Here is a 57,671-nt window from a genome sequence, read left to right as displayed (position 1 = left end):
GATCTCCCGTACGGCTTCGGGTACGACGGCGGTCTTGCTCATCTGGTCTCCTCTTGCGGTGCGGTCTGCGCTTCCATCCTCCCGGTATCGGAGGCGCAGTGGAAGGGTCCGGGGTCCCTACGGCGAGTCGCCACTGCCCGATTCGTCCGGCCAGGACAGGGTCCGCCGACTTTCGAACCGTTGCAGCCGGCCGGTCTTCGGATCCTCGAACTCGAGAACCTTCGACAGCAGGCGCAGCGGGTTCGAATAATCTTCTGCGGCAACGTCGTAGAAGTCGGGATAGAAGTTGTCGCCGTGGATCGGGAGCCCGAGCGAGGTCATGTGCAGCCGAAGTTGATGGGTCTTGCCGGTATGGGGAGTCAACCGGTACCGCGCGAAGCCGTCTCGCGTTTCGATCAGTTCGATCCGCGACTCGCTGTTGGGTTCGCCCTCGATCTCCGCGGCCTTGAGCACGCCGCGTTCTTTCACGATGCGACTACGCACGACCACGGGGGTGCTCACCTGAGCGTCGTGACGCGCGATGGCCTCGTACTCCTTGGCGACGCGGCGCTCGGCGAACATGGTCTGGTAGTCGCGCCGGGCCGCCTGATGCACGGTGAACAGCAGCAGTCCCGCCGTGACGCGGTCGAGGCGATGAGCTGGACTCAGCTCCGGTAGTTCGAGGTCCCGACGCAAGCGGACCAACGCCGATTCGGCGATGTATCGCCCGCGCGGGGTGCTCGCCAGGAAATGCGGTTTGTCCACGACCAAGATGTTCTCGTCCCGGTAGAGGATGTCGATCTCGAACGGCACCCGCGTTTCGACGGGAGGGTCGCGGTACAGGTAGACGAACCGCCGGGGAGCAAAAGCGCTCGTCTCGGTGATTCCGACACCCTTCTCGTCGACGACCTCCCCGGCTGCGACTTTCTCCCGTAGGCGGACGGCGTCCTGGGGAAACCGTTCGAGCAGATAGTCGAGCGTCGTCGCCCACATGCCGTCGTCTGGCTGACGGATGCGACTCGGGTTCAGGCCGTCGCGGACGGGAAGCGGTGATCGTGACACATCTTCAAAGCTAGCCGTCCGGTCGGCATTCAGACCTATTGACGACATATGGGACGGAAGTTACTATCCGGTAAGTTCGTGACACCGGTCACTGTCGTGGGGGCAGGGCTGGGTCATCACAACAGAAAATTGGAGTTTTCGTGAGGACACGACTTCTACGTCGAAGGTCGACAACGATTGCGGTGGGGCTGTGCGTCGTGGGATTGGCGGTGCCGAGCGCCGTCGCTTCTGCGGATCCGACGGGAGGGTCGGACGGGCAGGCCTGGCTCGCGGCAACGGAGGCGACGCCGCAGTATCCGGGGGTCTCGATCGAGTGGGACGTGCCCATCACGATGAGTGACGGCACAGTTCTGCAAGCGAATGTGTACCGACCGGCGGATGCATCCGGGGTGGCCGTGGAATCGAAGACGCCATCGGTCCTCAACATCACGCCGTACACGAAACTGCTGGACACACTGGTGGATTCAGCTCTGTCGATCCCGCAGGTCGGTGAGACGCTGATGGACGTTGCGAACTCGCTCGACCTCGCGGCGCCGTTCGACGGCGTGTCGGAGTTGACGGGCGTCATCGCCGGCGGAGGCGCCAGGGTTCTCGGCGTCAACCGTGATCTGGTCCAGAACGGATACACGCAGGTAGTGGTCGACGCACGTGGAACCGGCTTCTCCCAAGGTAATTGGGACGTGCTCGGTAAGCGCGAGCAACAGGATTCGGTCGAGGTCATCGACTGGATGAGCAAGCAGGGATGGTCCGACGGGAAAGTAGGGATGGCGGGCATCTCGTACTCCGCGATCAACTCGGTGCAGGCGGCGAGCAACAATCCACCTGCACTGAAGGCGATCTTCCCGGTCGAACCTGGCAACGATCTGCTGCGCGACATCGTCGGAACCGGTGGCGGCCTCGGAGTCGGGTTCATGCCGTTGTGGTTGACCGCGGTCAACGGGCTCAAACTCATCCCGAACGTTCAGGACATCCTGCAAGGAAACTTCGATCCCCTGTGGTTGGCGAGCCGCCTCGAGGATCCGGGAACGCTGATTCCTGAACTGGTGCAAGCGATGACGGCTCAGAGAATCGAGGACGTGTCGCCGTCGACTCTGCAAGTCGCGCAAGACGGGCAGTTCTATCAGGACCGAGCCGCTGACGTCGACAACATCGCCGTTCCGACGATGGTTTACGGCGGTTGGCACGACATCTTCGCCAACAGTGAGCCGCGGATCTACAACGGAATCGATCTGCCGCCCGGGCAGAAGCAGTTGATCATGGGGAACGGCTATCACGTCACTCCCGGTGGAGGATTCGGCAAGGACGGTGCGCCGCCGCGCCTCGACGTACTCGAACGTGCGTGGTTCGACAAGTGGCTCAAGGGCATCGACAACGGAATCGATCGTTACGGTCCGGTGACGATGTTCCAGCAAGGCGGCGGATGGATCACGGACGATCAGTTCCCGCGAGCCGGTGCGAGCTACGAACGTATGTATCTGAACTCTGCGCCCAGCGGTACTGCCGCCCACGCAGCGTACGACGGTTCGCTGACGAATGACCCGCCCAGTGCCGCAGCGCGATTGACAGTCGCACCAGGACTGCGAGGCTTCTGCTCCGGTGACGGAACTCAGGGAACTGCCGGGATCTCCGTGGTGCTCGGTGCGACGTGTTCCAAGGATTCCCGATTCCAGGAAGCGGAGGGCCTGACGTTCACCGGTGAGGCAGTGACGGAGCCGACCTCACTCTCGGGCCCGATCAACGTCCACCTCGAGACCGTCCTGGACGCGACGGACGGATTCTGGGCAGCGACGGTCAACGACGTAGCACCGGACGGAACATCGACACCGATCACGAACGGCGCTCTGACTGCGTCGCTGCGGGCAGTCGACGATTCGAAGAGCACTCGCTCGGCCAACGGTGACTACAGTGAACCGCACCACTATCTGACGATCGACACGCGTCAGCCGGTGGTTCCCGGTGAGGTCACCACCGTCGACATCAACATGCTCCCGACGGACGCAGTGCTGCAACCGGGGCACCGGCTCCGCGTCGACGTCTACGCTGCCAGCGTGCCGCGATACCTGGCGCTCGGCCCGATGCTCGCCGACAGCCAACTCAAACCGCAGCACATCGAGTTGGCTGCAGACCGGCCGAGCTTCGTCAACGTTCCGTTCGTCGGGGGCCGCTGACTCGGATTGGATCGGCGGCGTGAGAACCTGCGGGCTCGCGGACGTTCTGAGAAGATCGTCCGATGACAGAATCCCGACTCTCCGCCGCCGTCCACGATCGTCTGGACGGACTTCTGGATCCGGTGGACGAGCGGCTCGCGGTGCAGTACCCGGGAAACCGTGACGAGATCCAACCCGTGCACACGATTTACGTCAGTGCCGCGGATGCAACCGTCGACACGCCTCGACTCTGGGGTGAGCAGGCGATCGCGCTTCTCGATTCCCATGCTCATGTGTTCGCCGACCTCGACACGGAGAATGCGCTCGCTGATGTGCGAGTTCAACTCGGCCGCAAGCCGGTCCAAGACTTTCGGATCGATTTCGAGGACGGGTACGGACGCCGCAGCGACGAAGAAGAAGACGATGCAGCGACGTCGGCCGGACAGACGCTTGCCGCGCTCAGCGCTGATCCTGCCGGGCCGAACTGGAGTGGCATCAGGTTCAAGGGGTTGCCGGCCGGTGAGCGTCGGCGCTCGATCAGGACGCTCGAGCTTGTGCTCGACGCGGCCGGCGGAGTGCCGGACGGATTTGTCTTCACCGTTCCCAAACTGCGCGCGGTGGAGCAGGTCACGGCGACGGTGTTGCTCTGCGAAGAGCTGGAGAAGGCGCACGGACTCGAGCTCGGTTCGCTTCGGTTCGAGTTGCAGATCGAGAGCCCGCAGGCGGTCATCGCGGCCGACGGAACGGTGGCAGTTGCTCAGGCCATCCATCGTGGTGCCGGTCGTCTGACCGGTTTGCATTACGGTACTTACGATTACAGTGCAGCTTGCGGAATTGCATCGCGTCATCAGTCGCTCGAACATCCGGTGGCAGACCACGCAAAGGCTGTCATGTTGGCTGCTGCCGCGCAGACCGGCGTCTGGGTGTGCGACGGGTCGACTCAGGTCGCGCCCGTCGGGAGCGCCACGGCGATCCGCGACGCGATCACTCGGCACCATCGCCTCGTCACGCGGTCCCTGGAACGCGGTTACTACCAGGGGTGGGACATGCACCCCGGGCATCTGGTCACCCGCTGGCTCGCCACGTTCGGCTTCTATCGCAACGCGCTCGGCGCCGCTGCCCCGCGCATCCAGTCGTACCTGGGGCGCCAAGGTGGCGACGTGATGGACGAACCTGCAACTGCCCAGGCGCTCGCAGCGGTGGTACTGCGCGGGCTCGACGCGGGGGCTTATCCGGAATCCGAAGTTCTCCGACTCGCCCCGAGCGCCGACACCAACGCACTCCGTCACCTCGTAGGACGCACCACACCGATCACAGGAGAACACTGACCGATGAGCACCACCGAATTCACCTTGCTGCCCGATCTGGCACTGCGCACCCTCGGCGGAGCCGTCATCTGGGCGAACGACGAGGCGTTTGCCGAGCGTGAGGCCCTGATCCGCCCAGGCAAGGCCGGGTACCAGCCGGCGACGTTCGGTCACAAGGGGCAGGTGTACGACGGTTGGGAGACGCGTCGCCGCCGGGTGGCAGGCCATGACGAGGCGATCGTCCGACTCGGTGTTCCCGGAGTGGTGCGAGGCGTCGTGGTCGACACCGCGTGGTTCAAGGGCAATTACCCGCCCGAGATCTCGGTGGAAGCAATCTCGGTCGAGGGGTATCCGGATCCCGCCGACCTGGCCGTATCCGGTGAGTGGACAACCATCGTCGAGCGCTCGACCGTGCACGGTGACTCGGAGAATCCGTTCTCGGTGGCGTCGGAGGAGCGGTGGACGCACGTCAAGCTGACCATTTACCCGGACGGCGGCGTGGCGAGATTCCGTGTTCACGGCGAAGCGCGGCCGGACCCGCGTTTCCTCGATGCCGGGCCGTTGGACCTCGCAGCACTCGAAAACGGTGGCCGCGTGACCGATTGCTCCAACATGTTCTACAGCTCACCGCAGAACATCCTGTTTCCCGGACGCGCTGCTTCGATGGGTGACGGGTGGGAGACCGCCAGGCGCCGCGACAACGGAAACGACTGGGTGCAAGTACAACTCGCGGGTGAAGGCGTGCTGAGTTTCGTCGAGATCGACACCTCGTACTTCCTCGGAAACAGTCCAGGTGAGGGCGCTCTGACCGGGCGGACGTCGGAGGGGGAGTGGATCGAACTGTTGCCGCGCACGACGCTGCGTCCGGATACGCGCCATCGCTTTCCGATCGATTCCGAAGTCCAGGTCACCGATGTTCGTCTGGACATCTTCCCGGACGGTGGCCTGGCGCGGCTGAGAGTCTTCGGCGTACTCACCGACGCTGCTCGCGCTGTGATCTCCGGGCGCTGACGGTAAAGTTGTTGGCATGAGCGACTATCCGAGCGACGACTATCCCCGGGACATGGTGGGGTACGGCCCTCATCCGCCGCATCCGCACTGGCCCGGCGACGCGCGGATAGCGGTTCAGTTCGTGCTCAACTACGAAGAGGGAGCCGAGAACAACGTCCTGGACGGGGACGCGGCTTCGGAAACATTTCTGTCGGAAATGACTCCGGCAGAGGCATTTCCGAATCGACACATGAGCATGGAATCGCTGTACGAGTACGGCTCCCGGGCCGGGTTGTGGCGTGTACTGCGAACCTTCGAGCGGCGAAACCTGCCTCTCACAGTCTTTGCGGTGGCGCGGGCGATGCAGCGGAACCCCGAAGCAGTCAGTGCTTTTCAGGAGTTGGGCCACGAGATCGCGTGCCACGGATTACGTTGGAAGTCTTACCAATCCGTGGACATCGAGCGCGAACGCGCAGACATGGCCGAGGCAGTGCAGATTCTGCGAGATCTGACGGGTTCGGCGCCCCTCGGTTGGTACACCGGGCGCGATTCACCGAACACCCGCGAATTGGTGGTCGAGCACGGCGGCTTCGTCTACGACTCCGATTCGTACGCCGACGATCTGCCGTACTGGGTCGACGTTCCGCGTGGCGCAGAATCGGTGAAGCACCTGGTCGTTCCGTACACCCTTGACACCAACGACATGCGTTTCGCCTCTCCCGCAGGATTTCCCAGCGGTGATCAGTTCTTTGCGCACCTACGCGATGCCTTCGACGTGCTGTATGCGGAGGGGACGGCCGGATCGCCCAAGATGCTCTCGATCGGGTTGCACTGCCGCATAGTCGGCCGCCCTGCCCGTGCGGCCGCTCTCGAGCGATTTCTGGACCACGTGCAGTCACACGAGAAGGTCTGGATCGCGCGGCGCATCGACATCGCCGAGCACTGGAAGACCGCGCACCCCGTTTAGATCACGGTCGGTCGACAAAAGACTTCATTCGAGCAGTCCGGGTACTGGTTCGACTGCCGCGTATTCCGCCATCGAATTCTAGGCCATTGACAACTGGCACGGTTGTGGATGACTCTTTGGAGATGGAGAAACACACAGCAGTCGAAGCGTCTTCGAGGTGAGCCGACCGGTGCCGACCAAGAAACCGACCAAGAACCGCGGATCGAAGTTGTCCCACAATGCCCGCGCAGTGGTGACCGGCGCCGGCAGCGGAATCGGCCGTGCCTTTTCGTTGGAGTTGGCGCGCAGAGGCGGTGAGGTGATCTGCGCGGATATCTCGCTGGAACGGGCCAAGGACACAGTGGCACTCATCGATGAGATCGGTGGTACCGCGCACGCCGTCAAATGCGATGTGTCAATTCGTGAGCAGGTTCAGGACCTGGCGTTGTTCGCGGAACTCGAACTTGCGGGTCCGCTTTCGTTGGTGATCAACAATGCCGGGGTGGGTATCGGTGGAAAACCGGTGGGCGAGATCGGTTTCGACGATTGGGAGTGGGCACTCGGGATCAATCTGTGGGGTGTCGTGCACGGCTGTGAGATATTTGCTCCACAACTGCGTGCGAGCGGCGCCGGGGGATTCATCAACGTGGCCTCGGCTGCTGGGTTTGCGGCTGCGCCGCTGATGGCGCCCTACAACGTCGGTAAAGCCGCCGTGATGTCGCTCTCGGAGACCTTGTCCGCTGAACTTGCCGGTACGGGAGTGCGGGTGACGGTGCTGTGTCCGACCTTCGTCAAGACAAATGTTGCTCTCGACGGCCGAATCACCGCGGAAGCAACACAATTGGCGCAAGCGTTGATGCGGCGAACCGGCTTTTCGCCGGAGCGCATCGCCGTCACCACTCTCGACGCCTACGACAAGGGTCGACTCTACGTGGTGCCGCAGTTCGATGCGAAGGTGATCTGGCGACTCAAACGGTATCTACCCGTTGCATACACGTGGGGCTGTGGAGTTCTCAATCGCTTTGCACCGAAACAGAAGTCGGGATCATCTGGAACTTCGGCGGCGCCGGAGACGAACTCGCCGAGCACGAAAGGAGCGTGACATGTCCTTCGATTTCGACGGCATGCTGCACAAGATCAAGGACCGCCAATGGGCTCTGGTGGACATCGACTGGGATGCTCCGGGCGCCGAGACGATCAGTCCAGAGCTTCATGCGAAGCTGAAACCGTTCATGTCGGACCTGATGTGGATCGAGAACGTCGGTGCCCGTGGCTTCGCTGCGATGGCTCTCAAGGCGCCGACTGAAACTCTCCGAGACATCTATCGGCATTTCCACGCCGAGGAACAGAAGCACGCCAACGCCGAACTCGCGCTGATGCGTCGGTGGGGAATGCTGGACGGCGACGAGATGCCCGAGCCCAACATCAACGTCAAGCTCGTCATCGACTGGCTGGACAAGCATTCCGACGGTTTGTCGCTCTCGATTCTCGGGACCGTCATACCGATGCTCGAGGTGGCGCTCGACGGAGCCCTGGTCAAGTTCATCATGGACGAGATCGAGGATCCGGTCTGTCAGGCTGTGTTCAAGAAGATCAATGCAGACGAGTCCAGGCATCTGGCGGTCGATTTTGCGGTGATCGAGATGCTCGGGCACTCGACGACGCGCAAGCTCGTTGTCGAAACCGTCGGCGCCTGGTTGAATCCGGCGTTGATCATCGGGACACTTCGCTACATCCCGCTGCTGAACAAGATGCGCGACAACATCGTCGACATGGGAGTGAACGAGGAACGGCTCTACACCGCGATGAAGCGATTCAGGAACGTAGGCGAACGGAGTCCGGCCGCGCTCCGCGTCCCGATGTATCGGGTGGTGAAGTGGCACGGCAACATGGTCATCAATCGCAACCATCCCTACCATCTGCTTGCCGATCGGATGGTCAAGGTCACTGGCCGACTTTCCGGCAGCAGGCTCAATTCCGAGCCGACCTGGGCCAAGGAACTTACGTACGAGCCACTCGCATGAGTACTGCCGAGCCACTGTCAGTGGCGATCATCGGTGGAGGTTTCGCAGGAATCGGAGCGGCGATTCGGTTGAAGCAGAACGGTATCGAGGACTTCGTCGTTCTCGAACGCGGCACGGAGGTCGGCGGGACGTGGCGCGACAACACGTATCCGGGAGCTGCGTGCGACATTCCGTCCCGTCTGTACTCGTACAGTTTCGCCCCGAACCCGGACTGGTCGCACACCTACTCGGCCAGCGCGGAGATCCTCGGCTACATCCGAACGATGGTGAAAGAGTTCGGCCTCGAGCCGAAGATTCGGTTTCGGTGCAACGTCACGGGCGTCGAGTGGGACGAGCAGACAGGTGTCTGGGCGATCGCGCTCGAGGGCCGTGAAGCGGTCATTGCCCGGACCGTCGTCATGGCGTCCGGTCCGCTGGCGAACGTCAGCTTTCCTGCTGTTCCGGGTTTGGAGAGCTACGAAGGACACAAGATTCACAGTGCTCGCTGGGACCATGACTACGACTTCACCGACAAGCGGGTCGCAGTGATCGGAACCGGGGCCAGTGGCGTCCAGATCGTCCCTGAACTCGTGAAAACTGCACGATCAGTGAAGGTTTTCCAACGAACACCGGGATGGGCATTGCCGCGAGCAAACCTACGCACCCGATCTCGCACGAAGGATCTGTACCGTCGTCATCCGGTCGTCCAGACTCTGGCGCGTCGGGCTTGGTACTGGGGACACGAATCGGTAGCTCTCGGGGTGGTGTGGGAATCCCCGTTGACGAGGGTGGTGGAAACAGTCGGGCGTCTTCATCTGCGCATGCAGGTGAAGGACCCGTGGTTGCGGCGACAACTCACTCCCGACTTTCGGGCAGGGTGCAAGCGGTTGCTGATGACCAGCGAGTATTACCCGGCTCTTCAGCAAGACAATTGCACACTCGTGACCTGGCCGATCGCGAGATTGGCGCCACATGGCATTCGCACGGTCGAAGGGATCGAGCATCAATTCGACTGCATCGTCTTCGCCACCGGCTTCGACGTTTGCAAGACCGGAACACCGGTCCCGATCATCGGCCGGGACGGACGTGTGCTCGCTCAGGAGTGGAAATCCGGGGCGCGTGCGTACAAGAGCATTGCGGTATCCGGTTATCCCAACCTGTATTTCACCTTCGGACCCAACTCGGGTCCGGGGCACAGCTCCGCCCTTGTGTACATGGAAGCGCAACTCGACTATCTCGCCCAAGCGATCAAGATCGTTCTCGAGCGCGACCTCAAGGCACTCGATGTTCGTCAAGATGTCGAAGATGCGTACAACGTCGAGTTGCAGCGTCGGCTGTCGAAGACCACGTGGAACTCGGGATGTTCGAGTTGGTATCTCACCGACGAAGGATTCAATGCCACTATGTTTCCCGGTTTCGCGACCCAGTACGTGAACCAATTGAAATCGGTGGATCTTCGGGACTACACGAGCACGGTGCGCGAGAAAGACACCGCGCAGACCTGATCCCGGGTTCTGATCGGCCTGGTGTTGCCACTAAGTTGGAATCGTGACGACCGACGCGGCAGAGGAGACGAGGCGGTGACCGAGTACCGCATCGACGATCTAGCGCGCGCTGCGGGCACCACCTCGCGGAATGTACGGGCATATCAGGAACGTGGATTGCTTCCTCCGCCGGAGAAGCGTGGGCGGGTAGGCATCTACGGCGACGCGCACCTCGAACGCCTCAAGCTGATCGACACGCTTCTTCAACGAGGTTTCACCACTGCGCATATCGACGACTTCATCACCGGGTGGGAAAGCGGGAAAGACCTGACAGAGGTGCTGGGTCTGCAGCACGCGGTCACCGAACCATGGTCCCGCAGCGACACCGTGAGTATCGAGATGGCCGTCGTACGCGAGTTTCTCGGGGGAGATGCAGATGGTCAACTGCATCGTCTCGTAGATCTCGGACTGGTACAGATCGAAGGAGAGAACTGCGTTTTCACCGATCCTGCTTTGCTCAGCGGATTTTCGAGTCTCCTCGACTACGGTTTCACTCTCGATCAACTGGTCGATGTGCACGAAAAGCTTCACAACGCTGTGGACGGGATCGCCAAAGACCTGATTCAGGCGGCAAAGGATCGCATCGTCGATCAGCACGGGGTCGGTTGGCTCCCGGAGGGCGACGAGGTTGCCGGAACAGCCGAGATGCTCCAGACGATGCGTGAACTCGGTGTGGCGTCGGTACATTCGGCACTGGCCCGGGCACTCGACGCGAACCTTCAGCGTGAACTCGGCGACTATCTTGCCGCTGCGATCGGCTCGCGGAGCGACGCCGACGAGTCCGACTAGCAGCATCGATCACGTTCGGGATGTGCGGCCCGTCGCGGTGCGCTCAGCTCTTGCGTGCCTCGATCAGGAATCGACTCGAGTGCGCGACAAAAGATCCGTCGCGACGGATCTGCTGATCGAGTTCGCGGAGCCGGTCCCGATACTGCGCGACGGTGAATCCCGGAACCATCCAGATCACCTTGCGTAAGAAGTAGACAACGGCGCCGATGTCGAAGAATTCCATGCGCAGACGCTCGAAACGCAGGTCGACGACGGTGAGCCCGGCCTCAATCGCGTCGGCAGTTTCGTCCTCGTGGTGCCGTCCGCGACGAGCCTGCGGCTGAGGACCGAGAAAGTACTCGACCAGTTCGAACACGCTGGCGTGACCCACATGTTGAGCGAAGTACGTTCCTCCCGGTTCGAGTACCCGCGCGATTTCGGTCCACCACACCGTCGCTGGGTGTCGGCTGGTCACCAGGTCGAAAGCCGAATCGGCGAACGGTAGCGGCGGCTCGTCCGGATCGGCGACCACCACCACACCTCGAGGACGCAGAAGGGCGGTGGCCTTGGCGATGTTCGGTGGCCAGGATTCGGTTGCTGCCATCACCGGCGGGAGTGACGGTGCAGCGGCGAGGACTTCGCCGCCGCCGGTCTGGATGTCCAATGCGGCGCCGGCGCGGCCGAGACGTTCACCCATCAGCCTCTGGTACCCCCACGACGGACGCTGCTCCGTGGCGCGTCCGTCGAGCCACGAGAAATCCCACCCGTCGACGGAGGCGGATTCCGCTTCGGCGACAAGTTCGTCGAAACCTCGTGACATGCTCTGTGACTCGCCTTCAGGCGTTCCTTCCGACATCACATCATCATCGTCGCGGAGGGTCGACGGTGCCAGTTGTTTACGGCTACTTCGGGGTGGCGCCGAGCATCGGTGCGAGTTGAGTGGCAATCGGGTTCAGGTTGAGCTTGTCCGGGTCCACCTTGGGCTTGCCGTCCCACGGTTGCGAGGTGTTCGGGTCGGCGAACGCGATGCGGTTGGCGCTACGAACCCCCGTTTCGCTGCCCTGAGGTGCCTGGCAGTTGGCGGCAGTGTTCAACGGGAAGTTCTGCGTCGTGTCGTCGAAGTTCGGGTCCTTGCGCTTCATCTCGTCGAGGATCGCCATGGTCCCTTCGTAACCGACGGTGCACGAGAGCGGGTTGTTGGTCTCGAGTACCAAGCCCAGATGTACTGTGCCGTCTCCCGGTGCAACGGTGGGCGCCGCCCCGGCGAGCGCAGGCAGGAAGAGCAGGAATGGCTGCAGCGAGGGCAGTGTCGGTGCGGCTGCCGCTGCAACGGCGGAGAGGTTGGAGAGGTTGGTCGTGAGCGCGGGGCCGGCTTCGGTGACGAGAGAGCCGACTTGTTCGCTGGCCGGTATGCCGTTGTCGATCACGCGTCGGATGTCGGGGTCGCTGGTGCGCAATTGCGCCGTCAGTGCGTCGAGGTCGGTGCTGAACTGCTTGATCGCCGACGATTGATCGGACTGGGTCGTGAGCACCGTCTGGCTGTCGCGGATCAGTCCGAGGGTCTGGGGAAGGGTGTCGAGGCCCGACTGGGAGATCCCCGACAGCGAGTCGGCAAGTACCTGCAGATCTTCGCCCTTGCCGTTGAATGCCGCGCCGAGTTCTTTCGCGACGGTGTGGAGTGCGTCGACCGGAACGGAGTGCACCAGACCGTTGGCGCTGGTCAAGACATTCTCGATCGGGATCGGCGTGGTTGTGTCGCCCACGGCGATCACCGAGCCGTCTTCGAGGAACGGGCCCTGGTCGGTATCGGGCTGAAGGTCGACGTACTGCTCGCCGATGGCTGAGCGATTGGCCACCACGGCCCGCGCGGATGCGGGAATCTGCGGAGCACTGCTGTCGATCAACAGGTCGACTTCGATTCCGTCGGACGTGAGCGACATGTCACCGACGCGTCCGACGGGTACACCGCGATAGGTCACTTCGGCGTTGGTGAAGATGCCACCGGACGTCGCCAGTTCGGTTTTGACCGTGTATTGGCCGAATCCCAGAAGATTGTCCAGCCGTACGTATTTCGCTCCGACATAGATCAAGCCCAGGAGTGCAACCACGACGAGGGCGACCAGCTGCCATTTGGCGAGCTTCGACATCACCATGAGGTGACGACCCTGAACTGATGCGGTGTGTTCATGGTTCGACTCCCGAATGACAAGCCGGGTACGGCTGGTGTTGAGCGAATTGTGTTCACCCACGGACGTTCTGAGGTGAACCGGAAACTTCCGGCAATTCGTTGTTGGCGATAACTATAAACAAGTCGTCACAGATAGAAAGTCGACGCTGAGATTTCCGCAGGTCGTCGAAACGTAAGTGTCGCAGCTCACTTCGAATGCTTCGATGTGATGCAGACGGCTTTCGGTCTGAATCGGGCTTGACTTCGCCAAACATATCCATAAAAGTAGATGCGTTCCGGTTGTCGTGCAGAGGGGTGTGGTCCATGGATGCTTTGGCGATCTTCAAGGCGCTGTCCAACCCGACTCGCCTGCAGATCATGGAGTGGCTCGCGCACCCGGCGAAGTATTTCGACGAGGACTCGTATACGCAGCAGGATCTCGGGTTTCACATCGGAGTCTGTGTCGGTGACATCCAGGGGCGATCGGGACTTGCCCAGTCGGTGATCTCGGGGTATCTGCAGGGCATGAAAGACGTGGGTCTGCTCGAGTCCGAGCGCATCGGGAAGTGGACGTATTACCGACGAAACGAATCCGTGATCGGCGAGTTCAGGGAATTCGTTCGCGAAAAGCTGTAGCGGCCGAATTGCCCTCGTCGGTCGGGTTGTTCAACCAAATATATCTACATATATAGATATGTAACTGTCTTGTGTGGCGAAGTAGTGAGGAGTGTGTCGTGAAGTCGAAATTGTTGATACCGGTTCTGGCGTTGGGTGTATTCGGAATCATCACTACGGAGATGGGCATTATCGGGGTTCTGCCTCAGATCAGCGAAAAGTTCGGTATCACCGCGTCGACTGCCGGATGGTTGGTCGGTGTGTTTGCACTCGTCGTGGCGGTGACCGGTCCGTTCACAACGCTGATCACCTCGGGAATCAACAGGAGAACCGTTCTGTTGGTAGCGATTGCAGTCTTTGCGGTCTCCAATGTGGTGTATGCGACCACATCGAGTTTCGAGGTGATGTTTGCATTTCGGATCATCCCCGCCGTGGTTCATCCGGTCTTCTTCGCTGTCGCGCTTGCAAGTGCGGTTCGTCTGGTATCGCCGGAACAGGCGACCGCCGCGGTGACCAAGGTATTTGCAGGCGTCACAGTCGGATTCGCGTTCGGCGTGCCCTTGACGTCCTATTTGGCCGAGAACTTTTCGGTGTCGACAGCATTCGTGTTCGGCGCCGTGGTCAACGTTCTCGCGTTTCTCGGGATTGTCGTACTTCTGCCCTCGGCTCCTGTGACACAACGCCTGTCGTACGGTGCACAGGTCGGGATACTTCGCCGGCCGCGCGTGTGGTTGACCATTCTTTCCGTCACCTTCGTCTTCGCAGCCATGTTCTCGGTGTACGGATACTTTGCCGAATACCTCGGCGAAGTGACCGGCATGAGCGGATCGTGGATCAGCGCGATGCTCTTGGCTTTCGGTGTCGTGATGATCTTCGGCAACTTCGTCTTCGGGGCTCTGCTCGCCAAGGGGGTGGTGCGCACGGTTGTGGCTTTTCCCTTGCTGTACATCGTCGTCTACGTGATGCTCTATCTGGCGGGCCCGTACTTCGGCGCGATGGTTGTAGCCGTGTTGGTTTGGGGTGTAGTGCATTCCGGTGGACTGGTGGTTTCGCAGAGCTGGATGGGGCGAGACGCAGTCGACGCGCCTGAATTCGGCAACAGCCTTTTCATCTCGTTCTCCAACCTGGGGATCACGCTCGGCACTGCGGTCGGTGGACTGTTTCTCGCGCATTTCGAAACCCGCCAATTAGTCTGGGCTGGAGTATTGTTCGCGATCCTGGCGCTGCTGGTGACAGGTGTTCGACTCTCGCTCAGGCACGCTCACAGCGAGAACGGTGTCAGTGTACCGGTGTAGTTCTTGGGAAGTGGCCGTGCGAACTCGCCGCGCGAACTGGTCGACAGTCCGAGGGTGACCAACGACTGAACCATCGTGACCCCAGCGGCAACGCCGTCGACTACCGGGACACCCAGTTCGTCGGACAAGTCCTGGCACAGGTCCGCCATGCCGGCGCAACCCAGCACGAGGACGTCCGAGTCGTCTTGCTCCAATGCGTCGAAACAGGCTTCCAAGATCACCTTTCGCGCGTCGGGATCACGATCGAGTTCCAGAACCGGAATCTCGCAGGAGTGGATACCTCGGCACCGAGCCTGCATGCCGTACCGGTCCACCAGATCGGCGGCGCGGCCGCGGGTTCGACCGAGAGTGGTCACGATGCTGAATCCGCGACCCAGGAAACTTGCGTAGTTCATTGCCGCTTCGGCAACAGCTACGACGGGGCCCTTGGCCAACTCTCGGGCTGCATCAAGACCTGGGTCACCGAAGCAAGCGATGACGTAGCCGTCGACTTCGTTCTTTTCTCCGGCGGCGATCTCGGTCAGGATTCCGGGGACGCTGAGAACTTCGTCGTAGTGGCTTTCGATCGACGCGGGACCCATGGCAGGGCTGACGGCCTCGACGAATGTGCCCGAGCCTGCGACGGTCCGGGCACATTCCTCGATCTTGGCGGTCATCGCCCACGTGGTGTTGGGGTTGATCACCTTGATTCTCATGACGATCAGTCGACCGTCACAGTGTCGGGAGAGGAAACATTCCGGACAGCTGAGGAAGAGCGCGCGGCGAGTAGGTAATAGACGGTGAATCCGAGCCCACAACCGATGAACCAGCTGTACTGCGCTGCGGTGTACATCCCGGTGAGGTCCTTGCCCAGGACCGGGACCATCGCGACGACGGCTCCCACCACGGTGGCGATCACTGCAGCAGGGTTGTATCCCTTGCTGTACCAGTAGGTTCCGGTCGGCGACATGCTGAACAGTTCGTCGACGATGACCTTCTGCTTGCGCACGAGGTAGTAGTCGGCAATCAGAATTCCGAACAGCGGACCGATGAAGGCTCCGAGGGTTTCGAGTGTGTAGTGAATGACGTCCGGATTGTTGTACAAGTTCCACGGCGTGATGAGGATCGAGCCGATCGCTGCGATCATTCCGCCGGCGCGCCAGCTGATCTTCTGCGGACTCACGTTGGAGAAGTCGAAGGCCGGGGAAATGAAGTTGGCCACGATGTTGATGCCGATCGTGGCGATGGTGAAGGTGAGTGCGCCGAGAACGATGGCGAAGGTGCTGTCGATTCGTGCAACGGTCGCAACGGGATCGGTGATCAGTTCGCCGTACACCGGCAGCGTCAACGATGCAGTGACGACGACCAACACCGAGAATACGAGGAAGTTCAACGGCAAACCGAGGAAGTTGCCCTTCTTGACGGCAGCGAACGACTTTCCGTAGCGGGAGAAGTCGCCGAAGTTGAGCATCGGTCCGGAGAAGTACGAGACAACCAGAGCGATCGCACCGAGCATGACCGGCACGGCGTCGAAACCCGAGTACTTGACGTCGCCGAGCGTGAGATCGATGGCGCTCCAGCCTGCCTTGTAGATCAGGTAGCCGCACAGCATGAACATCACGACATACACAGCCGGCCCGCAGAAGTCGATGAAGCGGCGGATCGATTCCATGCCTCGCCAGAAGACACAGGCCTGAAGTACCCACAGGAGCATGAAACTTCCCCAGCCCAGTGCGGAGAGTCCGGCGAATCCGTAGTCTTCGACGACGGCATAGGGCGCGAGTGACGGAAAGAGTTTGATCAGTACGACATCGAGGGCTGCTGAAGCGAGGAAGGTTTGAATTCCATACCAAGCCACGGCAATCAGGCCACGAATGATTGCCGGGATGTTCGCGCCGAGGACGCCGAACACGCTGCGGCAGATCACCGGATACGGCACGCCGGTAACTTGGCTGGGCTTGGCGACGAGATTGCAGAAGAAGTAGACGATCGTGATACCGACCAGCAGGGCGACGAGTACTTGCCAACTGGCCAATCCCAGTGCGAAAAGACTACCGGCAGTGACATATCCGCCGACGCTGTGTACGTCGGACATCCAGAAGGCGAAGATGTTGTACGACGACCAGGTCTGCTTGCGAAGCGGCGCCAAGTCCTCGTTGGTCAAACGAGGGTCGTAGCCCGGCTTGATCAGGCCGCTTCCGACAGGGTGACCCGCGGCTTCGACAAGGTCACCCGATCCGGTTTCCTTTGGGGGAGTGGGGGTAGTGGTCGTTCGGGACGGAAGAATGTCGGTCATGACAGCTCCTGTGCATCAGTGCAGGAAATCAGCGGACGGTGCCACGAGCTCTCAGCGTCAGTGATGAAAACTGTGTTGAGAGAAAGGTATCGATGCTGTGTTGCACGACTATTGCGTGATCGGTATATCTTTTTCGGCCAATAGACCGGTGTCTGTCGGTAGAGTCGCGATCACGGTATCGAGTCGGCGATGATGGATTTCGGAAGCGCTCAGAAGTGCGGATGCGTCCCGACGCAGGAATGCGTCCAGCATCGCGGTGTGATCCGAGTGCAGAACCCGGCGATCGACGCCGGCAACATGGACCATCGGCTGTACTGGTTCGGTGATGTTCCAGGCAGCTTCGAACATGTGCAGCAGTCGAAGCATCTGAGACGGTCGGGTCAGTGCGAGATGAAAGTTTCGGCTCTCGCAGTGATAGGACTGAGAGTCGTCGTAGCGCAATGCGATCTCCAAACGGGAGTTCACCTCGACGGCGTGTTCGTGATCCTCTTCGGTTGCCTGCTCGACGGCGACGGCCAATGCAGCTGATTCGAGAGTTTCGCGGACGATGTACATCTCTCGCAGTTCTGCCGGCGTCAGCTGAGCAACGGTGTAGCCGAATTGATGTCGATGGTCGACCAAGGACTCTCCGACCAGTGTTTTCAGTGATTCCCGCACAGGTATTCGACTGACACCGAACACATCAGCCACGTCGCCGAGAGGAATCGGGGTACCCGGAGGCGCCGAACCCGACAGAATCACTCGCCGCAGTTCGTCGAGGATCGTTTGTTGTGGACTTCCGGGAGCATCGATTACCAGTTGCGTCAGCAGTACCGATCTACGGCGCGGCGGCATGTCGCTCTCCCTTCGTCTGTCTGCCAGAGTAGGAATACGTTGTTTCGTCTGCGTGACACCGGTGTGGCCGTCGTGCATCTCGCACTCGGGGGAGAACAAGTGGGCTCCGATCACATGCTCGCGTGAGTGCTGCTCGGGAGGCCGATCGTGGGGGTAGCGTTGTTGTGTAGTGGTATGGCAGAAAGCGAGTCGGTCGATGGCATCCGCTGTGCGCTCAGAAGCCGACCAGCGAGTTGTCGGCAACCTGCCCTTGGAGCTGACGAGTTTCGTCGGTCGTCGGCGTGAGTTGGCCGACGCCAGGAGATTGTTCGAGACGTCCCGTTTGTTGACACTCACCGGGATCGGTGGCGTGGGCAAGACACGGCTCGCGATCCGACTTGCGGGCGCGTTGCAAAGGGTGTTTCGAGACGGTGCCTGGTTGGTGGAACTGGGGGAGCAGACAGATTCGGATCTCCTCGAAGATCATGTCGCCGTGACCCTTGGTGTCCGGTCGGTCTCGTCGGCGGACCCGCTGCAGGCATTGATCGACTACTGCGCCGATCGGAGTCTGCTGTTGGTGCTCGACAACTGTGAACATCTGGTCGATGCCGTCGCTGTGTTCGTAGGCGCGATCCTACGGCGATGTGCCGGCGTCAAGATCCTGGCGACGAGCCGCGAATCGCTGGGCCTGGGCGGTGAGGTGACGATGCGCGTTCCCTCACTCACCACACCGCAGCAACAGCCGCCCGAATTCGAGGGAATTGCCCAGTACGAATCGGTGTCGTTGTTCACCGAGCGTGCGGCTTCCGTCGTACCTGGTTTCACCCTCACCGAGGAGAACAAGCGCGCCGTTGCGCATATCTGTCACGACTTGGATGGACTCCCACTTCCGATCGAACTGGCGGCAGCTCGCCTGCGTGGTATGTCTGCTGAGCAGATCATGAACAGGCTCTCGGATCGATACCGACTTCTTACAACGGGTGGACGCGACGTTCCGAGTCGTCAACAGACGCTGCGATTGTCGATCGATTGGAGTTACGACCTCTGCTCGCCAACCGAACAGCAGTTGTGGGGGAGGTTGTCGGTGTTCTCGGGTGGGTTCGATCTCGATGCCGCTGAGGGCGTGTGTGGGCAGGACATGAATTCGACCGAAGTGCTCGATCTCGTCACCGCGTTGGTCGAGAAGTCCATCCTGATTCGTGAGGAAACCGACGGGGATGTTCGGTACCACCTCCTCGACCTACTCCGGGAGTACGGACACGAAAAGTTGGAGTCCGCCGGTGAGTATTCCGCTCTGCGTCGAAGCCATCGTGATTGGTTCGAGGCACTGGTCGTTCATGCGGAAGCCGAGTGGATCAGTGGCCGGCAAGCTGCCTGGATCGCAAGGCTCGGTCGTGAACAGCGCAACGTCAACGATGCGTTGGAGTACTCGATTTCCACTGCCGGAGAGGCGCGATCTGCAACGCGAATGGTCGGTGCGTTGTACAGATTCTGGCTTGCAGGTGGATTACTTGTGCAGGCGCGTTACTGGACGGATCGAGCCTTGAATGCACAGGATCGAGAGCTGGATCCGTTCCGAGTGGATGTCTTGGCCATCGACGCCGTGAATCACGCGATGCAGGGGGAACTCGAACGGGCAGAAGAGTTGGTCGACGAGAGTTGGCGCCTGGCAAACGACTTGGCGGATGTGCGCTCGCGCGGCTTGGCGACGTGGGGAGACGGATACGTCGATACCTTCAGAGGTAACTTCGATACCGCTACAGCCAAGCTGGAATCCGCGTTGACGCTGTTTCGACTCGACAAGAATCTGCTGCATGTTGTGATCGGCCTGGACACCTTGGGAGTCGCGTACTTCCTGTCCGGCGCCCTTGATCGCTCTGTGGAGTGCAACGAAGAGATTCTCGCGATCACCGTGCCTGCCGACGAGATGATGTTCCAGGCATTTGCGCTGGGAACTCTCGGGCTCGTGAGCTGGCTCCGAGGTGAATTGGAGGCCGCAAGTGACTATTTGACTCGAAGTCTGAGAATTCTCGATGCCCCGATGAACTCGGCGTGGTGTATCGAGCCGTTGGCGTGGATTGCTGCAGCGCAACGTGATTGGAAGCATGCAGCGGTTCTGCTCGGCGCGGCAGCCATGTATTGGCAGAAGGTCGGGGGACGGCTGGCGGGCCTGCCGGGTTTGTCAGCTCATCACGACACTGCTGCAGAGACTGCTCGCAAAGCCATGGGTGACGATGCTTTCGACAAGTCGTTTCGCAGCGGGTTTGCGATGTCCGAGGGTGAAGCTGTCGCATATGCGCTCGACAAGCGCTCCAGTGTCACGACTGCGTCGTCGGCTGAAGGGCCTCACCTCACTCCTCGTGAGCAGCAAGTTGCGGAACTGGTTGCCCAAGGGTTGACCAATCGCGCGATTGCGGAGCACTTGGTAATCTCGCTGCGCACCGCTCAGGGACACGTGGAACACGTACTGACAAAACTGGGATTCAGTTCCAGAGCGCAGATCGCAGCGTGGTACGTCTCGACCGCGCAGGAGCGTGACTCGCGTGAGGTCAATGGCTCAGCAGGCCGGAGTTGACGTCCGATAGCAGTTCACCACGGTCGTCGCCGCACAAGCAGAACACCGGGTAGCGCTTACCTTCTTCACGCCCCTGAAACGACACTCGTAGCGGTCCAGGCGCATCCGCGCGAGGGGATTCGGTGAGGAAAGTGTACAGCCACGGCCCCTCGTCCAATTCCACGATGGCGAGAACGGTCGAGGGGTCGCCGTGAACCGTTCGCCAGGACACGACAGTGCCGTCTCCGCAACACCGCGTCACGTCCAACCGCGCCCCACGGCACCTGGCGCAGACCGCGCTCGCGGGCGAGAGGATGACATCACATTCCGCGCAATGGGGGAGTGTCAATCGTTCGGCTCGCGACGAGCGATTCGAATATCGCCGCGATACACGCTGTTTCATCGAGCTTGCGGGATTCATGTCAGTAACGTCGGGCGAGGTAGTACGGCATCGAGTCCACGGGTGCGCGTTCGACCGACTCCCCGGACGTCGGGGCGTGAACGATCTCACCGCCTCCGGCGTAGATCCCCACATGCTCCCCGCCGTAGTACAGGACCACGTCACCCGGCTGTAGATCGTCCCGGGAAACTGGAGTGCCGCCAACCGCCTGGTCGTAGCTGGTTCGCGGAATCGAAACGCCCGCTTGTGCATAGGCCCATTGAACGAGACCGGAGCAGTCGAACGAGTCCGGCCCGGTCGCGCCCCAGACGTACGGAGCGCCGATCTTGGACTCTGCGGCTGCCAATACGCGGCCTGTATCCGAGGAAGCGAAAGCTGACACCTTCGCCGGATTCGTGTCGACGGAAACTGCGGCGATGTTCCAGTCCCGAAGCACGGGGGCCTGAGCGTTCGCGGTGTCGATACTCACGGCAAGGGTTGTCAGGGAAAGAACGCCGACGACAAGCGCTCTTCCGAGTGCATGCTTCTTCGTGCGGGGGTCGGTGAATCGGTGGTGCGACATTTCTCGTGTTGCCTTTGCGTCGATGCGTCCCGAAGCAGGTGTCCAGCTGGGTGTGATCGGGCTTCGGCTTGCGACACTCAGCCTGGTTGCGCCTCGACGTGTTCGCATCGGTCAGTTGGACGGGGTGCATACCTGTTTCGAGCGGCATTGTGGGTGCAAGGCCTGTTGATCGATCGCGAGAACTTCGACGGACTTTCGTGATCCGAATCAAGGAGGGCACGGCGGCCGGCCTCACCCCGGCTCCGGTCAGGCGATTCGCAGCGGGAGCGCCGAACGCTCAACAGTGGCACGGTCGGATGGACCACGATCCTGCGCACAAATGGCTGCGCGAACAAGTACGTGAGGCAAGCGTCTGGCTGGATTCGGCAGACGTTCTGTACTCTCGCAGTCATGCAACAGCGGAGCACAGGAACGGTGACACGGTCACTGTTGCTGCTTCTGCTGCCGTTCATCGCTCTTCTCGCAGTGCCTCCGCTTGGTTCCTCGGGTAGCGCCGCGGTGCTGGGAACTGCGATTGCCGTCTTCGTGGTCGCTGCGCTCGCAACTTCCTCGAAGTACGAACTTCTGCAACTGTGCGCGGTTTCGGCCACTGGCCCGTCTGATGACGAACGCTGCCTGCGTGGTGCTTTCCGCAGGCAGAGCAGCCCGGACGCGCCCGGTCGTCCGCAACCTCGAGCTCCGGGAATCGGTCTGTAGATCGGCAGTCGGCGGGTGTGAACTCGTCGTAGGTCGGTCAGACGTCTTGCGTCCACGACCATTCCCGCGCTCTCATCTCTCTGAGCGTGCCTTTCGGTGAGGTTCATTCGTCATGCTCGATTTTGTCTACTACCCCGTGTCCGGAATCCTCTGGTTCTGGCACAAGGTCTTCTCACTGGTCTCCGGATCACCCGACAACGGCGTCGTGTGGGCGTTGTCGGTCGTATTTCTCGTCTTCACGCTCAAAGCCCTGCTGTTCAAACCCTTCGTCAAGCAGGTCCGCACTCAACTGGTGATGCAGAAGCTGCAACCTCAGATCAAGGCGTTGCAGAAGAAGTATTCGGGTGACCGGCAGAAACTCACTGTAGAGATGGCCAAGCTGCAGAAAGAACATAATTACAGTCCGTTGCTCGGCTGTCTGCCGATGCTGGTTCAGGCACCGGTGTTCATTGGTCTTTATCACGTCCTGCGATCGTTCAATCGGACCGGAGCGGCATCGCACGTCCCGTTTCTGAGCCCGACCGAACCGATGTCGGTGGCGGACAACGCGAACACGGCCAACTACTTCTTCAGTGCCTCGGACGTGCAGTCTTTTCTCGACGCCAAACTGTTCGGCGCACCGTTGTCCGCCATGATTTCGAGCCCGGCAGCACAACTGGAAGCATTCGGCGACGTCAGCCGTATCTCCATCATTCTGGTAGCGGTACCGCTGATGATATTCGCCGCCGTCGCTACACATTTCACATCGCGGGCATCCATCGCGCGCCAAGTGGACACCGGAACCGTCAACCCTCAAACAGCGATCATGAACAAGCTCGCATTGTGGGTGTTTCCGGTGGGGGTGATCGCTTTCGGTGCGTTCGCGCCCGTGGCGATCCTGCTGTATTTCGTGAGTAACAACTGCTGGACGCTGGGACAACAGCATTTTGTGTACGGACGCATCGCTGCGGAGCAGAAGGAAGCCGAATCGTCGCCGACTCCCGGAATGACCGCGCCCCCGTCGCCCAGAGTGGCTGCACCGCCGCTGCCGGGCGCCAAGCCCATCCGCGCCAAGCGCAGGCGATGACGGAAGGCGACCCCTCCCTACCGGCGAGTAAGGCACGTACGCTGGAAAGCATGACCAAATGGACCGCAGAAGACGTAGTCGATCAGACCGGCCGCACATTTGTCGTCACGGGGGCGAACAGCGGACTGGGTGAGGTAGTCGCACGAGCGCTGGGCAAAGCCGGGGCCGACGTCGTCCTCGCCTGTCGTGACACCACGAAGGCCGACGCCGTAGCCGCCGAGATCGGGCCCAACGCGGTTGTCCGCAAATTGGACCTCTCGGATCTGTCGTCGGTACGAGCCTTCGCCGACGCAACGGAGAAGGTCGACGTCCTGGTGAACAACGCCGGCGTGATGGCGGTTCCGTTCCGCCGGACGGTCGACGGATTCGAAATGCAGATCGGCACAAACCATCTCGGACACTTCGCATTGACCGGATTGCTGAAGGACAAGCTCACCGATCGTGTCGTGACGATGTCCAGTGCCCTGCATCAGCTCGGAACTGTCGATCTGGACGATCTCAATTTCGAACGTCGGAAGTACAACCGATGGTTGGCCTACGGGCAGTCCAAGCTTGCCAATCTGTTGTTCACGTACGAACTTCAACGCAGGTTCGCGGCGTCGGGATCTTCGCTCAAAGCGCTCGCTTCGCATCCGGGGTACGCGTCGACGAACCTGCAGGGGCACACCGAGTCGATCCAGGACAAGCTGATGGGAATCGGCAATTCGATCTTCGCGCAGTCCGCGGAGATGGGCGCCCTTCCCGAACTGTGGGCGGCAACCGCGCCGGATGCCTTCGGCGGCAGTTACATCGGACCGGACGGTCCGTTCGAGCAGCGAGGGTATCCGAAGGTCGTGGGGTCGAACAAGAAGTCACACGATACGAAGACAGCCTCGGGTTTGTGGACACTGTCGGAGAAGTTGACCGGAGTCTCGTTCGGGATTTGATTCAGATATGAAGGTGGCCGCGAACTTCGAGAAGTTCGCGGCCACTTTCATATCCGTTCGAGCTAGATGTTGTTCGGGTTACAGCGTGACAACCATCTTGCCGGTGTTCGCGCCGCGCATCAGGTCGATGAACGCTTGCGGTGCATTCTCCAGGCCTTCGACGATGGTCTCGTCCCACTGAATCTTGTTGTCGGCGAGCCACCCTGCCATGTGGGTGCGGAATTCGCCACCGAGGTGACGGTAGCCGCCCACGAGGAATCCGCGCAGTGTGAGCTGCTTGCCGATCACCAGTGCCAGGTTGTGGGGAGCGGTGGGCTTCTCGGTGGTGTTGTACTGAGCGATGGCTCCGCACAGGGCAATCCGGCCACCCTGGTTCATGGCATCGATTGCGGCTTCGAGATGCTCGCCACCGACGTTGTCGAAGTACACGTCGATGCCGTCAGGGGCGGCAGCGGCGAGTAGTTCGGTGATCGGGCCGTCGTGATAGTCGAATGCCGCATCGAATCCGAGTTCGAGAAGTCGGGCAACCTTCGCCGGTGAACCGGCGCTACCGATTACTCGCTTCGCTCCGAGCAACTTGGCGATCTGACCGACGAGCGATCCGACGGCACCTGCTGCGCCGGAGACGAATACGGTATCGCCTTCCTTGAACTCCGCAACCGCGGTGAGGCCGGCATACGCGGTGAGGCCAGTCATGCCGAGGGCACCCAGGTAGGCCGTCGCCGGCGCAATGGACGTGTCGGCCGGAGTCACTGCGGATCCGTCGAGGATGGCGTATTCACGCCATCCGAGGCCGTGGACGACAACGTCGCCCACGGCGCGATCAGCCGACTTGGATTCGACGACCTCGCCGACGGCACCACCGTCGAGCGGCGCACCGACCTGGAACGGCGGAAGGTAGGACTTCACGTCGTTCATTCGGCCGCGCATGTACGGGTCGACGGAGATGGCGATGTTGCGGACCAGGATCTGGCCGTCTTCGAGTTCGGGGAGTTCTACTTCGGCGGTGGCGAAGTTCTCCGACGTGGGCCAACCGTTCGGGCGTGAAGCGAGACGGATTTCCCGGCTGACAGTGGTAGTGCTCATTCGTCGTCCTTACTTACTTCGAGGGTGACCTCGATGTTGCCGCGAGTTGCATTGGAGTACGGGCACACCTGATGTGCCTTCTCCGTCAGCTCGACGGCCTGATCATGGGGTAGATGGGGGAGTGAAACCTCCAGCGTCACAGCGAGTCCGAAGCCTCCTGCACCGTTGGGGCCGATGCCGACCCGCGCGCCGACTGCGGAATCAGCCACGTTGGCCTTCTCGGCACGGGCGACCATCTGCAGAGCGGAGTGGAAGCATGCTGCGTATCCGGCGGCAAAGAGCTGCTCGGGGTTGGTGCCTTCGCCGCTGCCACCCATTTCCTTGGGAATGGCGAGGCCGAGATCGAGGCGTCCGTCCGAGGTGCGAGCGTGACCGTTGCGGCCTTCGCCGGTGGCAAGTGCTTCTGCGGTGTAGACGATGTTCATGACTTCTTCTTTCCGTCGGAGTGGGCATTGGATGCTTGGAGCGACTCGCCGAGACGAGTGAGAACGTCTCGAAGTTCGGTGAGTTCGTCGGTGCTCAGACCAGTGGCACCTGCGAGTTTGGCCGGGATGTCCTCGGCCTTGCTGCGCAGGGTGGAACCCGCCTCGGTCAGGTGAATCTCGACGCGACGCTCGTCGGTGGTGAGGCGTCGGCGCTCGATGAATCCCAGACCCTCGAGTCTCTTGAGCAGCGGCGACAGAGTTCCGGTATCGAGATCGAGTGCCTCACAGATCTCACGCACCCCGCGGCCGTCTCGTTCCCAGAGTGTCAACAAGACGAGGTACTGGGGATACGTGATTCCCAGGTCGTCGAGCATTGCCCGGTACGCGGCCGTAGTGGCCCGCGACGCCGAATAGAGGGCGAAGCAGACCTGGCGTTCGAGAGCGAGTGGGTTGGTCACGAGAACAACTGTAGCGCACAGTTAAGTTGTGCACAACAAAGAAGTGTCAAATAGATCTACGAATAGGCGGCCGTTCGTCTACGGCGTCGACAGGATCTCGGAGACATGCGAGAGGAAGGTGTGCACTGTCCGGGCAGCGGGCGCAGGAAACCTGGTCCGCACTGCCAATCCGTCGTGAGTTCGTGAGAACCAGAACTGAACGTCGTCGGCGTTCGAGACGCGACTGAGTTGCTGCGGATTGATCGGCGCAGGCTGTGATTCGCTGGACTTTGATTTACGGGGGCGAGATCCACCGGGCATGGTTCTGTAGTCGGCGTAGGACACCGAGAAGATGTCTCTGCGAGTGGGCGAAACCTCGGGCCCCAAGCTCCGCAACACCTGCCTCGACGAGACGGACGACAGTGAAAGTGACTCGTGGAAAGCGAGATTGACTGCCCGGGCAGTGCTGTGAAGGTTGTCCATGCTCGTCACGGTGATGGGCGCATTGGCTACCAGCCATCCGAAGGTGTGGTTGTGTCGCGGTTCCCGACGCGTGTGAACAGGGAACAGTAGGGGCGTGTCCCTCTTGCCGGTCAATTGTGTTGTGGCCAAACCGATCGACGCAAGAATTGCACCGAACGACGAGTGCCGATGATCGGCGCAGTTCTGGTCGAACAGCTCTGCTTCGTCGGCGTCGAGGAGCATTCGGGTGTCTGTGCCCTGGGGCGACATCGCCCCGGCGGGCAGTCCCAGATCTACGGGAAAATGGGGAGTGTCACCCCCGCATGCTCGGAGGAAGGACCGCCAACCCGCAATCCGGTGGTCGCCGGGCTCTGGATCCGCGGTTGCCGATTCCCGGAAGCAGTAGTTGAGGAAACTCCCGGGCTCCGGAAGGAGATCAGACGCGATCGGATCAGGGTCCGCCCGCATGTATTCGCGATACAGAGTGCTGATCTCGGTAATTGCGATGCTCATGGACCAGCCGTCGCAGATGGCATGGTCGAACCCGCAGATCACTGTCGACTGGTCCTCGCGGGTGATGGCACCGAGAAAGTACGCGGGAAACGCGAAAGGATTGCACCATCGATCCAAGCGCTCGCCCAAGAGTTCTCGCACCTGCTCCGGTGTTCGCGCGTCAGCCACTGTTTCCTCACGCAGGCGCAGATCGCCGACGTCGGCGACGTCGACGAACAGTGCCGAGGATTCACCCGATTCTTCGGCCTGGGAGAACGAGCACGACAGGGCGTCGTGACGGGACGTCCATTCCTCGAAGCTGGCCTTGAGTGCGTCCGTGTCGATGGGGCCGGGAACGTCGAAAGTGGCAGCGAGCCAAGTCGTATCGCCGCGGCTGCCGGCAAGATGCAGCTGCTGATTGGAGGTCGGAGGAACCGGATACGTCGTTCCGGTGGAGATTTCACTCGGCGTCCACTGCAGAATGCGGCCCGGCCGTGCCTCGAACCTGTCGAGAAACGTGATGTGCATCAGGCGGTCTCCACTTCCTGACGTGCATCCGCCTGACGCACGACACGGTAGTCGCCGGTATCAGCGACCGTTCTCAGGACGTTGCGAAGGTGTCGTAGGTACCGATTCACCGATGTGTGCGCCTGATCGGTGTCCGGAAAACTGACCATCACGTACGTACGGTCTTCCTTCCGGTTGATCCACATCGACAGATCACCCGTCGTTCCTGGCCCACCCAGTGCCCGCGCCTCGAGTTCGTCATGGTGCTCGGCACCTGGAATCAGGCGCATGTCGATGTACGACACCATCGGCGGGACCGAGGTTCCACCGATGTCGGATCCGGTCAACTTCGACACCTGGGCGATCACCGAGTGAATGGACACGTCCGCGAGTCCCTTCACCGCAGCGCGAGCAGCGTGGGCAAGGGGGAGTGCATCGGTAAAGTTCGTGACACCGCTCAGCGTGAACGAGACCGGGACGAGATTGATGAACCAGCCTTGGGAATAGAGGTATCTCGGATCGGAGCGAGTGCCGACTGCGTTGAGCGCGAAGTAGTTCGCTCGATCCGCAACTTCGATCTCGGTGAGGGCGAGGGCTGCGAAGATCCCCGTGGAGAAGCCGACGCCATTGGACTTGCACAGCGCTGCGAACGCGGCTGACTCGTCGCTGTCGAGAACGTCGATGTGTGTGCGGGTCGACCGGGCCTGTTCGCCCCGCGCGACACCGAGGTCGAGGGGGAACGTCGGGAGTTGGCCGGCGTTGGCGGCGAGAATCGAAATCCACTGCTGCACAGGCGTTGCGGCCAGGTCGAGGTTCCCCGCGGATGTCCGTTCCTCGCCGCTGTACTCGACGTAGCTGCCGGGAGAGGGAAGTTGAGCCTCGATGCCGGCGCTTTCGGCGATGTACAGCGCACGAAGTTCTTCGACGCCCAGCATCAACGACAGGCCGTCGGTGTGCGAGTGATCGACGCCGTAGTAGACGGTGAAGCCGGCGCCGTGCTCGACGACGCCACTGATGAACGAGGGCCATTGCAATGGGCTGGTATCGCCGGCGAAACTTCGGCTCACATGCTCGCGAACCGCATCTGTCGTGTTCAGAGAACCGACGCTGTGCGGCGTGAGTTCGATCGTCGACGCATCCACCACGTGACGGTCGATGACCCCGCTACCGTCGGGATCTTCGGATGATCTCACCTCGAACCAACTGTGCAGTGTGTTGTGCCGCAGGACAAACGCCTGGACCGCCCGACGCAGTGCCTCCCGATCGAGATCACCGGGCAGAGTGAACGTGAATCCGATCCACGGTGACCAGTCGACGCCTTGTGCGCGCTTGTGATCGGCGGTACGAATGTGTCCTTCCTGTAGGAACGAGAGCGGTTGGTCGCTCCGCGGTGCCCCGGATGCCGCCGCCAGGGATTGTTCAGTAGGCCTGAACTCGGTGAGCGTCCCGGCTTTCGGTGCCCAGAGATCGATGGGTGTCATTTCCATGAGAGTTCTCCTCGATCGGTGCAGCGGTTTTGGTCGGAGGTGCGAAAGTGTCGGTCGAGAAGGCAAAGTCCTCCATTTCGCGGCGTAGGAGTCCCGCGAACTGATGGATGTGGCGGCTCGTGCGCGCGTTGCCCGGGTGGCGTATGGCCAGATTGAGCCCTTCGGGAGTCCGCGTGAGCCAGATGTAGACGTCGGTTCCCGAATGATCTCGACTACGAAGGCCCCTGGTCTGCCAGCTCGTCCATTGCTCGGCACCAGGAACGTGACGAACGTCCATGTACGAGAGCACGAACGGCAGGTGCTGCGGGGAGTCGATCAGCTCGCACACTTTCGAATACGGCAGTGCCGCGGCGGGGCGGACGCGCCGTATCTCCGTGCCGGCAACCTTGGCCAGATCGCTCAGGGTTGCGGCGGGGGCAATCGGAATCCTCACCGGCACAACACCGATGAACCATCCCAGCGACGCGGCCCATCGAAGCTCCGAACGGGTGTGTTGCGGCACGACGACGCGGAATTCGTCTGCACCGGTGAGATCGCCGGTCACCTTGGCCGCGCACGCGAGTATCGCGGCCAGGAATCCTTGGTTGCTGCGCTTGCTCGCTTCTGCCAGGCGTTCGGCTCCCCGGGCGCTCAGAAGCCAGGCAGACAGGCTCTGCTGAGGGACTCGGCGTCCGGTGACCGGTTCGGGTAGCGCTGGAAAGTACGGAGCCTCGCCCTGCGCGTAGAACTCGCGCCACGTCTGCACTGCCGGGTGAGAGCGGTCCGCGTGTCCCACGAGATCTCGTTCCTTGGTGCCGAAGTCGATGTAGCTTCCGGTCTCCGGCGGCGAGGGAGGGCTTCCCTCGCTCAACGATCGGTAGATCGTCTGCAGTTCGTGCGCGGTCAACGCCACCGAATATCCGTCCAGCAGAGCATGATCAGCGGCAAAAACCACGGTGAAGTGGTTGGGGCCTTCGATCGTCGCGAACTGATACGCAGGCCAGACAAGTGGATCGGTCGATCGGTCGAGCAGTTGCTGCAGATGCGTGAAGACAGACATCGAGGACGCAAGGTGTCCGACCTCGGTGCCCAGAATCCGGACGTCTCCAGACGCCGCGGTGCGTCGGACTATCGTTTCGCCCTCCACGGCGACGTGTGTTCGGAGCACTTCGTGGCGATCGATCCAGTGATCGAGAGCGGCCGCCCAGATCCTTCGGTCGAGTCGGTCGTGGATGCGAAACGAGGTACCCAGCCACGACGGAGTGCACACGTCGGTCTGATGGTGCACCTGCCGTTTCGCCTGCTGGGCATGTTTCAAGTGTGCCTCGTGTATGTAGCTGGCGGGACGCTGGTCGACAGGCCACAGTTCGGGCGGATTCACCGCGGCGGGAGTCCACTCGGTGACGGTCCCTGGAGGTAGGGGATAGTCGGCAAGTTCCGTGAATTCCATTGGGAAACCTGATCTCTCGAGATGGCGAAAGGTGGGGATCGTGAACGGGGCGGATGTTTGTAACCGAGAGTGACAGATGATTAGTCAAGGCAAGTAGAACGCGGCCCGAGGCTCCGCGCAACTGCTTCGGTGTGGGATGTGACGAGGAACATTCCGCTCGTTATTTCGGACAATTCGAATACTGGACATCCGGTTTACGGCCCTGGTCACCTGTCAGTTGATCGATCAATCACTCTGTGGTGAAACAAATTTCAACAGACCGTTGTGAATTCCGTCGGCGACGAAGCATGTGCGCATGCGAACGTCGGAATATGTTTATGTGTAGCAAGTTTCGTATAGATTCGGCTGTATCTCTTTTAATTGCAACAGGGTTCGTGTACTGGCGTCGTGTCGTTTCGGCGCGCGGATTGTTCACCGAGTATTGACATGCTCGGCATCTGCCGGTCGTATGCAGACGGTATTTCTAAGCGATGACTGATCCGATGGAATACGACCTGGTTGTGATCGGCTCCGGCCCGGGTGGGCAGAAGGCTGCCATCGCGGCGGCCAAGCTGGGTAAACGGGTAGCGATGGTCGAGAAAGGCAACATGCTCGGGGGAGTGTGCGTCAACACCGGCACCATTCCGTCGAAGACGTTGCGTGAGGCGGTTCTCTACCTCACCGGGATGAACCAACGCGAACTGTACGGCGCGAGTTACCGCGTCAAGGAGAACATCACTCCGGCCGACCTGCTGGCGCGAACCCAGCATGTCATCACCAAAGAAATCGAAGTCGTTCGATCTCAGCTCCTGCGCAACCGCGTCGAATTGTTGGTAGGGGTCGGCTCGTTCGTCGACGAGCACACCATCCTCGTCGAGGACGCCTCGCGCGGAGACAAGATGACGATCACGGCGAAGTTCGTCGTGATCGCGACCGGAACGTTGCCTGCTCGCCCGGCGGGGGTGTCCTTCGACAGTCACCGGGTGCTCGACTCCGACGGGATCCTCGATCTGACCTCCATCCCGACCACCATGGTCGTCGTGGGCGCGGGAGTGATCGGTATCGAGTACGCATCGATGTTCGCGGCACTCGGCACCAAGGTCACCGTCGTCGAGAAGAGGACGTCGATGCTGGACTTCTGCGACCCCGAGGTCATCGAATCGCTTCGATTCCATCTACGCGATCTGGCGGTCACTTTCCGATTCGGTGAAGAAGTGACGGCCGTCGACGTCGGAGCGAACGGAACGCTTACGACGCTGCGCAGCGGCAAGCAGATTCCAGCCGAGACCGTGATGTACTCGGCTGGACGGCAAGGCCTCACGGCGCCACTCGCGCTGGAGAACGCCGGGCTCGAAGCCGACGAACGTGGCCGTATCTACGTCGACGACAATTTCCGCACCAAGGTCGAACACATCTACGCCGTCGGTGACGTCATCGGATTCCCGGCGTTGGCGGCGACGTCGATGGATCAAGGTCGACTCGCGGCCTATCATGCCTTCGACGAACCAGGCGCGAAGCCGATGGATCTGCAGCCGATCGGCATCTACTCGATTCCCGAGGTGTCGTACGTGGGCGCCACCGAGGTCGATTTGACCAAGGAATCGGTGCCGTACGAGGTCGGGGTTTCCCGATACCGCGAACTCGCACGCGGGCAGATCGCAGGCGACACCTACGGGATGCTCAAGATCCTGGTGTCGACGGATGACCTGAAACTGCTCGGTGTTCATATCTTCGGCTCGGGTGCAACGGATCTCGTGCATATCGGCCAAGCGGTGATGGGGTGCGGCGGGACCGTCGAATACCTTGTCGACGCCGTCTTCAACTATCCGACACTGTCCGAGGCGTACAAGGTGGCGGCGCTCGACGTCATGAACAAGATCAGGGCTCTCAAGCAATTCCACTAGGGGTCGGGGTGTCCCCAGGTACCGGTCAGGGGCGGTCGGTGTACTTCTCGGGTAGCACTTGTTCGAATACCTGAGGGTGATGTCAGGCCTGGGGAAATAAGGCAGGGTCTATCTCCATGACCATTGCCCAGGAACTTCGTGTGGAATTTCGATGCTGATCGGACTGATTGCCGCGATCGTGGCATGCGTCGGGTACGGCGTTGCATCCGTGCTGCAAGCCTACGGCGCGCGCAAGTCGGCAGCTGCCGCCGAGCAGCGTGGCGAGGCCGGACACGTGACGGCGTCGGGTGGCCCGACCTTGCGTTCGACGTTCGCGGCCGCGCTGACGGCGTCGTTCATCCTGGGCACCGTGCTCGATGCGGTCGGATTCGCCGGTAGTGCCATCTCCGCGCGGCTCATTCCACTGTTCTTGTCGCAGACAGTGGTCAGTGCCAATCTCGTCATCACGGCAGTGCTGGGGACCGTGGTCCTCGGCATCCAGTTGCATCGTCGCGACTGGTTCGCGATCGCTGCGGTGATCGGATCGCTCCTGCTGCTCGGATTGTCGTCAGGTCACGCGGGCGGTGGGAGTTCCAACGACGTCGTCCATTGGGGTGTCCTCGTGGGCTCGGCGTTGATCTTGCTGATCGGCATCGGTTTGATCCGATGGTTGGGCTCACGCGCAGCAGTTGTCGCCGGGTTGATCTCGGGTGTGCTGTTCGGCTGTCTGGCCATTGCCGTACGCGTGGTCTACGGAATCGATCCGTTCGAAATCGGTACGATGCTCCGCGATCCGGCCGGCTGGGCGATCCTCGTTTCGGGCCTGGGCGGTTTCTATCTGCACACGGTGGCGCTGCAACTGGGATCCGTCAACGGAGCGACAGCGGCTCTGGTTGTCGGCGAGACGGTGGTTCCGGGAATCGTTGGCGTCGTGGTGCTCGGCGACGCGTCGAGACCGGGCCTGGAATGGCTTGCCGTGGTCGGCTTCGTCGGGGCAATCGCGGGCGCCGTCGCCGTGGCCGTCTTCGGCGCGGCGAGCCACGAGGAGAAACCGGTCGAAGAAGTGACCGTCTGATCCGGTAGACGAAAGTGTCCTCGAAGACACGACGGCGAACACGACTACAGACGTGTTAGAAAGGCAGTTCAGGCCGATCTCGGAGGGGTAGTCATGCAAGGGGCAGCAGCGAAGCACGAGGCCGAAGCCATCGCCGGAAACAAGGCAAATTGGGACGATCGCGCCGATGTGCATGTGCGCTCCGAAATGTATGACGTCGGCGGGTTTCTCGCCAACAGAGCGACCATTTCCACAGTTGTGCAGAACGACTTGTCGATTCTGGCCCCGCATCTGCCACAGTCAGGAGTGCAAGGTCACTCGCTCCTGCATTTGCAGTGCCACATCGGGATCGACACGATCTCCTGGGCGCGTCTTGGTGCGATCGACGTGCACGGGCTTGATCTGTCACCCAACTCTCTGCACCACGCTGCTCGTATCGCAAAGGCAGACAACCGCGAGATCACCTGGGTGGAAGGTGATGCGCGATTCGCCTCGACGCTGATCGACCGACGTTTCGACGCGATCGTCACCAGTGCCGGAACAATCGTCTGGTTGCCGGAACTCACCGCTTGGGCTCAGTCGATCCACGACCTCCTCGAGCCTGGTGGGGTGTTTCAGATCCGGGACGATCATCCGATCCTCGGCGCAATGGCGTTCGAGCCGTGGATGATCACCGACGACTACCTCTCCGGAAGCGGCATGCGATCGTACGAAGACTCGGCGACTTACACCGGGACCTCCGATGGGCAGATAGCGCACACTGCCAACCACGAATGGCGCCACGACCTAGGCGAGGTCATTGGTTCATTGCTGGATGCGGGTCTTCATATCGAATCAGTTTCGGAACTTCCCTATATGGACTGGCAGGCCTTTCCCGAACTCGTTCCATGCGCCAACGGATGGACTCTGCCGAGCCACTCTCCGCGGATACCGTTGAACTTCGCCATCGTCGCCAGGCGAAATCAGCGAAGTGAGTGAGCAGAGCCGATCCCTTGGAAGACTTCGAATTATTCCTCGAGCGGCGTGGCCGTATTTCGTGCATGATCGTCGGATGGCTTTGTCCCGGTTGTTGCCTGTCAGCTCGCCCTTATCGCAAGTCGGCGCGTCTGGTGTGGTGCGTCCAGGAATCGAGTTAATCGTAGTTCTTTCGAGCTAATACTTCTGGTGGATAGTGCTTTTCGCTCGAACTCTGCTCGGCGTTGTTGCAACCGTTCGGCGAAGTTGCAGTATCAGGTTCGAATGAACCTGCGTCGCTGTTCGATCGGTCAATTGGTAACGGAAACCGCGTTCTCGCAGATAGTTCCAGTGCGCCCCAATGTCCCGCTTACGTTGTGCGTCACGGGCAGCGGGACGAAGAACGGAGGAAAGTGATGAGCAGCTTGGATATTCAACGCTGGTCGAACGACTTCACCGCGCTGACCAAGGTCATATCGGAAGGCACCGAGCAGTTTGTTCTCCGGTTCATTTCCAGCTGAAGTGATCTGAGCTCGTTGCCGGGTGCGGATAGTTCAGTCGTCGCTTCCGCGGTTCGAGTGATGAATTGCGATGAAATAGAGGTTCTTACGGCGTCTGGGAGGCCTGGGCGGGGGCGAGCAGGTAGGAGAACACGTACGTAACTGCGGCGATGACCGCCAGTACGATCAAGGACATCGGGAACCCTGCGGCATCTCGCACCGGGTCACCAGTAGCGACGACAGCCGACATGAACACTCCGATTACCAGCAATGTCACCGCCAAGGCAGAGCACGCAGCGAACCGATGCTTCCAGCAGCAGACTGTGCGCGCCGGCCATGTGTGGCTTGTTCTCAGGGCGCAGCGCCCACCTGCAACAGCGCTCGAGCCGACAATCAGCCCTGCCAGCGCTCCGATGAAGGCGGGTATGAACAGTCCTACCCAGGACCAGGCTCCATCGCCGACTATCGGGATCATCACGGCGACACCTGTGACCGCACCTGTGAGCGCAGCCAGACTCAGTTCCTTGTCGACCCAGCTCATGGATCAACTAGAACACAGGCACGCTCGCGAGGCTGTGGAGTATCTCGGATTCAGGGGCTGAAGAACTCGAGTCGGCGGCGCAGGCGTGCGATCGACGGGTCCCCGATCGTGCGTCTGCCGTCGGTTCGGGCTTGGCTCGGGGTCATCCCGTAGAAGTCCTTGAACGCTCGCGCCAACTGGGATTTCGAGGTGAAGCCGCATCGCAGGGCCAACGCTTCGATCGTTTCGTTCGGCATCTCGGTTCTGGTCAATTCGCGGTAGACGAGTTCGAGACGCTTCCGCCGAATGACAAGAGCTATTCCGCCGTCGGATGCGAATGCGCGATAGAGCTGTGCCCGGGAGACGGACAATGCTGCGCACATGCTCGTCGGGCCGAGCCAGGTCTCCGAGAGATGCTCGGCGATGTAGGCGTACGCACGATCGCGGAGAGAGTGATCGGGCCGCGGCGACAGATCAGGTTCGGCGATACCCAAACTGACACGAAGGAGGGAAGCGACGACGTCCTCGTAGCCGGCCGCAGCATCGGGATCGAGATGCGGTAGCGCGAGTACGACCGATTGCATGCACTGAGCGAGCACGACGGCAGGAACTCCGCGCAGTACCGTCCCGTGTAGAGAACGACCCTTCGACTCGGCCTCGACGAGGGAACGCGGTGCGAGGAGCGTGATGGTGCGCCCTGTCGATTCCGCCTCCGCGTCGGCGGTCCAGGTACGCCCGAGGTCGAAGAATGTGACATCGCCTGGACGTGCGACGAAATCGACTCCGTCGGCGTTGCCGCTCAACTGCCCGTCGAGGACGACCTGGACCATGTATTCATCGTCGAGTCCGCTCTCGGCGATCAGCCGATTGTTTCGGGTGTACTTCTGTGCATTGAAGGTAGTTTGACCGATCAACGAGGTTCCGATGGAAAGCGCTGTGATCGAGCCTTCGAGAGATGTGTCAGGGTCAATTCGGTCGGTGACGAAGAACGGACGTGTGGCACTGCGCCAGAAGTCGTCGGCGTCCGCAGGATCGACCGATCGGGTCGACACGCGGATGCGGGCGGAATTCATCGACACGCGGGCATGATATGTCAGATCCCGCAGGTCGCAGTCACTCTCCCGCAAATAGACGTCAATAGTGACCGAGCCCACATAATGAGACAAATCGGGCGTATTTGTGAGACGGCCAGTGCTCGCGTGTCGCGGCGAAGCTGTCTATGTTGTTCGTTATGGGTGGACAGGTTGGGAGTTCGATGCTCGAACGAAATCTCGAGTTCGGCGGGGATCGACTGCTCGTTCGTCGGCCATCATGACGTCCACTTCGAATCGATCGCAGCTATCTCGAGCAAAGCGAAATCCTCGAGGAAGGGGCACGCTGCAAAGGCGGCTTGCCGGGCGTGGAGCCACGGCGATTCGTCCCCGCCTCCTCGGATTGATGGAACGCTCGGCGGGATTGACTGTCATCGATTCGCCGCTTGGGTTCGGCAAGACGGAACTCGCCGCGTTGTGGCTCACGACTCTCGGGCAGGTGCCGAGCAGACCGGTAGTCTGGGTGCCGGCGCCATCGCATCGGATGACCCCCCTCGAGTACTGGAACACCGCGCTCGCAGTAATTCAGGATTCGCTGGAATCACTCGAGGCCCCGCCACGAATGCGCGAGGATCCAGTGGGCGCGATCGAATCACTCCTCGACTCGTCGCCCGCACCATTCGTGTTGGTGTTCAACCGCATCGACCTGGTTGAGGGTGACGAGGTGGGACGCCGAATCGTGGATCTGATCGTGCGGCTTCCCGGATTGAAAGTAATCGTCACGCTGCAGGATCGGTCTGCGACGGACTTGCTCGAAGACGTCCGCGTGGACGAGTACCTGTGCGCGAACGACCTCAGATACACGCTCGACGAGTCCACCGTTCTGTTCGCGGAGGCAGGGATTCACCTTCCCTCGGGCATCGTCCATTCGATCTGTGAACGCGTCGCCGGCGTTCCCGTGCTGATGAAGGTTGCTCTGAGTGCGGTTGCGGGGCTGAGTGAACCGAACCGTGGACGCGAACGCGTTCAGCAGCGAGTGGACCAGGCGATCCACGCGTACGTCAGTCGGACCGCTCCTCGGTCGGGCAAGTCGCTCGAGTTGTTCGACTTCGCGACTACGATCGCCGCTGCCCGCACGGTGACACCAGAGATCGCTCGTGTCCTGTCCGACGATCTTGACGTGGAGGGCAAACTGGACTTGCTCGAGTCTTTCGGTCTGATCTTCCGGAATGGTTTCGAGGGAGAACCGTCCTGGTACTTCGCGCCGTCAGTTCGACTGGCATTCATACAGATACGGGCCGAACAAGGGGATGGATTCGAAGATCCCTTCCAGGTACTCGTCGATCACGCTCTCGGGACTTCGGATATAGCCGGTGCCGTTCACTACGCCTTGGACGGACGCAAGTGGACCAGGGTGCTCGACATACTCGAGCGCCACTGGGCTGATCTTCTGGTCGATCACACCGGATTGGTCCGGACTGCGTTGCAATCCATACCCGGTGACGTACTCAGTTCGAACCCTTCGATTCTGGTGGGTCGTGACCTGCTCGAATCACGTCTGCGGCCGCAGTTGATCAACGGCGATTCATTACCGACGGAACCGGCGGAATTGCGTGCGATAGGTGGTAGTCCGCATGCGCACAGCTTGTTGAACGTCGGAACTGTCCAATCGGTGGTGCTGAGAACATCCGGTAAGTACCAACGCTCGACCGAGATCACGCGCAAATTGGCGCACGTCGTGTACGGACTCGGCGACGAGTCGTTGGGCGCGTTGGGGTCTCAACTGCCCGCCCTGCGGCTGATCTGGGGGGTCTCGCATCAATTGACCGGTGACCTCGGTGATGCCGCGGTGGAATTGCGACTCGCCTATCAAGGTGCGGTGCAACATGGTCCGGAGTTCGTCCTGCGTCACGCCGCAGGCAATGCCGCGCTCAACTCCGCGCTGATCGGGGACGTCGCGCACGCGACAGACTGGCTGCACCTGGAAAGCACACACCCGGACGTTTCGGGATGGTTGGGACCGCCCTCGCACATGGGGGGAGCGATCGCGCGGGCACTGGTGGCGTGCGACAGCGTGGACCTGCACGCCGGAGCTGCCGCGATGGACGCACTCGCCGAGGTCACACCGCCGGGCGACCTGTGGGCGTTCGCGGCCTACACTTACACCAGATTTGCACTGCTGCAATCGGACCCGTTCTCGGGGCTGATTTCCCTCCAGCGCGCAGTGGCAACGCACGGGCACGTGAATCCGTGTGAACGATCGCTCGGTGACGCGCTTCTCACCGCGGCACGTATCGATCTTCTGTTGGCGTCCGGGGAGGGTACCAAGGCGCTGGAAGAATCAGTCGCTGCGCCACATACGTTTGCAGTTGTCACGGTCTCCGTGGCGCGGACGCATCTCCTGACCGGGTCGCCGTCCCAGGCATTGGAATTGTGCCGCGAAATCGATTGGAGCGGGCAGTATCTCACGAGGTTTCGGCTCGAATCCCTGCTGATCGAATGCGCTGCTCTGTGTGAACTGGGCAGGATCCCCGCTGCCGCGAGTACATGGGAGGAAGCTCGCGGACTGCTCGAAACCTCCGGTGTCCTGTCGGCCCTGGCGACGATACCGCGTGATCTGATCAGGCAACTCGAAGATGGGGCAGAGGGCTCGAGCAGTGCCGTCGCGACCTTTCTCGAATCCGAAGCGGCGCAGATATATCCGGCGGCCATCGTTCGGGTCCAATTGACGAAACGGGAGATGGACGTTCTCGTGGAACTGGGTCTCGGCATTCCGATCGGTGAGATCGCGCGGCGGTTGTTCGTATCCAACAACACGCTGAAGAGTCACCTCCGAGCCTTGTATCGCAAACTCGGTGCGCATTCCCGGGAAGAGGCTGTCGCGGCAGCGCACCGACACAACCTCCTCGGCAGTGGGCAGGACTGATCGGCGTCAGTGCAGATTGCGCTCGGCGTAGACCTTCATCGCGTCACGGACCAGCGAAGCGGTGCCTTCTCCGTACTTGTCGTAGTTTGCAGTGAAGCGGGGATCGTCGACGTACATCTGGCCGAGCCCGGTGAAGGCGTCGGCGCTGGGAGTCCTTCCCTGCCAACCGATCTTTATCCACTCGAACTGTCTTCGGGTAATCGTCTGGACGTCGTCACTTTCCGCGGACAGCCCCGCTGTCAGTGCTTTTCCGAATGCCGCTGCGATGTCGGCTTGAGCTTGCAGATGAGCTTTACGGTCCTGCTCCGACATCGACCGCCACCAGTTGTCGCCGCTGGTGTAGGCGTCCTTGCCCCAACGCTCGATGACCTCGTCCTTGTATCGGGTGTGGTCGAACCCGTCGAAAACATCTTCCGGCATGAGTGATTCACCATTCTTCGTCTTGTTCAAGGTCCTGTTGACCGATTCGATCTGTCTCGAGATCCGCGTGCGCTCTTGCTCGAGGAGTTCGAGGTGCGTACGCAGTGCGGCGGCCGTATCGCGTTCGCCGGTGAGGACTTCGGCGATGGCCGGCAATCCGAGTCCGAGTTCCCGAAGTAGAAGGATGCGTTGCAGTCGCACCAGGGCGTCTTCGTCGTAGAAGCGGTAGCCGTTGGCGCCGATGCGACTCGGTTCCAGGAGTCCCAAATCGCCGTAGTGACGCAGCGTTCTGCTGGTGGTACCTGCGGATTTGGCGAGTTCTTGGATGGACCATTCGCTCACGTGGAGTTCCTACTCTCGGATCGGTTGTGCTCATTCAGCATGCAAGTTGACGTTGCGTCAATGTCAAGAAAGTTCTCGGTGTGCATTGTCGGGAACGTTTTATGTCCGTTTCGCCGTATCGCCACGAACGGGTCTCCAACTGATTGATTCGATGACCTAGGTCACGTGATTTGGCTCACAAATTGTCAATCTGAATAGTTGAACAAGCCTCTGTTGACGCTTTCACATACCTCGACCACGATCATCTGAACAGATCGAGTTACGCGGTTGTTGAAAATGCACGGTAGTTGAAATGCACTGCAGACGGAACGGTGGTCCACGATGACTGAACTGGTGTCGGGCGTAGCCCAGGCCAAGCCCTATGACCTCGATGATCGGTACCGGTCGGGATCGGGACCGGTGTTGCTGACCGGTGTTCAGGCAATTGCACGCGGCTTCGTCGAGCAGCACGTTCGCGACATTCGGGCAGGTAAGCGTATTGCCACCTTCGTCTCCGGTTACCAGGGCAGCCCCCTCGGTGGCGTCGACAAGATGCTTCACGGCATGCCCAAGGTTCTCGCCGAGCACGACATCACCTTCATCCCTGGCTTCAACGAGGAGCTCGCCGCCACGGCGGTATGGGGAAGCCAGACGGATCTCCCCGCCGGAACCGCGACCCACGACGGCGTGACCGGCGTCTGGTACGGCAAGGGCCCCGGCGTCGACCGCGCTACCGACACCATTCGCCACGCCAACATGTACGGCGTGAACCCCAAGGGCGGCGTCGTCCTCCTGGTGGGCGACGACCCCGCGTCGAAGTCCTCCACGGTTCCGGCCGTCAGCGAGCGCTCGCTTGCCGCGATGGGCGTGCCGGTTCTCTTCCCACGCAATGCCGAAGAGATCATCACGATGGGTATGCACGCCGTTGCACTCTCGCGTGCATCCGGTTGCGTCGTAGCGCTGAAGATCGTCGCCGACGTCGCAGACGGTGCCTGGACGATCGACGGCAGCATCGCGGACTTCGACATCGTGGTTCCGGAAGTGCAGTTCGAGGGCAAGCCCTTCGTCTACAAGCAGCGTCAGATGGCCGCGCCGCCGGACAGTGTCATCGCCGAGGCCGATCTGTACGGCCCGCGATGGGATCTTGTGCACGCGTACGGAACTGCCAACAACCTCGATGTGATCGAGGTCAACCCCTCCGGTGCGAAGATCGGTATAGCCGCCACCGGTACAACTTTCGACTCCGTCCGACAAGCTCTGGCAGACCTCGGCGTCGATGATGCCGCGCTGCACCGCGCCGGGATCCGTCTCCTTCGCATCGGAATGTGCTACCCCGTCGTGGGCGAGAAGATCAAGGAGTTCGCCGAAGGTCTCGAGCAGATCGTCGTGGTCGAGGACAAGACCGCGTTCATCGAAGCTCAGATCCGGGAAGTCCTGTACGGCACCGACGATGCCCCTCGCATCATCGGCAAGCGTGACGGCCAGGGCCGTCTGCTCATGCCTGCCAGTGGTGAACTGACCGCAGGCCGGCTGCTCGCCCCGTTGCGCCGCGTACTGAAGCCGCACGTCGAGCTCAAGCGCACCCTCCCGGCCCCGCTGTCGCTCAACGTGCTCTCCGCCAAGCGAACCGCGTACTTCTGCAGCGGGTGCCCCCACAACCGTTCCACCGCTATTCCCGAGGGTTCCATCGGCGGCGGCGGAATCGGTTGCCACACACTCGTCACCATGTCCGGCCGTGAGGACAGCGCTGTCACCGGCCTGACGCAAATGGGCGGCGAGGGCAGCCAGTGGATCGGGCAGGCACCGTTCACCGACGTGCCTCACCTGTTCCAGAACATCGGCGACGGCACCTTCTTCCACTCCGGTCAGTTGGCTGTCCAGGCATGCATCGCCGCAGGCGTGAACATCACCTACAAGTTGCTCTACAACGAAGTAGTAGCGATGACCGGTGCACAGGACGCGGAAGGTGCCCTCTCCGTTGCTCAGCTCAGCCACAAGCTGACCACCGAGGGCGTCAAGCAGATCATCATCTGCGCCGACGAGCCTTCGCGTCACAACAAGCGCGCTCTGGCCAAGGGCACCAAGCTCTGGCACCGCGATCGCCTCGACGAGGCACAGAAGGAGCTTCGCGAGATCAAGGGCGTCACAGTGTTGATCTACGACCAGCACTGTGCGGCCGACGCTCGTCGCCAGCGCAAGCGTGGCACGCTGCCCACTCGCAACACTCGCGTCGTCATCAACGAGGCAGTGTGCGAAGGCTGCGGTGACTGCGGTGTGAAGTCGAACTGCCTCTCGGTCCAGCCCGTGGACACCGAGTACGGCCGCAAGACGAAGATCGACCAGACGTCCTGCAACACCGATTACACCTGCATGGACGGCGATTGCCCGTCGTTCGTGACCGTCGAATTGGTACCGGGCAAGAAGGCTCCCAAGGCCGCACGTCCCGTCCCGCCCGTCGTCGCAGACCCCGATTTCGGACCGCTCACCAGCACGCAGAACGTTTTCCTCGCGGGCATCGGCGGCACCGGCATCGTGACCGTCAACCAGGTGCTCGCAACGGCTGCACTGCGCGCCGGCCTCGAGGTGGAGAGCCTTGACCAGATCGGACTGAGCCAGAAGGCCGGACCGGTTGTCTCGCACCTGCGTTTCAGCTCCAGCGCGCTCGAGCCGTCCAACCGCCTCACTCCGGGCAGCGCGGATTGCATCGTCGCCTTCGACCTGCTGACCGCGACGGACAACAAGAACCTCGACTACGGCAACGCCGAGAAGACGGTCTCCATCGCCTCGACGTCGCAGACGCCGACCGGAGACATGGTCTACGACAAGGCTGTTCGCTACCCCGAGGAGACGTCACTCCTCGCCCGTCTCGACAAGGTGTCGCGCACCCTGCGTTCGTTCGACGCACTCGCCGCGGCACAGGAGTTGTTCGGTAACACCGCAGCAGCCAACTTCCTGCTGATCGGTGCTGCCTACCAGAGCGGCGGACTTCGTCTGCCGGCCGAGGCCATCGAAGAAGCGATCGGCATCAACGGCGTTGCCGTGGACGCGAACATCGCGGCATTCCGTTGGGGTCGTGCAGCAATTGCCGACACCGCAGCGTTCTCGGCCGTCACCACGCCGGCCAAGTCCGTCCGCGAACCCGTTGTCGCACCGGCTCACATGTTCGCCGGAACCACCTTCACCGGTGAAACCCTGCGACTGGTGGAACTGCGTGCAGCGCAGCTCATCGAGTTCCAGTCCGTCAAGATCGCCCAGCGTTACATCGATCAGGTTCAGGCAGTCTGGACCGCCGAACGTGCCGCAACCGAGCGGACCGATTTCAGCGAGGCTGTTGCCCGCGGCCTGTTCAAGTTCACCGCGTACAAGGACGAGTACGAAGTTGCTCGTATGCTGGTCGACCCCGCATTCATCGAGGACGTCAAGTCTCAGGTGCCGGCCGGGGAGAACCTGACCTACAAGCTCCACCCGCCGATCCTTCGAGTGATGGGCCGCAAGAAGAAGATCGGTCTCGGACCCAAGTCGCATGTTGCACTGAAGGTTCTGGCCAAGGGTAAGAAGCTTCGCGGTACCAAGCTCGACCCCTTCGGCTACATGCACGTCCGCAAGGTCGAGCGTGAACTGCTCGCCGAGTACGAGGCCATGATCGCTGACCTCTCTCGTACGCTCGCAACCGACGGATACGATCGTGCCGTCGAGATCGCGGCACTGCCGGACGTGGTTCGCGGTTACGAAGACATCAAGCTCGGCAACATCGAGCTGTACAAGACTCGCCTGCGCGAACTCGGTGTCGGTGAGTAGGAGCGCCGGCGAGTAGATCGAACAAGACTGTGCCCCAGTGACCGTCGTCGCTGGGGCACAGTTGCATTCAGGGCCTTCTCGGACCCAGGCAGGTTCAGGAGGGCGGGAACTGGCCGTCGGCAACCACGGCGCTGCCGTTCCACGTGAAGTTCACTATGTTCGGTCCGCCTTGGGGACAGCAGAATGCATCGTCGTCCAGCAGCCAACGGTATTGGACGGATACCGAATCCTTGTTGCTGTCGATGACGTGTGTGTACGAGTACGGCTCACTGGTAGCCGTGCCCAGGTATGTTCCGTCGTGGAAGAACAGGACGTGTGACTGGTAAGTCGCATCGCCGACGCCGTCGCCGTCCACCGAAACCCAGAGCAGGTCAGGACAATTCCCGATCTGTTCTTCGCTCGCGGATCTCGGTATCCAATTGCCCCCGTTGATGTCGGTGCCCAGCGTGCCGATGGCGTCGGTGACGAGCGAGGAGCCGACGTCGAGACAGGGACCCGAAGCGGGGATTGCTGTCGTAGTCGCCGTCGTGGATGCATTTGTGCGGGTGTTCGATTGTGGCGGGGGAGAGCTCGCTACCGTCGTCTCGGTTTCGTTTGCCGTCGATGTCGCCGACGCCGTTGAACTGGCTGCCGTGGAACTCGCCGCCGCTTCAGGTGTTCCTTCGGTCGACCCACAACCGGCGACCGTCAGGGCAGTGGCCGTCACCAGTGCAGCGGCTGCGACGGCGGCCGAAATCGGAGCTTTCCTGCGCATGCGTCCTCCAGAGTGTATGGGTTCACGTGTTCAAGTCCCTCCTTCGTTCTGTCGCCGGGCCGCATGCGTGCGTTATCGAACAACCGGTAACGATCAGCTATCGGACTCGGTGTTCCGTGCTTCGGTGCTCTTGGCCCCGGCCGCGTCGTATCGCACGGATCCAGCAACGACGGTCATCGCAATCTCTGTGGTCAGGAGAGAATCGACCCCTTCGGTGAACGGATCTTGTTTCAGTACGACAAATCGGCTGCTTTACCCCGAACCAGCTGGCCGGTCACATCTTCCCACCGGCACGAGTAGGCAGCGTCGCGAGTTGCGTGAGCCAGCGCGTCCGCGAGGGGGAGTGCGTACTTCGGCAGGTTGGGTGCCAGTGACGGATCGATTGCGGATCGACGGGTGGTGGCGATGAACATGTTCGGCAGCGGCGGGTGGGGAGCGGTCGGAGCGTCCGAACCCAACGCCAGAACCGCTCCGGCCTCGGTGAATTCGGGCCAGGGGTACGCGCGATTGACCCGGTAGTCGCCGAGCATCGCCTGCCAGTTCTCCTGGATTGCAGGGTCAGCGTGAACCGGTTGCATCGAGGCGATGATTCCCAGGCGGGCAAGCCTTTCGACGTTGTCCCGGGTGATGGACTCCAAGTGTTCCATTCGGTGCCTGCGGGGAATGTCTCCGTTGGCGGCGATCGCGTACTCGAGTGCCGTCAATCCGATCTCCGACGCCTCGTCGCCGATCGCGTGCATCGCGATCTGCAGGCCTGCGGCGTCGGCGGCTGTCACGACGGGGATCAAGGACTCGAGATCCCAGATGGGCTCGGCGTTGGTGCCGTCCGAGTACGGCTCTTTCATTGCGGCAGTGCAGCTGTCGATCACACCGTCGATGATGATCTTGATTCCGGCGATACGGAGCCACGGACCTTGGACGCGCTCGTGGAGTTCGATCACGTCGTGAACTTGTCCGACGTTGTCGGCCTCGTTGTCCTCGCGGGTCATCAGCCAGTGAGCCGCGACACGCAGCGGCAGTGTTCCGTCTCCTGCGTCCAATGCTCTTTCCAGCGAGGCTAATTCGTCCGCGCCGAGTGCCATGTCGACCGCACCGGTCACGCCGTCCTCGAGATAGTGGCGGAAGGCGAGAGCGAGGGCGGCGTCCCGGTCTTCGTCGGATGCGAGCTCCGCCAGTTTCGGCCAGACGTAGAGCATCATGGCGGTCTCGTACAGCATTCCGGTGGCTTCTCCGGTGTCCGGATCCCGGCCGATACGACCGCCGATCGGATCGGGAGTGTCCGCGTCGATGCCGAGTTCTCGCAGTGCTGCAGTGTTCACCCAGACCGAATGTACGTCGTTGGCGTCGAGGTACACCGGGCGATCGGGTACGACGGCGTCGATCATCTCTCGCGTCGGGTGCCCTCCATCCAGCGCGGAGAACAACCAACTGCGACCCAGCAGTCGTGGTGCGTCCGGGTTCGATTCCGCGAATTGCTTGATGCTGGACTGAATGTCGGCGAGATCGGCGGCATCACGCAGATCCAACTTCTGCAGCGCGAATCCCATCATCACCAAATGCGTATGGGCGTCGACGAAACCGGGTAGCACGACGGCACCTTCGAGATCGATCACCTCGGCGTCTGGAGCCAGGATATCGGCATAGACGGTTTCGCCCACGAATCTGAGCTTGTGGTCCTCGACGACTATCGACTCGGCCCATCCGTCGTCGGCAGCCGTGAAGATCTTTCCGTTGCGGTAGTGAGTGATGCTGTCATTCATGACTTCTACGTGATCCTTACGCGATGACGGTAGTAGTGATGGCGGCGCTGTGGTGACGATACGCACCTTCGGTACGTGCGGAGAGTCGGGAAACCAAGGCGAACGGGACCAGTAAAACGAAGCTGATCCCCGAGATGATGACTCCGAAGGTCGGATACCCGAGGCCGGCCGTCACCGAAGTTCCGAACAGCGGCGCGAACGCGGAGCCGATGAGGTAGGTGCCCAGTAGTGGCGCCGACCATCGGCCGGCCGCGTCGAGCGCGGCCGAGATGGCAACCAGGACGATGAACGTGGCCGCGTAGATCGTGTTCCAAGCGATGACCACTACCAGGTAGATCGTGGGATCGGTGGTGAGGCCGGCAGACAGCTTCAGAATTGCCCCGAGTATCAGTAGCACGGAGATCGATACTGTCCGACTGACCCGAGAACCCAACGCGGTCAAGGTAACAGCCGCGAGCACACCACCCGCCGTTGATGCGCTCAGTGCGAGACTCATTTGTTGATCCGAGAGCCCGGCGTGCTCGGAACCCATGATGCCGAGTACTGCCCACAACGAGTCCTCGCTGATCGCCCAGACTGCAAGCATCGCGAGAAATGCGGTTCCGGCAAAAGTGAGTCGTTTCGCGCTGACCCCGGCGGGGAGAGCTGTGGTCGTATTGGCGGACTTCGCCGTCTCCGGCGACTCTTTCACCGGGGACGACGGCAACCAGGTGACCGTTGCTGCGGTAGCCAGTGCCAGGACTGCGACGATGCCGAATGCGTTGGTCATGTGTGTGCCGAGGATGGGTATGAGAGCGAGGACGGCTGTGACGACGACACGGTTCACGAGGCCGCTGATGCTTGACGCCCGGTCCGGGTTCGTGAGCGCGGCCAGTGCCGCTCCGCCAACGGATGCGGATCCACCAGCGCCGATACCGCCGACGATGATCGCGGCGCATGCGATCGTCGTGGACGGTGCGATGGCCGCAACGCCGAATGCGGCTGCCATCGCGATCAGGCTGACGCGGCCGAGGAGATGGCGATGCCGGCCCGAGGCGATTCGGGTGGTGGCGAGGCAGGTGACGGCGCAGACCAGCAGCGATGCGGTCAGAACGGCACCGGCAGCGGATTCGGTGACACCAAGGTCCTCGACCATTGCCACGATCATCAGGGGGATGAGGTTCGCGGTGATGAACCCCATGACGCCGATACTGAAGACGGCAATACCGCGGTTGGCGGTGAGTGGAACCCGGTCGGACTGCGTATTCGTCGAAGCGTTGATCGGCACTAGGGCAACCCCATGTCCTGAAGGGGGTGGCTGAACCGACCCCTGGTGGCGTGATGCGAGTCACTTAATGAATGTGATTCGTTAAGTATGGGGATGGGCTCCGCCACGGTCAAGAGATCTAACGAATTTGATTCGTTAATTGTATGTTTCCGGATACGTGCTTCCGTAAAGTGGCGTCGCCGGTCTGTTTCCTGTTGTGAGGCTTATGCTTCCGCAATGGCTGAGATTGCGGAACGCACCCGCTACTTCGAGCGCTACGTCACTTTCATCGACGCGATTGTCGCCATTGCGATCACGCTGCTCGTACTGCCGCTGGTCGAACTCACCAGTGACCACCACGGCACCACGTCGGAACTGCTGCGCGATCACGCTGCGCAGTTCTACTCGTTCGCCCTGAGCTTTCTGGTGATCTTCCGGCTCTGGTGGTCGCAGCATCGGCTGCTTCGTTTTGTGGTCGACGCGGACAAGGTGGTCGTTCGCGGACTGGGGTTGTGGGTGATGACCATCGTGTTCCTGCCCTTCCCGACAGCGCTCGTTGCGGCGCCGTCGCAGGATCTCGGAACCAGGGCTCTCTACATCGGGACAATGGCAGCCAGTGCTGCGTGCCTGGCGGTGGTCGCGTGGGGTCTGGTTCGCAACCCGTCGTTGAGTGAAGAGAATGCGAAGCCGCATTTCACCGCTGAAATCGTCACTTTCCTGATCATGGTGGTGGCGCTGCTCGTCAGTGTGCTCGTTCCGGTGACGTCGTACTTCCCGCTGTTTCTTCTCCTGCTGTCGACGCCGATCGAGAAGCTGTGGAACCGAGTGGCGGCGAAATCGACTGGCGGCGAGCGTGAGAGGAGCTAGTCGGCGCGAGCGGTCATCGCGGATTTCTTGGCTTTGTTTCCGCAGATGTTCATCGAGCACCAGCGTCGGTTGTTGCCGCGACTGGTGTCGACGTAGAGGCCGGTGCACCCGTCGCCCTGGCAGGCTTTGACGCGGTCCCGGTCGGCTCCACCGAGCACCGCGATCGCGTCGGCAGCCACTATCGACAAAGCGTCGCGGATCGGATTGTCTCCGGCTGATTTCCAGAGGGCCCGGCCACTCTCGAGGACGAGGTGGGCATCACCGAGCTCGGATGCGGTGTTGACGATCCCGACATCGGTGCGTGAGGCACGGCGGTTCTCGCACACGGCGGTTCCGATGCGATGAATGGCCTCACGTAAATCCTGCGCGCCGCGGAGGTCGTCTTCTGTCGCGGTTGCGGGGGCGTCCATCAGATCGTTGGCGCGTAACCATAATTCGAGTCGCTGCGGGCTCGTGAGTCGTTCGAACCTCGAGCCGTTCCGATTGGTGAGGGTGGCGGTGAAGCGGAAGGCGAGCGTGTCGTTGTCGAGTCGAAACACGTCCCGAGCGGATTGATCAGCTCCTGCTTCGTTCACTTTCATCCTCCTTCGTGGCGAACCATCTCAACCGGTTCGACAGCAACTGTACCTGTGTGAGAGTGTTGAACCGTCTTAGATGGTTCAACATTTTCGAGAGGGAAATCCATGACTTCTGTTTCCGTAGTCGGCTTGGGCGCGATGGGTCGTCCCATCGCTCGAAATCTACTGGGCGCAGGCTTCGACGTGACGGTGTGGAATCGCAGCCCTGAAGCGGTAGCCGAACTGGTCGAGGAAGGGGCGATCGGCGCGAAAACCGTTGCCGAGGCATTCCAGTCCGGTGTTGTGCTGTCGATGTTGGCAGATGATTCGGCCGTGTCTTCGGCCATTCTGGATCCCGCCGTCCTCGCATCCGTTCCGAGTGGAACCGTGCACGTCAACATGGCCACCGTCAGCGTCGACCTTGCCAAGCGCGCCGCCGCACTGCACGCCGAGTACGGCATCGGGTACATCGCGGCGCCGGTGTTCGGACGCGTTTCTGTTGCTCAGGCTGGCCAGTTGAACATCATCGCCGCCGGCGACAGTTCCCTCCTCGAGCGAGTGCAACCCTTCCTCGACGTCATCGGTGCTCGCACGTGGCCACAAGGTGAGCGTCCGGAGCAGGCCAACATCGTCAAGATCATCGGCAATTACCTCATCCTCGCCGCGATTCAATCCTTGGGCGAGGCAATCACATTGGGGGAGAGGTCAGGTGTGGACGGAAGCCAACTCGTAGAACTGCTGACCTCGACGATCTTCCCGGGGCCGGTCTACTCCAGCTACGGAAACCTCGTCGCGACGCGTCAGTACGAGCCTGCAGGATTCACCACAGCTCTGGGCCTCAAGGATTTGAGGCTTGCGCTCGACGCCGCCGACAGCGTCGATCTGGATTTGCCGTTCGGTGGCGTACTTCGAGGCGTGCTCGCTCAGGCTCTGGCGAACGGTCAGGGCGAGATGGACTGGGCGTCTATTGCAGAACTGGTCCGTTCCGGCCAGTCGGGTGAAGGCAGTCCCGAAACACCGACGAGGTGAGCTCGAACTCGGACGGGACGGCGACTTCGGCACTGACGGAGACCGATTCCGTCCGGACACTACCGCTGGCCGGGTTGTCGGCACTCGCAATGGCAGGCTTCATAGCGATCACAACCGAAACCATGCCGGCCGGACTACTGGTGCAGATCGGGTCAGGGTTGTCCGTATCAGTCTCCGGCGCAGGGCAATTGGTCACCGCATACGCATTGGGTTCCGTCGTCGGGGCGGTACCACTGATCGCATTGACCCGAGGATTGCGACGGCGTGCTGTCGTGGTGTCGGCGATTCTGGGGTTCGGTGTCTTCAATCTGGTGACAGCGCTTTCGTCGAATCTTGTTCTCACCTTGGGTGTTCGGTTTCTGGCCGGTATGGCGGCAGGTGTGGTGTGGGGGTTGCTTGCCGGGTACGCACGCAGGATGTCGCCCCCTCACCTGCAGGGGCGGGCCGTTGCGGTTGCCTCCGTCGGACAGCCGATCGCGTTGGCAATCGGCGTTCCGATGGGGGCGTGGCTCGGGACCCTGGCCGATTGGCGCGTCGTCTTCGCCGTGATGTCGGTTGCTGCGCTACTTCTGGTCGCGTGGATACTCACGGTGATGCCGGACTTTCCCGGGCAACAAGCGGATCGGCAGCTGCCGGTGCGGAAAGTCCTGGTCCTGCCTGGCGTACGACCGATTCTGTTTGTCGCGTTCTTGTGGATCCTCGCGCACAACATCGTGTACACGTATCTGGCGGCGTTTCTGGATCGCATCGGTTTCGGCGATCGGTTGGGAATCGTCTTGTTCGTGTTCGGACTTTTCGCCTTCGTGGGCATCGGTGTGGTCGGGGTGTTTGTCGACCGGGCCCTTCGAAGTCTCACCGTGCTGAGCTTGGTGGTCTTTGCCGCAGCTTTGACGGCGTTGGGCGTCGGCGGTGACAGCTTCGCTGTGATCGCACTCAGCGTTGCGGCGTGGGGTGTGGCATTCGGAGGCGCTCCCACTCTCCTTCAGACGGCGCTCGCGGATACGACGGGCGACGCTGTGGACACTGCGCAATCGGTTTTCGTGACGATCTTCAATTCGGCGATCGCAGCGGGCGGCGTCGTAGGCGGGCTGATCTTGGCGGACTGGGGTGCGGGAGCGTTGCCGTTGGTTTCGCTGGTGCTGATCGTCGTCGGTGTTCTTGTGGTCAGTATCCGACAATTCGGACATGGCTTGTGATTCACTTCACGCATGCGGAAGTCATTGTTGGTGGTTGCTCTCGTTGCTACGTGGTTTGTCGCCGGAGCGATGCCCGCGGGGGCTGCGGATGCGAATTGGTCCGGTGATTACTCGCTCAAGCGTTTCGCCGCGACCAAGACGGGCACAAGTCTGGCCGCCAGCCAGTGGGAGCCGGATTTCTCCGATACATACACGTTCGAGACGGATTGCTCGAGCGGAGTCTGTATCGCCACAGTGGTCGGCGGTCCGGCTCCCGCCAATCCGACGTTGCCGCAGCCTGCTCGATACACCTGGGACGGAACCAGTTGGGTGCACCCCTATGACTGGGAGTGGGATTGCTACCAGGGGGAAGGCGTGCCCAAGGTGTGGGCACCGGCGCACTCCGAGGCGTATTACACACCTCAGCCCGATGGCAGTCTGAAAGGTTCGTGGCGTACCGACATCGCGAGTGGTCCCTGCGCGGGATCGGTGATCATGCGCGTCGAGGCGTACCCGGTCGGTCGGTCTACCGGATCTTTCGGTAGTTGAGAACGATCGGCGACTGGATGGTGTTGAAACAAATCTGAGCCCGCGGGAATTGATCGAGCCCCATGCACGTTAATTGAGTCAGTAACGCTCAACTTTCTGCAAGGAGGCTTCGGAATGCCAGCATTCTTCGGGCCCGAGGGTCCCGGTCGCATCGATATTTCCCGGCTCATGAGCAGGGCCACCCAGCAACTCATGGCTGACGCTGCACGTGTAGCGGCTGCTCGCGGTGATTCGGATCTCGATGCACTGCACGTTCTCCGCGTCATGGCGGAGCAGGATCCGGTCCGCACGCTCATGCAGCGCGCCGGAGCCGACCCGAAATCCGTGGTCGACGCCGTCGACCTGCGGCTGCCACAAGGCCGTGAGCAGGGGGGCTACTCTGCTCCTGCGCTCAGCAGTGCCGTGAAAACCGCTCTACTCGAGGCTCATCAACTGGCCCGAGCCCTGGGATCGACGTACATCGACCCCGAACATCTCTTCATCGCCCTGGCCGGTGACCCCGATCATGTTCCGGGTCGTCTGCTCGCTTCGGCCGGCATCACGCCGGAGAAGCTGCAGGCAGCGGTTCAGAATCCCGCAGCCGGTCCAGTCGAAGACGAGTCCACCACACCGACGCTCGACAAGTACGGCATCGATCTCACCGATCGCGCCCGCAACGGCGGCGTCGATCCGGTGATCGGCCGCGCCGACGAGATCGAACAGACCATCGAGATCCTCTCCCGCCGCACCAAGAACAACCCGGTCCTGGTGGGTGAGGCCGGCGTCGGCAAGACTGCCATCGTCGAAGGACTGGCCCAGCGCATCGTCGACGGGGATGTCCCGGAATCGTTGGTGGGCAAGAAGATCGTCCAGCTCGAACTCTCGAGCATGGTCTCGGGTACCCGTTACCGCGGTGACTTCGAGGAACGGCTGACCAAGGTGATCGACGAGATCACCGCACACAAGGACGAGCTGATCGTCTTCATCGACGAGATGCACACCATCGCTGGTGCCGGAGGCGGCGCAGACGGTGCGATGGACGCCGGAAACATCCTCAAGCCCAAGCTCGCTCGCGGTGAACTGCACATCGTCGGCGCCACCACGCTCGACGAATACCGTAAGAACATCGAGAAGGATCCCGCGCTCGAGCGGCGCTTCCAGCCCGTACAGGTCGGAGAGCCGTCGATCGAGGACGCGATCGCCATCTTGAGCGGCCTGCGCAGTCGGTACGAGGATCACCACAAGGTCCATTACACCGACGAGGCGATCACCGCTGCGGTAGAGCTGTCGGCACGTTACATCGGCGACAGGTTCTTGCCGGACAAGGCAATCGACCTGATCGACCAGGCCGGCGCCAGGCTTCGCTTGAAGACGGCCACGGTAGACACCGCTGCGCTGCAGCAGCGTCTCGAGCAGCTCGAGAGCGACAAGGAAAAAGCCGTCGCCGACGAGTTGTACGAGAAGGCGTCGACCCTGCGTGACGAGATCAACGGCGTCGCAAAGCGTCTCGAGAAGGCAGGATCCTCGGTTCCTTCCGAGGAAACGCCGGACGTGACCGCTGAACAAATCGCCGAAGTTGTCGCTCGCGCAACGGGTATTCCGGCAAGCCAGATGACTCAGGCAGAGAAAGATCGCCTGCGCCGTCTGGAAGAGGAACTGCACGGTCGTGTCATCGGGCAAGATGACGCCGTTCGCGCAATCGCGCGTGCCGTGCGTCGTAGCCGGACCGGTATGAGCGATCCGGATCGTCCCGTCGGTAGCTTCCTGTTCCTCGGACCCACTGGCGTCGGCAAGACGGAGCTCGCAAAAGCTCTGGCTGCCACACTCTTCGGAGACGAGAACAAGATGCTGCGCTTCGACATGAGTGAGTTCGGTGAGAGGCACACGGTCAGCCGATTGGTCGGTGCTCCTCCCGGATACGTCGGCTACGGCGAGGCCGGACAGCTCACGGAACAGGTGCGTCGTAACCCGTACTCGGTGATCCTGCTCGACGAGATCGAGAAGGCACACCCGGACGTGTTCAACACCTTGCTCCAGGTGCTCGACGACGGGCGTCTGACCGACGGTCAGGGTCGGACGGTGGACTTCAAGAACACCGTCGTGATCATGACCAGCAACCTCGGCTCGGACATCATCTCGAGCAAGTCCGGTGGACTCGGCTTCACCACAGGCGATGCAGAGTCGGCGGAGAAGCCACTGCGCGACCGCGTAATGGCCAGGTTGCGCGAATCGATGCGGCCGGAGTTCCTCAACCGTATCGACGAGATCGTGATCTTCCGCAAGCTCGACACCGAGCAACTGCACCGGATTACTGATCTGCTGCTCGACGACAGCCGGAAGCGGCTGCAGTCCAAGGGCATCGAGATCGAGTTCACTGCCGACGCAGTGGACTGGATTGCCGAGCACGGGCATCAACCCGAGTTCGGGGCTCGCCCGTTGCGTCGTTCGATTCAGCGTGTGGTCGACGACAAGATCGCCGACATGCTGCTCGACGATCTCCTCGAAGAGGGCGGCAGTATCACCGTCGCGGTTGACGAGGGTGAGTTGGTGTTCAGCTAGGAGGGGCACAGCCCCCGTGAGCGGTTAGGGAGTCTCTGGACTCCCTAACCGCTCACAGGCGCGCAGCGCCCAAAATCTCCGCCGCCAGGGCGTCGTTGTGCCGGAAAAACCCCGCATTGGTACGGGGACGAGGGAAAGCCGCCGACCAGTTGTGGCCTGCAACCCACGGCCCGGCCGCGAAGCGGCGAGGATGAGCTGTGTTGTTCCGGTCGAGAATTCGTGAAGTACCGTCGACGGCGAGCTTCGCCGAACTGTCCACGGTCGCACGAAGTTCGACTGCCTCGCCCCGACCGTGAAGCGTCCGCAGGAGCAAGTCACCGCTCGCGCTGATGGAAGCAACCGGCAAGCGTGCTTCGACGAGGGTGTTCGCGGCCACGATGTCGGTGTGCGACGCACTGCGCGCGACAAAGATCCCAGCCCCCGTTGCCGGGTCGATCTCGGTGGAGAACACCGAATCCGGCCCGAGGAACTGGACGATGCCCGCCTCGTTGAGGGCGACCAACTGTTCCAAACGCTCGGGCGGCGGACCACTGGCGATGAAGCTGAAGAACGAATGAAGCCAACCCTCGACGTCCTTGGCGACGGATTCGGCCGGGATTCTGCCGCGCCGCAACAATTCTCCGACGGTCATGTACGTCGACAGCAGCGCTGAGAAGACAGCCGCGTCGGCGCTGAAATACGGGTCCGACCTCCGCGCGACATCTGCCGAGATGTATTCGGTGATCCGGGACTGGACCTCGGCAAGCCCGTCGTAGCGCTCACCGCCGAGTGGGCGGTTCAGCCGCTCGAGATCGATACGGTCTTCCGGCTTCGGGACTGCGTTCTCGACCAGTTCATGCAATCGAGGCGATCCCCAGGCCAGCGAGGCGAATTCGGCGTCGAACTCCTCCCAGGTGCCCACTGTCCGATCCGGGTGAGATGCGAACAGCTCGTGATAGTGGGCGCCTGCCAGTTCTTTCGACGCCAAGGGCCAGATGTCGTTTCGGAAATCCAACGGTCCGTCACCGGGAACGAGATCAGCGGTGAAGAACCGCGGTAGCGGTGGCCGTGCGTCAGCGATCGAGTACGAAATCTTGGAGTGATACGGCACTCCGCGACGAGATCCGGCATACAACAGGGGTTCCCGACCCGAGGGAGCGTAAGTGAGGACGCCGTCTTCACCGCGTTCGAAGTTGCCGCCACGGCTCTCGGCGAGGAGAACCATCCAGTCGATGAAAGCCAGCCCGAGTCCGGCGATCAGAACCGGTTCGCCTTCGGGAATGACATCGGCGTCGAGGTCGGCAGTGTAGCCCGGACCCACATACGTCAACCCGTGATCGGACGCGAAGCTGGTCAGCGCGGTTTCACGTGGGGCAGGCAACGCATCGGGGTGCCCTTGTGCGAGAAGGACGGTCGTCGCGTCGATGACAGCTCCGTCGTCCAGATGAACCGTCTGTGTCTCGCCGACGTTCACGATGTCGACCACGGATCGTCGATGAACTCGAACGTCGACGTGCGCTGGCGCGGAGTCGACTGCAGTCTCGAACACCCAGTTCAGGTATCGGCTCTGCAGTGACCTCGATGCAAACGACGACGGGGTGATCGTCGGAACTTCTGCTGCGATTTCTGGGAATTCGGCAAGCTCAGCCGAGCGCTCGGCGACCCATTCCGCGAGGGTCGGACCCGGCAGCACCGGGCCGATCACGGCGGTGGTCTCGTCGGTGAACATCGTGACGTCCGCGGTTGTCGAATTCATCCACAGAAGCGGCGCCTGGCTGCCTCGCCAAATACGGCCGGCGCCTGCCGGATACGGGTCGACAACGTGAATGTCGATCGGTGTGGGATCGGCGTTCACCGATTCGTGAGCGAGGATCCGCTCGAGTACGCCGGTCCCGCGGGGTCCACCACCCACGATCACGATGACAGCTGCTGTCCCCACTGAGGTACGGGGTCGATCGCCTGGCACGAGTCCTCCATCGGACCTGGCAGAAAGCACCCGCACCTCAGCAGAGGGGGTTGCTGCGACGTCACGGAGCCAGGACTCTCGATCGCTCTGGATGGTTAGTCCAGCTTATCTTCGGAGAATTGTGAGGCAAGGAATTCCGGACATCAGATCAGCGTGAATCAAAATGTTGTCAATCACTATCTTTCGGTTTGCGTTGCAGGCAGGATCCGAGCGTGAACATCCCCGAAGCCGATTCGTGATCCGCCGACGCCGGGAGCGGTGGCTGAGATGGCGATGGTGTCGCCGTCTTCGAGAAAGGTACGGGTCTCGGAGCCCACAGCTACGGGTTCCTTGCCGCCCCACGTCAGCTCGATGAAGGCGCCGCGCTGATCTTTGTCCGGTCCGGAAATGGTTCCGGACGCGAAGAGATCGCCGGTGCTTGCTGCTGCGCCGTTGATGGTGGTGTGCGCGAGCATCTGCGCAGGCGACCAGTACATCTGGGCGTAGGGCGGCCGGGAGACGACGTGACCGTTCCATTCGACGGCCAGGTCGATGTCCAGCCCCCACTTCTCTTCACCACGCAGATAGGAAAGCGGTTCGGGATCCTGCACCGGAGTGTCGATTCGGGCTGCTTCGAGAGCGAGCAAGGGTACGACCCACGGTGAGATGGAGGTCGCGAAACTCTTCCCCAGGTTCGGACCGAGGGGCACGTACTCCCACGCCTGGATGTCTCGGGCAGACCAGTCGTTCACGACCACGGCGCCGAAGACGTACTCGGCAAATTCGTCCGGGGTGATGGAATCGCCCATCTTCGAGGGAGTTCCGACGATGAACCCCATCTCGGCTTCGATGTCGAGGCGCCGGGACGGTCCGAAGTCCGGGCTTTCCTGATCGGGTGCCTTCCGCTGTCCGCAGGGACGAACGATGTCGGTGCCGGAGACGACGATGGTGCTCGAGCGTCCGTGGTATCCGACGGGAAGGTGCTTCCAGTTCGGCATCAAGGGGGCGGCGTCGGGGCGGAACAGGCGTCCGAGGTTGGTTGCGTGATTCTCCGACGCGTAGAAATCCACGTAGTCGGCCACTGCGATCGGCAAATGCATTGTCACCGAATCAACGGAAAACACTGCATTCGAGTCTATTTCGCTAGTCACGAGCTCCGTGATCCGGTTTCGCACCGATACCCACTGATCTCGTCCCTGAGCCATGAACGCGTTCAGAGTCGGTTCGGAGAAGACGGAATCACCCAGTGTCGCTGCGAGATCGACCACCGATTCGGCGACGCGCACACCGACACGCGGTAACCCTCCCGCGGGGGAGAAGACCCCGTACGGCAGATTGTCGAGACCGAACAGTGAGTCGGCGGGAATGTCGATGGTCGTGACAGTCATACGAGAGTTCCTTCGGTTTTGTCGGAGCGGACGATCAACCCGAGGCCTTCCAGCTCGG

At 61.4% G+C, this 57,671-nt stretch carries 48 protein-coding genes and 1 pseudogene (2 of these 49 running past the window's edge); 24 read left to right on the top strand and 25 right to left on the bottom strand.

Annotated elements, in window-relative coordinates; genetic code table 11:
* Together P0M12_RS05920 and P0M12_RS05915 are read right to left on the bottom strand one after the other, a co-directional pair.
* Positions 1–42 carry the 5' end (the start) of a CYTH and CHAD domain-containing protein gene (locus P0M12_RS05920; protein WP_007733905.1) on the bottom strand. 1,494 nt of this gene lie to the left of the window's left edge, so the window shows 42 of its 1,536 coding nt (coding positions 1–42); the start codon lies at positions 40–42; its stop codon lies off the left edge, out of view.
* A 75-nt stretch (positions 43–117) separates the two neighbouring features.
* Positions 118–1,041 carry a pseudouridine synthase gene (locus tag P0M12_RS05915; protein ID WP_277377521.1) on the bottom strand — a complete coding sequence of 308 codons (924 nt, stop codon included), beginning with the start codon at positions 1,039–1,041 and terminating at the stop codon, positions 118–120.
* 140 nt (positions 1,042–1,181) lie between these two features.
* Between P0M12_RS05915 and P0M12_RS05910 the strand changes: the two genes are divergently transcribed.
* From P0M12_RS05910 to P0M12_RS05875, 8 genes are all read left to right on the top strand, one after another.
* Complete coding sequence (locus tag P0M12_RS05910; RefSeq protein ID WP_277377520.1) at positions 1,182–3,209, top strand: CocE/NonD family hydrolase; 2,028 nt, start codon at positions 1,182–1,184, stop codon at positions 3,207–3,209.
* Between the two features lie 62 nt (positions 3,210–3,271).
* A complete protein-coding gene (locus tag P0M12_RS05905) occupies positions 3,272–4,516 on the top strand; it encodes an aldolase/citrate lyase family protein (protein ID WP_214927119.1) in 1,245 nt (414 codons plus the stop codon).
* A gap of 3 nt (positions 4,517–4,519) precedes the next feature.
* The gene (gene alc / locus P0M12_RS05900; protein ID WP_007733917.1) at positions 4,520–5,506 is read left to right on the top strand and encodes an allantoicase; all 987 of its coding nucleotides are present in this window, start codon (positions 4,520–4,522) and stop codon (positions 5,504–5,506) included.
* Positions 5,507–5,522: 16 nt separating this feature from the next.
* On the top strand, positions 5,523–6,452 hold the full coding sequence (puuE, locus tag P0M12_RS05895; protein ID WP_042451351.1) for an allantoinase PuuE: 930 nt from the start codon (positions 5,523–5,525) through the stop codon (positions 6,450–6,452).
* Positions 6,453–6,621: 169 nt separating this feature from the next.
* Complete coding sequence (locus P0M12_RS05890) at positions 6,622–7,533, top strand: SDR family NAD(P)-dependent oxidoreductase (RefSeq protein ID WP_050654767.1); 912 nt, start codon at positions 6,622–6,624, stop codon at positions 7,531–7,533.
* Between the two features lies 1 nt (position 7,534).
* Complete coding sequence (locus P0M12_RS05885) at positions 7,535–8,455, top strand: hypothetical protein (RefSeq protein WP_030535274.1); 921 nt, start codon at positions 7,535–7,537, stop codon at positions 8,453–8,455.
* Entirely contained in the window at positions 8,452–9,939 is a 1,488-nt protein-coding gene (locus P0M12_RS05880) for an NAD(P)/FAD-dependent oxidoreductase (protein WP_007733920.1), read from the top strand. Before P0M12_RS05885 ends, P0M12_RS05880 begins: the two co-directional genes overlap by 4 nt.
* Positions 9,940–10,014: 75 nt before the next feature.
* A complete protein-coding gene (locus tag P0M12_RS05875; protein ID WP_007733922.1) occupies positions 10,015–10,767 on the top strand; it encodes a MerR family transcriptional regulator in 753 nt (250 codons plus the stop codon).
* A 43-nt stretch (positions 10,768–10,810) separates the two neighbouring features.
* Here the strand turns inward: P0M12_RS05875 and P0M12_RS05870 are convergent, their stop codons facing one another.
* Positions 10,811–11,566, bottom strand: a complete 756-nt coding sequence (locus tag P0M12_RS05870; protein ID WP_030535277.1) for a class I SAM-dependent methyltransferase — start codon at positions 11,564–11,566, stop codon at positions 10,811–10,813.
* Positions 11,567–11,648: 82 nt separating this feature from the next.
* Positions 11,649–12,896 (bottom strand): MlaD family protein, encoded by a 1,248-nt coding sequence (locus P0M12_RS05865; RefSeq protein ID WP_030535278.1) that lies wholly within the window; start codon positions 12,894–12,896, stop codon positions 11,649–11,651.
* 341 nt (positions 12,897–13,237) lie between these two features.
* Between P0M12_RS05865 and P0M12_RS05860 the strand changes: the two genes are divergently transcribed.
* Together P0M12_RS05860 and P0M12_RS05855 are read left to right on the top strand one after the other, a co-directional pair.
* Positions 13,238–13,549: a metalloregulator ArsR/SmtB family transcription factor gene (locus P0M12_RS05860; protein WP_007733929.1), complete on the top strand. Its 312-nt coding sequence runs from the start codon at positions 13,238–13,240 to the stop codon at positions 13,547–13,549.
* Positions 13,550–13,647: 98 nt separating this feature from the next.
* Positions 13,648–14,823 carry an MFS transporter gene (locus P0M12_RS05855; protein WP_003939751.1) on the top strand — a complete coding sequence of 392 codons (1,176 nt, stop codon included), beginning with the start codon at positions 13,648–13,650 and terminating at the stop codon, positions 14,821–14,823.
* Here P0M12_RS05855 and P0M12_RS05850 read toward each other — a convergent pair.
* From P0M12_RS05850 to P0M12_RS05840, 3 genes are all read right to left on the bottom strand, one after another.
* Positions 14,790–15,518: an aspartate/glutamate racemase family protein gene (locus P0M12_RS05850; protein WP_003940161.1), complete on the bottom strand. Its 729-nt coding sequence runs from the start codon at positions 15,516–15,518 to the stop codon at positions 14,790–14,792. The two genes, P0M12_RS05855 and P0M12_RS05850, sit on opposite strands and share 34 nt — an antisense overlap.
* Positions 15,519–15,523: 5 nt before the next feature.
* Positions 15,524–17,098: an NCS1 family nucleobase:cation symporter-1 gene (locus P0M12_RS05845; protein WP_277377519.1), complete on the bottom strand. Its 1,575-nt coding sequence runs from the start codon at positions 17,096–17,098 to the stop codon at positions 15,524–15,526.
* A gap of 108 nt (positions 17,099–17,206) precedes the next feature.
* Positions 17,207–17,932 (bottom strand): GntR family transcriptional regulator, encoded by a 726-nt coding sequence (locus P0M12_RS05840; protein WP_042451513.1) that lies wholly within the window; start codon positions 17,930–17,932, stop codon positions 17,207–17,209.
* A 196-nt stretch (positions 17,933–18,128) separates the two neighbouring features.
* Between P0M12_RS05840 and P0M12_RS05835 the strand changes: the two genes are divergently transcribed.
* The gene (locus P0M12_RS05835; RefSeq protein ID WP_277377518.1) at positions 18,129–20,486 is read left to right on the top strand and encodes a LuxR C-terminal-related transcriptional regulator; all 2,358 of its coding nucleotides are present in this window, start codon (positions 18,129–18,131) and stop codon (positions 20,484–20,486) included.
* On the opposite strand, the gene P0M12_RS05830 is transcribed toward P0M12_RS05835, so the two are convergent.
* Positions 20,461–20,697, bottom strand: a complete 237-nt coding sequence (locus P0M12_RS05830) for a hypothetical protein (protein ID WP_007733940.1) — start codon at positions 20,695–20,697, stop codon at positions 20,461–20,463. The genes P0M12_RS05835 and P0M12_RS05830 overlap by 26 nt on opposite strands.
* Before the next feature lie 190 nt (positions 20,698–20,887).
* Positions 20,888–21,535, bottom strand: coding sequence for a C40 family peptidase (locus P0M12_RS05825; protein WP_245361483.1), 648 nt, complete (start codon positions 21,533–21,535; stop codon positions 20,888–20,890).
* A gap of 282 nt (positions 21,536–21,817) precedes the next feature.
* Here P0M12_RS05825 and P0M12_RS05820 point away from each other — a divergent pair, with 282 nt between their 5' ends.
* From P0M12_RS05820 to P0M12_RS05810, 3 genes are all read left to right on the top strand, one after another.
* Positions 21,818–22,123, top strand: coding sequence for a DUF6412 domain-containing protein (locus P0M12_RS05820; protein ID WP_029256089.1), 306 nt, complete (start codon positions 21,818–21,820; stop codon positions 22,121–22,123).
* Positions 22,124–22,235: 112 nt separating this feature from the next.
* Entirely contained in the window at positions 22,236–23,189 is a 954-nt protein-coding gene (gene yidC / locus P0M12_RS05815) for a membrane protein insertase YidC (RefSeq protein WP_003939695.1), read from the top strand.
* A 50-nt stretch (positions 23,190–23,239) separates the two neighbouring features.
* The gene (locus P0M12_RS05810) at positions 23,240–24,115 is read left to right on the top strand and encodes an oxidoreductase (protein ID WP_030535283.1); all 876 of its coding nucleotides are present in this window, start codon (positions 23,240–23,242) and stop codon (positions 24,113–24,115) included.
* A 78-nt stretch (positions 24,116–24,193) separates the two neighbouring features.
* Here P0M12_RS05810 and P0M12_RS05805 read toward each other — a convergent pair whose 3' ends face one another.
* From P0M12_RS05805 to P0M12_RS05780, 6 genes are all read right to left on the bottom strand, one after another.
* On the bottom strand, positions 24,194–25,201 hold the full coding sequence (locus P0M12_RS05805; protein ID WP_019745038.1) for a zinc-binding dehydrogenase: 1,008 nt from the start codon (positions 25,199–25,201) through the stop codon (positions 24,194–24,196).
* A complete protein-coding gene (locus P0M12_RS05800; protein ID WP_003939720.1) occupies positions 25,198–25,626 on the bottom strand; it encodes an organic hydroperoxide resistance protein in 429 nt (142 codons plus the stop codon). Before P0M12_RS05800 ends, P0M12_RS05805 begins: the two co-directional genes overlap by 4 nt.
* A complete protein-coding gene (locus tag P0M12_RS05795; RefSeq protein ID WP_042451335.1) occupies positions 25,623–26,084 on the bottom strand; it encodes a MarR family transcriptional regulator in 462 nt (153 codons plus the stop codon). The genes P0M12_RS05800 and P0M12_RS05795 overlap by 4 nt, the downstream gene beginning before the upstream one ends.
* Before the next feature lie 78 nt (positions 26,085–26,162).
* Positions 26,163–27,545, bottom strand: a complete 1,383-nt coding sequence (locus tag P0M12_RS05790) for a condensation domain-containing protein (protein ID WP_277377517.1) — start codon at positions 27,543–27,545, stop codon at positions 26,163–26,165.
* On the bottom strand, positions 27,545–29,011 hold the full coding sequence (locus P0M12_RS05785) for a condensation domain-containing protein (protein WP_047271036.1): 1,467 nt from the start codon (positions 29,009–29,011) through the stop codon (positions 27,545–27,547). Before P0M12_RS05785 ends, P0M12_RS05790 begins: the two co-directional genes overlap by 1 nt.
* Positions 28,944–30,440, bottom strand: coding sequence for a condensation domain-containing protein (locus P0M12_RS05780; protein WP_050654763.1), 1,497 nt, complete (start codon positions 30,438–30,440; stop codon positions 28,944–28,946). Before P0M12_RS05780 ends, P0M12_RS05785 begins: the two co-directional genes overlap by 68 nt.
* A gap of 470 nt (positions 30,441–30,910) precedes the next feature.
* Between P0M12_RS05780 and sthA the strand changes: the two genes are divergently transcribed.
* The 3 genes from sthA to P0M12_RS05765 all read left to right on the top strand — a co-directional run bounded on the left by sthA (position 30,911) and on the right by P0M12_RS05765 (position 34,334).
* The gene (gene sthA, locus P0M12_RS05775; RefSeq protein WP_277377516.1) at positions 30,911–32,323 is read left to right on the top strand and encodes a Si-specific NAD(P)(+) transhydrogenase; all 1,413 of its coding nucleotides are present in this window, start codon (positions 30,911–30,913) and stop codon (positions 32,321–32,323) included.
* Between the two features lie 151 nt (positions 32,324–32,474).
* Positions 32,475–33,377 (top strand): hypothetical protein, encoded by a 903-nt coding sequence (locus P0M12_RS05770; RefSeq protein ID WP_003940348.1) that lies wholly within the window; start codon positions 32,475–32,477, stop codon positions 33,375–33,377.
* Between the two features lie 93 nt (positions 33,378–33,470).
* On the top strand, positions 33,471–34,334 hold the full coding sequence (locus tag P0M12_RS05765; protein ID WP_277377515.1) for a class I SAM-dependent methyltransferase: 864 nt from the start codon (positions 33,471–33,473) through the stop codon (positions 34,332–34,334).
* 582 nt (positions 34,335–34,916) lie between these two features.
* Here the strand turns inward: P0M12_RS05765 and P0M12_RS05760 are convergent.
* Both P0M12_RS05760 and P0M12_RS05755 read right to left on the bottom strand, forming a co-directional pair.
* A complete protein-coding gene (locus tag P0M12_RS05760; RefSeq protein ID WP_204855446.1) occupies positions 34,917–35,351 on the bottom strand; it encodes a hypothetical protein in 435 nt (144 codons plus the stop codon).
* A gap of 50 nt (positions 35,352–35,401) precedes the next feature.
* Positions 35,402–36,403, bottom strand: a complete 1,002-nt coding sequence (locus P0M12_RS05755) for an AraC family transcriptional regulator (protein ID WP_218960020.1) — start codon at positions 36,401–36,403, stop codon at positions 35,402–35,404.
* A 364-nt stretch (positions 36,404–36,767) separates the two neighbouring features.
* Here P0M12_RS05755 and P0M12_RS05750 point away from each other — a divergent pair, with 364 nt between their 5' ends.
* The gene (locus P0M12_RS05750) at positions 36,768–39,287 is read left to right on the top strand and encodes a LuxR C-terminal-related transcriptional regulator (RefSeq protein ID WP_277377514.1); all 2,520 of its coding nucleotides are present in this window, start codon (positions 36,768–36,770) and stop codon (positions 39,285–39,287) included.
* Between the two features lie 6 nt (positions 39,288–39,293).
* Here P0M12_RS05750 and P0M12_RS05745 read toward each other — a convergent pair whose 3' ends face one another.
* A complete protein-coding gene (locus tag P0M12_RS05745) occupies positions 39,294–40,049 on the bottom strand; it encodes a MerR family transcriptional regulator (protein WP_030535291.1) in 756 nt (251 codons plus the stop codon).
* Positions 40,050–40,370: 321 nt separating this feature from the next.
* Here P0M12_RS05745 and P0M12_RS05740 point away from each other — a divergent pair, with 321 nt between their 5' ends.
* Complete coding sequence (locus tag P0M12_RS05740; RefSeq protein ID WP_065455271.1) at positions 40,371–43,826, top strand: indolepyruvate ferredoxin oxidoreductase family protein; 3,456 nt, start codon at positions 40,371–40,373, stop codon at positions 43,824–43,826.
* 94 nt (positions 43,827–43,920) lie between these two features.
* On the opposite strand, the gene P0M12_RS05735 is transcribed toward P0M12_RS05740, so the two are convergent.
* From P0M12_RS05735 to P0M12_RS05725, 3 genes and pseudogenes are all read right to left on the bottom strand, one after another.
* Positions 43,921–44,580: an LppP/LprE family lipoprotein gene (locus P0M12_RS05735; RefSeq protein WP_003940243.1), complete on the bottom strand. Its 660-nt coding sequence runs from the start codon at positions 44,578–44,580 to the stop codon at positions 43,921–43,923.
* Between the two features lie 93 nt (positions 44,581–44,673).
* Positions 44,674–46,340, bottom strand: a pseudogene (locus tag P0M12_RS05730) (amidohydrolase).
* Between the two features lie 16 nt (positions 46,341–46,356).
* Positions 46,357–47,607, bottom strand: a complete 1,251-nt coding sequence (locus tag P0M12_RS05725; protein ID WP_007733614.1) for an MFS transporter — start codon at positions 47,605–47,607, stop codon at positions 46,357–46,359.
* Positions 47,608–47,823: 216 nt separating this feature from the next.
* Between P0M12_RS05725 and P0M12_RS05720 the strand changes: the two genes are divergently transcribed.
* Positions 47,824–48,453, top strand: a complete 630-nt coding sequence (locus tag P0M12_RS05720; RefSeq protein ID WP_277377512.1) for a TMEM175 family protein — start codon at positions 47,824–47,826, stop codon at positions 48,451–48,453.
* Here P0M12_RS05720 and P0M12_RS05715 read toward each other — a convergent pair.
* On the bottom strand, positions 48,450–49,034 hold the full coding sequence (locus P0M12_RS05715; protein ID WP_277377511.1) for a CGNR zinc finger domain-containing protein: 585 nt from the start codon (positions 49,032–49,034) through the stop codon (positions 48,450–48,452). The two genes, P0M12_RS05720 and P0M12_RS05715, sit on opposite strands and share 4 nt — an antisense overlap.
* 102 nt (positions 49,035–49,136) lie before the next feature.
* Between P0M12_RS05715 and P0M12_RS05710 the strand changes: the two genes are divergently transcribed.
* The 4 genes from P0M12_RS05710 to P0M12_RS05695 all read left to right on the top strand — a co-directional run bounded on the left by P0M12_RS05710 (position 49,137) and on the right by P0M12_RS05695 (position 54,301).
* Positions 49,137–50,039, top strand: coding sequence for an NAD(P)-dependent oxidoreductase (locus P0M12_RS05710; protein WP_003939725.1), 903 nt, complete (start codon positions 49,137–49,139; stop codon positions 50,037–50,039).
* Complete coding sequence (locus P0M12_RS05705; protein WP_277377510.1) at positions 50,036–51,235, top strand: MFS transporter; 1,200 nt, start codon at positions 50,036–50,038, stop codon at positions 51,233–51,235. Before P0M12_RS05710 ends, P0M12_RS05705 begins: the two co-directional genes overlap by 4 nt.
* 12 nt (positions 51,236–51,247) lie before the next feature.
* Positions 51,248–51,763, top strand: coding sequence for a hypothetical protein (locus P0M12_RS05700; protein ID WP_073512782.1), 516 nt, complete (start codon positions 51,248–51,250; stop codon positions 51,761–51,763).
* A 114-nt stretch (positions 51,764–51,877) separates the two neighbouring features.
* Positions 51,878–54,301, top strand: coding sequence for an ATP-dependent Clp protease ATP-binding subunit (locus tag P0M12_RS05695; protein WP_058037788.1), 2,424 nt, complete (start codon positions 51,878–51,880; stop codon positions 54,299–54,301).
* A gap of 52 nt (positions 54,302–54,353) precedes the next feature.
* Here the strand turns inward: P0M12_RS05695 and P0M12_RS05690 are convergent, their stop codons facing one another.
* The 3 genes from P0M12_RS05690 to P0M12_RS05680 form a co-directional block, all read right to left on the bottom strand.
* Positions 54,354–56,246 carry an FAD/NAD(P)-binding protein gene (locus tag P0M12_RS05690; RefSeq protein WP_256670049.1) on the bottom strand — a complete coding sequence of 631 codons (1,893 nt, stop codon included), beginning with the start codon at positions 56,244–56,246 and terminating at the stop codon, positions 54,354–54,356.
* 176 nt (positions 56,247–56,422) lie between these two features.
* Complete coding sequence (gene fahA / locus P0M12_RS05685) at positions 56,423–57,613, bottom strand: fumarylacetoacetase (protein WP_003940530.1); 1,191 nt, start codon at positions 57,611–57,613, stop codon at positions 56,423–56,425.
* Positions 57,610–57,671 carry the 3' portion of a hypothetical protein gene (locus P0M12_RS05680; RefSeq protein WP_210377633.1) on the bottom strand. It continues 808 nt past the right edge of the window, so 62 of the gene's 870 nt are visible here — the last part of the coding sequence; its start codon lies beyond the right edge, outside the window; it ends in the stop codon at positions 57,610–57,612. The genes fahA and P0M12_RS05680 overlap by 4 nt, the downstream gene beginning before the upstream one ends.

Origin of the sequence: Rhodococcus sp. RCBS9, from assembly GCF_029457415.1 — a bacterium.
In the GTDB taxonomy this organism is placed as follows: Bacteria; Actinomycetota; Actinomycetes; order Mycobacteriales; family Mycobacteriaceae; genus Rhodococcus_F; species Rhodococcus_F qingshengii.
Note: the sequence above shows the minus strand (reverse complement) of the source record. Positions and strands in the feature narration are given on the sequence as shown.

Excerpts from the sequence above, each read along its gene's own strand:
- P0M12_RS05905 (WP_214927119.1), top strand. The coding sequence starts at position 3,272 with ATGACAGAATCCCGACTCTCCGCCGCCGTCCACGATCGTCTGGACGGA.
- alc (WP_007733917.1), top strand. The coding sequence starts at position 4,520 with ATGAGCACCACCGAATTCACCTTGCTGCCCGATCTGGCACTGCGCACC.
- puuE (WP_042451351.1), top strand. The coding sequence starts at position 5,523 with ATGAGCGACTATCCGAGCGACGACTATCCCCGGGACATGGTGGGGTAC.
- P0M12_RS05885 (WP_030535274.1), top strand. The coding sequence starts at position 7,535 with ATGTCCTTCGATTTCGACGGCATGCTGCACAAGATCAAGGACCGCCAA.
- P0M12_RS05880 (WP_007733920.1), top strand. The coding sequence starts at position 8,452 with ATGAGTACTGCCGAGCCACTGTCAGTGGCGATCATCGGTGGAGGTTTC.
- P0M12_RS05870 (WP_030535277.1), bottom strand. The coding sequence starts at position 11,566 with ATGTCACGAGGTTTCGACGAACTTGTCGCCGAAGCGGAATCCGCCTCC.
- P0M12_RS05860 (WP_007733929.1), top strand. The coding sequence starts at position 13,238 with ATGGATGCTTTGGCGATCTTCAAGGCGCTGTCCAACCCGACTCGCCTG.
- P0M12_RS05850 (WP_003940161.1), bottom strand. The coding sequence starts at position 15,518 with ATGAGAATCAAGGTGATCAACCCCAACACCACGTGGGCGATGACCGCC.
- P0M12_RS05845 (WP_277377519.1), bottom strand. The coding sequence starts at position 17,098 with ATGACCGACATTCTTCCGTCCCGAACGACCACTACCCCCACTCCCCCA.
- P0M12_RS05840 (WP_042451513.1), bottom strand. The coding sequence starts at position 17,932 with ATGCCGCCGCGCCGTAGATCGGTACTGCTGACGCAACTGGTAATCGAT.
- P0M12_RS05835 (WP_277377518.1), top strand. The coding sequence starts at position 18,129 with ATGGCATCCGCTGTGCGCTCAGAAGCCGACCAGCGAGTTGTCGGCAAC.
- P0M12_RS05825 (WP_245361483.1), bottom strand. The coding sequence starts at position 21,535 with ATGCGAACACGTCGAGGCGCAACCAGGCTGAGTGTCGCAAGCCGAAGC.
- P0M12_RS05820 (WP_029256089.1), top strand. The coding sequence starts at position 21,818 with ATGCAACAGCGGAGCACAGGAACGGTGACACGGTCACTGTTGCTGCTT.
- yidC (WP_003939695.1), top strand. The coding sequence starts at position 22,236 with ATGCTCGATTTTGTCTACTACCCCGTGTCCGGAATCCTCTGGTTCTGG.
- P0M12_RS05810 (WP_030535283.1), top strand. The coding sequence starts at position 23,240 with ATGACCAAATGGACCGCAGAAGACGTAGTCGATCAGACCGGCCGCACA.
- P0M12_RS05805 (WP_019745038.1), bottom strand. The coding sequence starts at position 25,201 with ATGAGCACTACCACTGTCAGCCGGGAAATCCGTCTCGCTTCACGCCCG.
- P0M12_RS05800 (WP_003939720.1), bottom strand. The coding sequence starts at position 25,626 with ATGAACATCGTCTACACCGCAGAAGCACTTGCCACCGGCGAAGGCCGC.
- P0M12_RS05790 (WP_277377517.1), bottom strand. The coding sequence starts at position 27,545 with ATGCACATCACGTTTCTCGACAGGTTCGAGGCACGGCCGGGCCGCATT.
- P0M12_RS05785 (WP_047271036.1), bottom strand. The coding sequence starts at position 29,011 with ATGGAAATGACACCCATCGATCTCTGGGCACCGAAAGCCGGGACGCTC.
- P0M12_RS05780 (WP_050654763.1), bottom strand. The coding sequence starts at position 30,440 with ATGGAATTCACGGAACTTGCCGACTATCCCCTACCTCCAGGGACCGTC.
- sthA (WP_277377516.1), top strand. The coding sequence starts at position 30,911 with ATGACTGATCCGATGGAATACGACCTGGTTGTGATCGGCTCCGGCCCG.
- P0M12_RS05770 (WP_003940348.1), top strand. The coding sequence starts at position 32,475 with ATGCTGATCGGACTGATTGCCGCGATCGTGGCATGCGTCGGGTACGGC.
- P0M12_RS05765 (WP_277377515.1), top strand. The coding sequence starts at position 33,471 with ATGCAAGGGGCAGCAGCGAAGCACGAGGCCGAAGCCATCGCCGGAAAC.
- P0M12_RS05760 (WP_204855446.1), bottom strand. The coding sequence starts at position 35,351 with ATGAGCTGGGTCGACAAGGAACTGAGTCTGGCTGCGCTCACAGGTGCG.
- P0M12_RS05755 (WP_218960020.1), bottom strand. The coding sequence starts at position 36,403 with ATGAATTCCGCCCGCATCCGCGTGTCGACCCGATCGGTCGATCCTGCG.
- P0M12_RS05750 (WP_277377514.1), top strand. The coding sequence starts at position 36,768 with ATGGAACGCTCGGCGGGATTGACTGTCATCGATTCGCCGCTTGGGTTC.
- P0M12_RS05740 (WP_065455271.1), top strand. The coding sequence starts at position 40,371 with ATGACTGAACTGGTGTCGGGCGTAGCCCAGGCCAAGCCCTATGACCTC.
- P0M12_RS05735 (WP_003940243.1), bottom strand. The coding sequence starts at position 44,580 with ATGCGCAGGAAAGCTCCGATTTCGGCCGCCGTCGCAGCCGCTGCACTG.
- P0M12_RS05720 (WP_277377512.1), top strand. The coding sequence starts at position 47,824 with ATGGCTGAGATTGCGGAACGCACCCGCTACTTCGAGCGCTACGTCACT.
- P0M12_RS05715 (WP_277377511.1), bottom strand. The coding sequence starts at position 49,034 with ATGAAAGTGAACGAAGCAGGAGCTGATCAATCCGCTCGGGACGTGTTT.
- P0M12_RS05710 (WP_003939725.1), top strand. The coding sequence starts at position 49,137 with ATGACTTCTGTTTCCGTAGTCGGCTTGGGCGCGATGGGTCGTCCCATC.
- P0M12_RS05700 (WP_073512782.1), top strand. The coding sequence starts at position 51,248 with ATGCGGAAGTCATTGTTGGTGGTTGCTCTCGTTGCTACGTGGTTTGTC.
- P0M12_RS05695 (WP_058037788.1), top strand. The coding sequence starts at position 51,878 with ATGCCAGCATTCTTCGGGCCCGAGGGTCCCGGTCGCATCGATATTTCC.
- fahA (WP_003940530.1), bottom strand. The coding sequence starts at position 57,613 with ATGACTGTCACGACCATCGACATTCCCGCCGACTCACTGTTCGGTCTC.